The organism is Arthrobacter sp. 2RAF6 (assembly GCF_052115205.1).
Lineage (GTDB): Bacteria > Actinomycetota > Actinomycetes > Actinomycetales > Micrococcaceae > Arthrobacter.
In genome coordinates, this window is sequence record NZ_JBFRGF010000009.1 from 1 (window position 1) to 57,671 (window position 57,671).

The 57,671-nt window shown below is 61.0% G+C and carries 43 protein-coding genes and 4 pseudogenes (1 of these 47 running past the window's edge); 18 read left to right on the plus strand and 29 right to left on the minus strand.

Going from position 1 to position 57,671, the window contains the following annotated elements:
- Nucleotides 1–383, plus strand: a pseudogene (locus AB4Z38_RS08855) (HNH endonuclease signature motif containing protein); the annotation flags it as partial.
- Nucleotides 384–502: 119 nt separating this feature from the next.
- Nucleotides 503–1,174 (plus strand): DNA alkylation repair protein, encoded by a 672-nt coding sequence (locus AB4Z38_RS08860; protein WP_441429361.1) that lies wholly within the window; start codon nucleotides 503–505, stop codon nucleotides 1,172–1,174.
- A gap of 341 nt (nucleotides 1,175–1,515) precedes the next feature.
- Here the strand turns inward: AB4Z38_RS08860 and AB4Z38_RS08865 are convergent, their stop codons facing one another.
- Complete coding sequence (locus AB4Z38_RS08865; RefSeq protein ID WP_441429362.1) at nucleotides 1,516–2,184, minus strand: ScbR family autoregulator-binding transcription factor; 669 nt, start codon at nucleotides 2,182–2,184, stop codon at nucleotides 1,516–1,518.
- Between the two features lie 642 nt (nucleotides 2,185–2,826).
- Between AB4Z38_RS08865 and AB4Z38_RS08870 the strand changes: the two genes are divergently transcribed.
- The 5 genes from AB4Z38_RS08870 to AB4Z38_RS08890 all read left to right on the plus strand — a co-directional run bounded on the left by AB4Z38_RS08870 (nucleotide 2,827) and on the right by AB4Z38_RS08890 (nucleotide 8,599).
- Nucleotides 2,827–3,129, plus strand: coding sequence for a lactococcin 972 family bacteriocin (locus tag AB4Z38_RS08870; protein ID WP_441429363.1), 303 nt, complete (start codon nucleotides 2,827–2,829; stop codon nucleotides 3,127–3,129).
- A 162-nt stretch (nucleotides 3,130–3,291) separates the two neighbouring features.
- Nucleotides 3,292–5,565, plus strand: coding sequence for a bacteriocin-associated integral membrane family protein (locus AB4Z38_RS08875; RefSeq protein ID WP_441429364.1), 2,274 nt, complete (start codon nucleotides 3,292–3,294; stop codon nucleotides 5,563–5,565).
- A complete protein-coding gene (locus AB4Z38_RS08880) occupies nucleotides 5,565–6,260 on the plus strand; it encodes an ABC transporter ATP-binding protein (protein WP_441429365.1) in 696 nt (231 codons plus the stop codon). The genes AB4Z38_RS08875 and AB4Z38_RS08880 overlap by 1 nt, the downstream gene beginning before the upstream one ends.
- 1 nt (nucleotide 6,261) lies before the next feature.
- A complete protein-coding gene (locus AB4Z38_RS08885) occupies nucleotides 6,262–7,224 on the plus strand; it encodes a beta family protein (protein ID WP_441429366.1) in 963 nt (320 codons plus the stop codon).
- Between the two features lie 451 nt (nucleotides 7,225–7,675).
- Entirely contained in the window at nucleotides 7,676–8,599 is a 924-nt protein-coding gene (locus tag AB4Z38_RS08890; protein WP_441429367.1) for an endonuclease NucS domain-containing protein, read from the plus strand.
- Nucleotides 8,600–8,728: 129 nt separating this feature from the next.
- On the opposite strand, the gene AB4Z38_RS08895 is transcribed toward AB4Z38_RS08890, so the two are convergent.
- Nucleotides 8,729–9,412, minus strand: a complete 684-nt coding sequence (locus AB4Z38_RS08895) for a DUF6308 family protein (RefSeq protein WP_441429368.1) — start codon at nucleotides 9,410–9,412, stop codon at nucleotides 8,729–8,731.
- Nucleotides 9,413–9,440: 28 nt separating this feature from the next.
- Here AB4Z38_RS08895 and AB4Z38_RS08900 point away from each other — a divergent pair, with 28 nt between their 5' ends.
- From AB4Z38_RS08900 to AB4Z38_RS08910, 3 genes are all read left to right on the plus strand, one after another.
- A complete protein-coding gene (locus tag AB4Z38_RS08900) occupies nucleotides 9,441–9,914 on the plus strand; it encodes a hypothetical protein (RefSeq protein WP_441429369.1) in 474 nt (157 codons plus the stop codon).
- A 411-nt stretch (nucleotides 9,915–10,325) separates the two neighbouring features.
- Nucleotides 10,326–11,624 (plus strand): HEPN domain-containing protein, encoded by a 1,299-nt coding sequence (locus AB4Z38_RS08905; RefSeq protein WP_441429370.1) that lies wholly within the window; start codon nucleotides 10,326–10,328, stop codon nucleotides 11,622–11,624.
- Nucleotides 11,625–12,011: 387 nt separating this feature from the next.
- Nucleotides 12,012–13,217 (plus strand): AlbA family DNA-binding domain-containing protein, encoded by a 1,206-nt coding sequence (locus tag AB4Z38_RS08910; RefSeq protein ID WP_441429371.1) that lies wholly within the window; start codon nucleotides 12,012–12,014, stop codon nucleotides 13,215–13,217.
- Nucleotides 13,218–13,712: 495 nt separating this feature from the next.
- On the opposite strand, the gene AB4Z38_RS08915 is transcribed toward AB4Z38_RS08910, so the two are convergent.
- The 7 genes from AB4Z38_RS08915 to AB4Z38_RS08945 all read right to left on the minus strand — a co-directional run bounded on the left by AB4Z38_RS08915 (nucleotide 13,713) and on the right by AB4Z38_RS08945 (nucleotide 22,985).
- A complete protein-coding gene (locus AB4Z38_RS08915; RefSeq protein WP_441429372.1) occupies nucleotides 13,713–15,680 on the minus strand; it encodes a zinc-ribbon domain-containing protein in 1,968 nt (655 codons plus the stop codon).
- The gene (locus tag AB4Z38_RS08920) at nucleotides 15,670–16,746 is read right to left on the minus strand and encodes a TniB family NTP-binding protein (protein WP_441429373.1); all 1,077 of its coding nucleotides are present in this window, start codon (nucleotides 16,744–16,746) and stop codon (nucleotides 15,670–15,672) included. Before AB4Z38_RS08920 ends, AB4Z38_RS08915 begins: the two co-directional genes overlap by 11 nt.
- Nucleotides 16,743–18,854, minus strand: coding sequence for a Mu transposase C-terminal domain-containing protein (locus AB4Z38_RS08925; protein WP_441429374.1), 2,112 nt, complete (start codon nucleotides 18,852–18,854; stop codon nucleotides 16,743–16,745). Before AB4Z38_RS08925 ends, AB4Z38_RS08920 begins: the two co-directional genes overlap by 4 nt.
- A gap of 86 nt (nucleotides 18,855–18,940) precedes the next feature.
- Nucleotides 18,941–19,198 carry a hypothetical protein gene (locus AB4Z38_RS08930; RefSeq protein WP_441429375.1) on the minus strand — a complete coding sequence of 86 codons (258 nt, stop codon included), beginning with the start codon at nucleotides 19,196–19,198 and terminating at the stop codon, nucleotides 18,941–18,943.
- The gene (locus AB4Z38_RS08935) at nucleotides 19,195–19,971 is read right to left on the minus strand and encodes a TnsA-like heteromeric transposase endonuclease subunit (RefSeq protein WP_441429376.1); all 777 of its coding nucleotides are present in this window, start codon (nucleotides 19,969–19,971) and stop codon (nucleotides 19,195–19,197) included. The genes AB4Z38_RS08930 and AB4Z38_RS08935 overlap by 4 nt, the downstream gene beginning before the upstream one ends.
- A gap of 1,882 nt (nucleotides 19,972–21,853) precedes the next feature.
- On the minus strand, nucleotides 21,854–22,186 hold the full coding sequence (locus AB4Z38_RS08940) for a hypothetical protein (protein WP_441429377.1): 333 nt from the start codon (nucleotides 22,184–22,186) through the stop codon (nucleotides 21,854–21,856).
- A 64-nt stretch (nucleotides 22,187–22,250) separates the two neighbouring features.
- Nucleotides 22,251–22,985 (minus strand): NUDIX hydrolase, encoded by a 735-nt coding sequence (locus AB4Z38_RS08945; RefSeq protein WP_441429378.1) that lies wholly within the window; start codon nucleotides 22,983–22,985, stop codon nucleotides 22,251–22,253.
- 106 nt (nucleotides 22,986–23,091) lie between these two features.
- On the opposite strand from AB4Z38_RS08945, the gene AB4Z38_RS08950 reads away from it, so the two are divergent.
- Together AB4Z38_RS08950 and AB4Z38_RS08955 are read left to right on the plus strand one after the other, a co-directional pair.
- Nucleotides 23,092–24,162, plus strand: coding sequence for an SPFH domain-containing protein (locus tag AB4Z38_RS08950; protein ID WP_441429379.1), 1,071 nt, complete (start codon nucleotides 23,092–23,094; stop codon nucleotides 24,160–24,162).
- Nucleotides 24,163–24,171: 9 nt separating this feature from the next.
- The gene (locus tag AB4Z38_RS08955) at nucleotides 24,172–25,071 is read left to right on the plus strand and encodes a hypothetical protein (RefSeq protein WP_441429380.1); all 900 of its coding nucleotides are present in this window, start codon (nucleotides 24,172–24,174) and stop codon (nucleotides 25,069–25,071) included.
- 628 nt (nucleotides 25,072–25,699) lie between these two features.
- On the opposite strand, the gene AB4Z38_RS08960 is transcribed toward AB4Z38_RS08955, so the two are convergent.
- Both AB4Z38_RS08960 and AB4Z38_RS08965 read right to left on the minus strand, forming a co-directional pair.
- The gene (locus tag AB4Z38_RS08960; protein ID WP_441429381.1) at nucleotides 25,700–25,885 is read right to left on the minus strand and encodes a hypothetical protein; all 186 of its coding nucleotides are present in this window, start codon (nucleotides 25,883–25,885) and stop codon (nucleotides 25,700–25,702) included.
- An 18-nt stretch (nucleotides 25,886–25,903) separates the two neighbouring features.
- Nucleotides 25,904–26,083, minus strand: coding sequence for a hypothetical protein (locus AB4Z38_RS08965; protein ID WP_441429382.1), 180 nt, complete (start codon nucleotides 26,081–26,083; stop codon nucleotides 25,904–25,906).
- Nucleotides 26,084–26,608: 525 nt separating this feature from the next.
- On the opposite strand from AB4Z38_RS08965, the gene AB4Z38_RS08970 reads away from it, so the two are divergent.
- A complete protein-coding gene (locus AB4Z38_RS08970) occupies nucleotides 26,609–27,262 on the plus strand; it encodes a transposase (protein WP_441429383.1) in 654 nt (217 codons plus the stop codon).
- A gap of 252 nt (nucleotides 27,263–27,514) precedes the next feature.
- Here the strand turns inward: AB4Z38_RS08970 and AB4Z38_RS08975 are convergent, their stop codons facing one another.
- From AB4Z38_RS08975 to AB4Z38_RS09000, 6 genes are all read right to left on the minus strand, one after another.
- The gene (locus AB4Z38_RS08975) at nucleotides 27,515–29,662 is read right to left on the minus strand and encodes an amylo-alpha-1,6-glucosidase (protein ID WP_441429384.1); all 2,148 of its coding nucleotides are present in this window, start codon (nucleotides 29,660–29,662) and stop codon (nucleotides 27,515–27,517) included.
- Between the two features lie 1,502 nt (nucleotides 29,663–31,164).
- Entirely contained in the window at nucleotides 31,165–31,392 is a 228-nt protein-coding gene (locus AB4Z38_RS08980) for a hypothetical protein (RefSeq protein ID WP_441429385.1), read from the minus strand.
- A 1,043-nt stretch (nucleotides 31,393–32,435) separates the two neighbouring features.
- Complete coding sequence (locus AB4Z38_RS08985; RefSeq protein WP_441429386.1) at nucleotides 32,436–33,404, minus strand: sugar ABC transporter substrate-binding protein; 969 nt, start codon at nucleotides 33,402–33,404, stop codon at nucleotides 32,436–32,438.
- Nucleotides 33,405–33,487: 83 nt separating this feature from the next.
- Nucleotides 33,488–34,477 (minus strand): ABC transporter permease, encoded by a 990-nt coding sequence (locus tag AB4Z38_RS08990; RefSeq protein WP_441429387.1) that lies wholly within the window; start codon nucleotides 34,475–34,477, stop codon nucleotides 33,488–33,490.
- Entirely contained in the window at nucleotides 34,474–35,358 is an 885-nt protein-coding gene (locus AB4Z38_RS08995; protein WP_441429388.1) for an ATP-binding cassette domain-containing protein, read from the minus strand. The genes AB4Z38_RS08990 and AB4Z38_RS08995 overlap by 4 nt, the downstream gene beginning before the upstream one ends.
- A gap of 411 nt (nucleotides 35,359–35,769) precedes the next feature.
- Complete coding sequence (locus AB4Z38_RS09000) at nucleotides 35,770–37,380, minus strand: APC family permease (RefSeq protein WP_441429389.1); 1,611 nt, start codon at nucleotides 37,378–37,380, stop codon at nucleotides 35,770–35,772.
- Nucleotides 37,381–37,957: 577 nt separating this feature from the next.
- On the opposite strand from AB4Z38_RS09000, the pseudogene AB4Z38_RS09005 reads away from it, so the two are divergent.
- A pseudogene (locus AB4Z38_RS09005) lies at nucleotides 37,958–39,199 on the plus strand (IS701 family transposase).
- Nucleotides 39,200–39,370: 171 nt separating this feature from the next.
- Here the strand turns inward: AB4Z38_RS09005 and AB4Z38_RS09010 are convergent.
- The 10 genes and pseudogenes from AB4Z38_RS09010 to AB4Z38_RS09055 form a co-directional block, all read right to left on the minus strand.
- Nucleotides 39,371–39,809: pseudogene (locus AB4Z38_RS09010) on the minus strand (tryptophan synthase subunit beta); the annotation flags it as partial.
- Nucleotides 39,810–40,192: 383 nt separating this feature from the next.
- The gene (iolG, locus tag AB4Z38_RS09015) at nucleotides 40,193–41,218 is read right to left on the minus strand and encodes an inositol 2-dehydrogenase (RefSeq protein ID WP_441429390.1); all 1,026 of its coding nucleotides are present in this window, start codon (nucleotides 41,216–41,218) and stop codon (nucleotides 40,193–40,195) included.
- 789 nt (nucleotides 41,219–42,007) lie between these two features.
- Nucleotides 42,008–43,219: a D-arabinono-1,4-lactone oxidase gene (locus tag AB4Z38_RS09020; RefSeq protein WP_441429391.1), complete on the minus strand. Its 1,212-nt coding sequence runs from the start codon at nucleotides 43,217–43,219 to the stop codon at nucleotides 42,008–42,010.
- A 221-nt stretch (nucleotides 43,220–43,440) separates the two neighbouring features.
- Nucleotides 43,441–44,814 carry an APC family permease gene (locus tag AB4Z38_RS09025; RefSeq protein WP_441429454.1) on the minus strand — a complete coding sequence of 458 codons (1,374 nt, stop codon included), beginning with the start codon at nucleotides 44,812–44,814 and terminating at the stop codon, nucleotides 43,441–43,443.
- A 122-nt stretch (nucleotides 44,815–44,936) separates the two neighbouring features.
- The gene (locus tag AB4Z38_RS09030) at nucleotides 44,937–45,524 is read right to left on the minus strand and encodes a TetR/AcrR family transcriptional regulator (protein WP_441429392.1); all 588 of its coding nucleotides are present in this window, start codon (nucleotides 45,522–45,524) and stop codon (nucleotides 44,937–44,939) included.
- 537 nt (nucleotides 45,525–46,061) lie between these two features.
- Nucleotides 46,062–46,262, minus strand: coding sequence for a hypothetical protein (locus AB4Z38_RS09035; RefSeq protein ID WP_441429393.1), 201 nt, complete (start codon nucleotides 46,260–46,262; stop codon nucleotides 46,062–46,064).
- A complete protein-coding gene (locus AB4Z38_RS09040) occupies nucleotides 46,262–49,156 on the minus strand; it encodes an FAD-binding and (Fe-S)-binding domain-containing protein (protein ID WP_441429394.1) in 2,895 nt (964 codons plus the stop codon). The genes AB4Z38_RS09035 and AB4Z38_RS09040 overlap by 1 nt, the downstream gene beginning before the upstream one ends.
- Nucleotides 49,157–49,607: 451 nt before the next feature.
- Nucleotides 49,608–50,603: a D-2-hydroxyacid dehydrogenase gene (locus AB4Z38_RS09045; RefSeq protein WP_441429395.1), complete on the minus strand. Its 996-nt coding sequence runs from the start codon at nucleotides 50,601–50,603 to the stop codon at nucleotides 49,608–49,610.
- A gap of 63 nt (nucleotides 50,604–50,666) precedes the next feature.
- On the minus strand, nucleotides 50,667–52,427 hold the full coding sequence (locus AB4Z38_RS09050) for an IlvD/Edd family dehydratase (protein WP_441429396.1): 1,761 nt from the start codon (nucleotides 52,425–52,427) through the stop codon (nucleotides 50,667–50,669).
- A gap of 52 nt (nucleotides 52,428–52,479) precedes the next feature.
- Nucleotides 52,480–53,247 carry an SDR family NAD(P)-dependent oxidoreductase gene (locus tag AB4Z38_RS09055; RefSeq protein ID WP_441429397.1) on the minus strand — a complete coding sequence of 256 codons (768 nt, stop codon included), beginning with the start codon at nucleotides 53,245–53,247 and terminating at the stop codon, nucleotides 52,480–52,482.
- 186 nt (nucleotides 53,248–53,433) lie between these two features.
- Between AB4Z38_RS09055 and AB4Z38_RS09060 the strand changes: the two genes are divergently transcribed.
- The 4 genes and pseudogenes from AB4Z38_RS09060 to AB4Z38_RS09075 form a co-directional block, all read left to right on the plus strand.
- Nucleotides 53,434–54,618, plus strand: coding sequence for a Gfo/Idh/MocA family protein (locus AB4Z38_RS09060; RefSeq protein WP_441429398.1), 1,185 nt, complete (start codon nucleotides 53,434–53,436; stop codon nucleotides 54,616–54,618).
- Nucleotides 54,619–54,711: 93 nt separating this feature from the next.
- Nucleotides 54,712–55,017 carry a helix-turn-helix domain-containing protein gene (locus AB4Z38_RS09065; protein WP_441429399.1) on the plus strand — a complete coding sequence of 102 codons (306 nt, stop codon included), beginning with the start codon at nucleotides 54,712–54,714 and terminating at the stop codon, nucleotides 55,015–55,017.
- 56 nt (nucleotides 55,018–55,073) lie between these two features.
- Entirely contained in the window at nucleotides 55,074–55,697 is a 624-nt protein-coding gene (locus tag AB4Z38_RS09070; protein ID WP_441429400.1) for an IS3 family transposase, read from the plus strand.
- Nucleotides 55,643–55,804 (plus strand): annotated as a pseudogene (locus tag AB4Z38_RS09075) (IS3 family transposase); the annotation flags it as partial. The gene AB4Z38_RS09070 and the pseudogene AB4Z38_RS09075, both read left to right, overlap by 55 nt.
- Nucleotides 55,805–55,883: 79 nt before the next feature.
- Here the strand turns inward: AB4Z38_RS09075 and AB4Z38_RS09080 are convergent.
- Nucleotides 55,884–57,239 carry an NAD-dependent succinate-semialdehyde dehydrogenase gene (locus AB4Z38_RS09080; RefSeq protein WP_441429401.1) on the minus strand — a complete coding sequence of 452 codons (1,356 nt, stop codon included), beginning with the start codon at nucleotides 57,237–57,239 and terminating at the stop codon, nucleotides 55,884–55,886.
- Between the two features lie 84 nt (nucleotides 57,240–57,323).
- Nucleotides 57,324–57,671, minus strand: partial view of a 3D-(3,5/4)-trihydroxycyclohexane-1,2-dione acylhydrolase (decyclizing) gene (iolD, locus tag AB4Z38_RS09085; RefSeq protein WP_441429402.1) — the 3' end only. It continues 1,602 nt past the right edge of the window; only the last 348 of its 1,950 coding nucleotides appear in the window; its start codon lies beyond the right edge, outside the window — the gene reads right to left on this strand; its stop codon occupies nucleotides 57,324–57,326.

Below are 57,671 nucleotides of genomic sequence, written 5' to 3' on the forward strand. Positions count from 1 at the left end.
ACCACCGCCTCAAACACGGATCCGGATGGACCCCCGCCCCGGCCAGCAAAGACCACCCGCCCGGGTGGACATCACCGACGCAACGGTGCTACGCCAGCGAACACCAGGACTGGGAACCACCCCGCTGGCCACCCCACACCCCGACCACCCAGACCGACACGGAGACCGACACCCCACCGGACCAAGACCTGCCCACCTATCCCGAACCGGAACCGCCCCCGGATCCCTTCCCGGACTGGCACGCCTTCACGGCCACACACCCCTGGCCCGGCGACGACGCCGACACCGAGGACACCTACGACCCCGGCTGGCCAGACGATCCCGGCGAGCCAGGTTTCGTGAACGACCCCTTCCCGGAATGCGCCGCGTACCAAGACGCCTGACCGACCAAAACCTTCAAAAAGGGACACAGTCCTGCCGCCCCTGAACGCCCTCATGACGGCGCAGCACAGGCGCGCCTGCTAGTAGGCTCGACCCCACAAGTGATGAGCAGGAGGCTGCGGTGACCGAGACGACCGTGCACGAGATAGTGGCCGAGCTGGCCGCCCTTGAGGACCCGAGAGCCCGCGAGGTGAATGAGAAACACGGTGACGATCACGGTGTGAACCTCGGCAAACTGCGCGCGCTCGCCAAGCGGTTGAAGACGCAGCAGGAACTCGCACACCAGCTCTGGGCGACGGATGACACGGCAGCGAGACTGCTCGCTATCCTGATCTGCCGCCCGAAGGCGTTCGAGCGCCATGAGCTGGACGTCATGTTGCGCCAGGCGCGCACGCCGAAAGTTCACGACTGGCTCGTGAACTACGTGGTGAAGAAGAACCCGCACTGCGAGGAGCTGCGCCTTGCCTGGTTCACCGATCCGGATCCAGTGGTCGCGAGTGCCGGCTGGGCACTGACCACTGAACGCGCGGTCAAGAATCCCGAGGGCCTGGACCTCGCACGACTGCTCGACGTGATCGACAAGGAGATGAAAGACGCACCGGACCGCCTGCAATGGGCCATGAACCACTGTCTGGCCCAGATCGGGATCGAACACACCGAGTATCGCGCCCGCGCTATCGACATCGGTGAGCGCCTGGGGGTGCTCAAGGATTACCCGACTCCCCCGAATTGCACCTCTCCGTTCGCGCCCATCTGGATCACTGAAATGGTGCGCCGACAGGACGGTAAGTAGGAATTGGGGCTGGAAACAACAAAGCTGCGCCCGATGCACCAGCGCGGGCGAACGCAGCGGGAGTCGGACTGGCCCGCGCGCCGGACCGGGCGGGTACGTTCGCTGGCCCGCTTCAAGGAGACGAGCACAACCGAGATCCGAACATCACGGAACGTGGACTTAAAGCCCACTCGGCGACACAAGACGCGCTCGCAGGCCTGCTGGGCAGGCATGGGCATTGGCCGAGCTAGAGGCAGAACACGAGGTGGTCGTCGAATCCCTAACTGAAGACAGTTGCGCCCTTATCGCGGTGGTCGGCGTTCACTCCGCCGGTGGCGGACTGATGCGCACCGTCGCGCGTATCAAGCCTGGGCGCCCATAGTCGTTCGCGCCGGGACCGGCGTTGTCGTCACTAAGGCAGCAGATACGTCGGATCCAGCCCAGCTCTCATGGGTGATGCCTGGGAGCAATATCTCCCACATTTGCTGTATTCGGTCCATGACGTCTTCGCGTCCGGTCAGAACATTCGAAACCATCTGTACCCCGGTGAACGAGGCAACGATGTACCGGGACAGGAACGCCGGATCCACGGATGGACGGATTTGCCCTTCCTGGATGCCTTGCTCGGCAAGACGGCCCATGATGGCTATCCAGTCCTCGTAGGGCCTTTGAACGTCCTGGTCGAACGCCGACGCTTCAAGCGTGAGCCTGATACCGGCCCGGACAACGCCATCCGTCGCCAGCAGTGCCCCAAACGCGCCGCACAGCCGGATGATGGTCTCCAGCGCCGGCGCCTTCTCCGCAAGAATGCGCTCTCCTGTCGCCACCGTGATCGCGTGTTGTTCGTCCAGGACCGCCCGGGCAAGCTCGTCTTTGGACTTAAAGTGGAAGTACATGGCGCCTTTTGTCACCCGGGCTGCTTCAGCGACGAGCGAAACGCTAGCAGTCCCGAAGCCATGCTCTTCGAAGACCAGCGCCGCTCCGGCGATGATCGCCTCCCGCGTTGCCTTTGCGCGATCTTGAAGGACCAACGATGAACCTCAGCTCTGGTCGAAAAACGAGTGGATTGCTACGCCAGCGCCCACAAGACGGTGAGCCGAAGCGGGTGCCGGGGGCATCAGGATTTATAGGAAGCCGCATTCTGCGTGCCTTGAATTCCCAAGCGATACCGCCGTATCGATCCTATCAAGACGGCATTACGACAACGTCGGAGCGTGTGACAATTCCGTCATATATTGCGATTTGCCAAGCCTTTCCGCGGCTCGGGACGGAATCGAGGTTGTGATCAACGGGGTCTCGTATGTCGGCCCTGACGCCGACCTGGCCCGACGGGGTAAGCCCCGAGGCACACGTAACGTTCTCCGAACCTGTGACAGCAGAGTTATCCGACTCAGCCCCACGAAATTGCCGGCTGGAGCCCCGGCTTTTGGCCTCTCAACGGAGGCTTCGCTCTGGCACAGGGGCTATCTGGCGCGATCCTGATCCGCACCAATAAGAATCTGCCAAGCCATGGCGAGGCCGGCAACCCGCCAACCGAAACGCACGAAATATTGCGACAAGTGGACTCATTTAAGAAAACCGGACGTAAGGTTTGTTTTACGGCACTCTCGCACCTTCAATATTGGGAGTCGCTGAGACAACAAGATCATCAGATATCAGACAGGAGAAGTGTCATGAAACGACCGATACAGATCGGTTTACTGGTTCTTGGTTTGGGGGTTGCCTCAGCGGCACCGGCGATGGCTGGCACCATCGTCAACGTCGGGGGCGGCACATGGAGCTATGGAACCTCGTTCCAAGCTCCGTGGTTCAAAAACGTGTGGTCCCACTATGTGAACCCGACGCAGTACCACTCTGCGACGGCCATCGGAGGGCCTCACAACGTCAAGATCTACGCCAACGCTGGTTCGTGGGCCAATGCCGACACCCAGTGCGGGTCCGGGGAAAGCGCAGCCCAGTACTGGAATAACTACTAGGCATTTCCGCCGCGTGGGTGACCGCTGACCACGTAGGGCATCGGGGCGGCTAACGCCTAAGGAATCGGGCTTGGAGCCGGCAACGCATTTGTCTTCTCTCAGGCCCGGTTTCAGTCGGTCACAATGTTCAGCGCCTATCACCCCGGAAGGGTGTTTCCATTCATGAAGTGGGTTCTCGTTGCTTTTCTCGTCCTGTTGTCAGCCGCTGGAGCGGGTGTGTCCTTTGTCGAGGTTGATAACTCCGAGCGGACCGGCATGCAGCAGGCAGCAGCGTCCATCGCACGCCCCTTTGACGTGCCAAGCGATGCAGCTCTCGCTGACCCGGTAGTGGCGCTCAACGCCCTCGAGAAGGCGGCGGATTCGGCCAAGGTAAATGTCTTCCGCACTTCCATTGGTTATAACAGCGATGACAAACCTCAGCTGACCCACTACGTTCTGCTCGCAGCCGAACAGACGCGTTTCTGGAACTCCTTCCGTCTGCGTAGCGGCCACGTGCTGAGTCCTTCCGATACCCGCGAAGCGGGTCCGGTACTCGCTTCACTGGTATCAGAGGATTCACAGCAGGCGGGGGTCCTGGAAGACCTCGGCGGCAATGACCGGGTCTTCATCAGGGGCCTGCGGACAGCGTTTGATTCGCTTCCGGCGGCCGGGGCCTACTACGTGGAATGCAGCACGAGAGCCGCATGTGACGAGTTCACCGCAGCGCTGGCTCAGAACTTCAATGACTTGCTGGGGACGACACGGTGGTCCGCCGCCGGCTTCACAACGACCGCGGCTCCCTTCGGGGGACTTCAAACTAACACCGCTTCCCTGCTGATGGTGCTCGTGTACAGTCTGGTCTTCTTCGTCGTTATTCTCCTGGTGTACCGCCAGCTTTACGAAGCGAAACGGTCCGGGGTACTGAAACTGCACGGCTACAGCACCTTGAGGATCTGGTTCCAGGTTTCCGGATCCCTCGTAACCCTCACGATGGCATTGTCCGGGGCCGTCATAGTCGTGGCATGCCTCTTGGTCCCCGGCAGCACACCACTCTTCCTCGCAGCCGTAACCCTCAGCATTACCAAACTCGCCGGGATCGCAGTGCTGGCCTCGTTATTGACATGCATCTACATCCGAAGGTTGGAGGTCTCTTCTGCCATCAAGAACTGGAAGGAAACAGGGCTCCTTTTCGTTACGAGCACCGTCCTCAAAGCCGCCTTCACTATGCTGCTGGTCGTGACCGCGGCCGGCTTGTGGACCCAATACACCCAGATCCAACAGCAAAGCACCCTTCTCGGTCACTGGCAGTCGACCTCAAAATACGGCATCTACTACCCCACCAGTGTCGGAAATGACCTCATCGATCTCCAAACCGGCCGCTCTGGCCCCACTGAAGCCCAGGTCTATGGCCTCTATTCACCCTTGAACGCGATGGGCTCAGTGTTCATCGACTCCACGAATTTCGAACTGACGGCCTTGGCCAACCCGGTGGAGCCAGGCGGTTTCCGCTCCATGCTTGTCAACCCCAACTACCTCAACGAGTTCCCCATCAGGGCCGCCGACGGGAACCGCACATCAGTGCAGGAGAACGACACCGACTGGGTGGTGTTGGTCCCGGAGTCCTACAGCGACCGCGGCGACGAAATCCTGTCCTACTTCACGGCATCGCGCACCGGAGGCCCTAACCGGCAAGGGGTGGCGCAAGCCGAAAAGGTCGTCTTCGGGCGGGATGTTCCCCCTGCAGTCCAGTCCCAAAAAGTACGTATCGTCTGGACAGCCAACAACCAACGTGTCTTCAGCTTCAACCCCGCAGTTGCCCCAGATGACGGGAATGTCGTCATGGACCCCATCATTCAAGTCATGACCACAGCAAACAGCGCAGGAATCGACCGCAGCAACATGATCACCGGCGCTGCAGGGACGGGTCTGAAGATCAGGCTCAAGGACGCCAGCACCTCCGACACCCAGGCTGAACTCAGCCCCCTGCTCAAAGATCTGAAGCTCGACGACAATCTCCTGCACATGGTCACCATGAACGAATACGCACTCGGCCAAGTGGAATACCTGCAGCAAGGAATCAGGAACATCGCCATCACGGCCGCAGGACTGCTCCTGACAATGCTTGCCCTGGCGTTGCAGTGCCTCACGCTGACCTTCGAGCGGTTTTCCCGCCGCATCGTCGTGCGGCGGCTGTTCGGAATGCCTTTCATCAGTCGCTACCAGGAGTTCCTCACAGTCTTCGCACTTGTCTGGGGAATCCAACTGGCCGGCGCCCTGCTGCTTAATGCCGCCGGCGTCTCCCCCTTCGCCACCGCTACAGCCTCAGGGACGGCCAGCGGCTCCGTCGTAATGGCCACCGCTGGCACCATCCTGGCGCTGGAACTGGTCTTCTCAGCCCTTGCTCTGGCCTTCATCGAGAACAAACGAACAACCGACGTACTGAAAGGCGAGTTCTAGTGAATAACGAACCGATATGCGAGCTGACGAACGTAAGCAAATCCTTCCGTGGTCGGAAGGTCGTCAACAGCCTGAGCCTCACGGTCGGGCGGGGCGAGATGATCGCACTCACTGGCAAAAGCGGTACGGGCAAGTCCACGGTGTTGAACATGATCGGACTACTGGATTCGTTCGACTCCGGAGCCGTTTCGCTATTCGGCGGGCCCGCACCAAGAGTCAAATCCAAACAGGCGGAGAAACTCCTGCGGCACCGGCTCGGCTATCTGTTTCAGAACTACGCACTGATCGATGGTGAAACCGCAGATTACAACCTGAGGGTTGCCCAGAAGTACGCACGGACTCCCCGCAGCGAGCGCGCCGACGTTCGCTCGGCCTCCCTTCACCGCACAGGACTGGAAGGTTTTGCCGACCGCAAGGTCTACGAACTCTCGGGCGGGGAGCAGCAAAGGCTCGCGCTGGCACGGCTCATGCTCAAACCCTGCGAGCTCGTACTCGCCGACGAACCTACCGGTTCCCTGGATGCCGAGAACAGGGACCACATCCTGGACATCCTGAACAGCATGCGGAACTACGGAAAAACCATCGTCATCGTCACACACGACAGCGTTGTCGCCAACGCGTGCGACCGCATCGTCAGCCTTGAAGACACCGCTGGAACCAAGCCCATTCAGCAACCAGCTCACGACATCGTCTGAGGTGCCGATACTGTTCGCCAAGTCCCCCACCGACCATCTGGCGGATCTGCCCAAGAAGCTGCTCGCCGCCCGTGGCAACCGAGTCGCTTTCGTCGACCTTTCGCTGTTGGATGACGAAGGGTACGTCCATAACCAGCACCCTCTGCAATGGATTGTCAGCGAAGCTCAGAAGCTGGGCTTGCTGCTGATCCCGCTCGTCAGTCCCGAGAGCTCTCCCGCTCTCCTGGATGCCGCAAAAGCGCTCCACACCGCCAATAGTCGCGGTATAGGCATCCGCCTGACAACCAACGACTGGCCCGGGATCAACGCGGCGGAATCCACGAGGCTTATGGCTGCGGTGGGCGTCACCCACAGGGATGTTGACCTGTTCCTGGATTTCGAGGCCAAAGTCGATGCGCTGGTTGTCGCGGCAGTTCAGAACGAAATGCATGCAGCGCCGTCTGTTGGCTGGCGTCCCATTACGACCGGCGGCCATTCCTGGCCGAAGGACCTGCCGACCGGTCAGGGTGCGTTCGTTCTCCCCCGAGCAGAGCTGGACCAGTACACCACCAGCTATCGCGGACTGAAAGGCACCGGCACACGGTTGCCGGACTTCTTTGACTACTTGGTCGCCAACCCCGAAGCCATCTTGCACATCGACCCCAAACTGCTGACCATCAGCGCCACGTTCCGGTGCACCGCTGAGCCCAGCTGGGTTTTCGTCCGCGGCGGGCTCTACAAGGCATCAGGTGGCAAAGGCAAGGGCGGCGCATCCGTTGCCTCGGCGCTGAAGACCCTCATCAAGCACCCGCTGTACGGGACCCCGATCCGGACCAAGACCGAAACCTGGATCGAGGCTGCCGCGTCCGGAGGACCGTCAGGCAACCCCATGACGTGGCGTCGGAGCAAAGCCAGGACGGCGGAGCCCAGGGCCACGTTTGTCGTGCGAAACAAAGGTGGCGTCTACTCCGCGCCCGGCAAATGAATGCCGGGCGCCCAGGGCACAAGAGGCTTGAACTCTCCCTGATTGACCCAAGTCAGCCGCCCAGAAGAGAGCCTGAGAGATGTAGATCAATTTGGAAGAACTTCCAACAAGGAATCGGCGGGATCTAGCGGAGGCACGTGGCTGCGAGCCAGGTCATCGCGGCCTCCCTAATTGGAAGTTTGTGGCCCCGGTTCCCTAAGTTCTTTCCGAATCGGTCAGGTGCAGTTCCGACGCGAAAAACACGCCGCCTATGCTGTGCAGGTTGTTGTGATCGCTTCAGGGACGCATTGAAGAAAGTGCATAACTTGGATGCTCCAGGTGATCAATATGAATCCCATTCCGGCCTCGTTGGTGACCTCGGCTTCCTTGCCCATCGGAGCCGCATCTGTGCTGTAAATACAAAGGCTAATGACTAGACGGGCCTCCGGCAGACCTGTCGGCTTGGCGAAAAGTGACTGAATACTGGGTCGTCCGTCAGGGCGCCGGCGGCATCAACGCAGCGGAAATGATCGAGGCCGGGTACGTAGGTGTTGAATTCGTCGGCATATACGACATCAGGGCACAGCTCGGCGCCGGGCCTGAAGCTTTCCGTGCGACGATGACCAGCATCTACCAGGAGATCAATCCGGGTATGCCGCGAAGTACAGCCTCACTCTGCATGGGCAATCTGCACGCGGCCTGCGAGGCCATCGCCGAGGGCGACATAGTCCTGGCTCCAAAGCCGGGCCGGGCCTACGAGTACGGCAGGGTCAGCGGCGGCTACGAATACCTCCCGGGGACAGACCTGCCCCACCGTCGCCGCGTCGACTGGCAGGGATCCTTCAGCCGCGATGACATGAGCCCCGCTCTCGCCTCGTCAACGAGGTCTCAGATGACGGTGTTCCAGCTGGCCGCCCACAAGGTCGAACTCGCCCAGCTGACCAACCGGGCCGACTCATCCCAGCCCACCGTTGAGGCGCTCGAATCCGAGGTTGAAGAACAGCTCGCGTTCCAAATGGAAAAGCAGCTCGAAGACTTCCTGGTGCACAACTGGCGCAACACCCCTCTGGGCCGGGAGTACGACATATACGAAGTTGACGGCATCGGGGGCCAGCAGTTCCCGACCGACACCGGTCCGCTCGACATCCTCTCTACCAGCAAGGACCGGACCCGGCTGCTCGTCATCGAGCTGAAGCGCGGACGCGCGAGCGACGTCGTAGTCGGACAGACTCAGCGATACATGGGCTTCGTCCAGGACGTCTTGCTTGAACAGGGCCAGAGTGTCGAGGGTCTGATCATCGCCCAGGAGGACGACAAGAAGATCCGCCGCGCGCTCTCAATCGCCCAGAACATCAGGTTCATGCGCTGCAGGGTCGAGTTCCATCTGGAATCCTAAGACCTGATCCGCGCTGTTCAGGCACTCGGAATCGACATCCAGACCCCTGACGGCCGTCCCGCGACATTCATCGCCTCGGCTACCCCTGGGACCGGCCATGGTAACCTTCGCGGAACTCTTACGAAGAAATCAGCCGTTTTGTTCGGAGGTGTGGAACTCGGCAGGAGGGTTGCGAGTCTCCCCCATCCCCCAGGCAACGATGTCAAGAGCCCGTAATGGGAGGATTGTCGGGGCCGTGGCAAGGCTCGCCAGGTGCTGCCATTGTTCGATTTGAGTTGTAAGGTCCTCCTGGACGGCTTCGATCCATACTTTTGCATAGCCTTCCCAGCTTCTTCCCGGGACAAAGGACACTCTGGTCGGCGTGCCCGCTTCGAAGTAGACGCGCTTGATGTTCTTGTCGTAAAGGGGAATGAGTCCGGGGCGCTTTCGATGCAAGACTTTGGAAAGCTTGGTTAGCCCCACCTGCGGAGTCTCAACGGTGTCAAGCACCCCGAAGAGGTTTGCTATCGCAGCAATTGTTTTCTTGTCGGCCCCAATGAGAGAGTGCGAAGTCCCGAGTTTTTCTAGTCGTCTATTCAACTCGGGCAAAAGCTTGTGCAAGGTGTAGTAAGAGGTAATCGGCTTCTGATGAGCGTTCAGGAGCGAAGTGGCCAGCAAGTCCTGCTCCCCGAGTAGCCGCGAGGGGCTGCCCGGATAGCCGTCGTATGCCGGGTAGGACCATCGACCCGAATTGGTCTGCACGTACCGAGCCATCCACTTCTCGGCTTTGCTTGTCTTCACTTCGAGACCGCCCACGGTCAACATTTCGCTCATGCGGAAACTCTAAAATACAATGCGAAATGTGACCGCATTTGATGTCGCCCACATCGATCGGGCAGTTGACGAATCCCTGGCGGCCCTGAAAGTCTGTCAGGCTTCCACGTCGCTATGGCTGAAGGACTTTCCCCGCAATTCCTGCGACCTCGCATCCTTCGTCATAGGCCACGTCCTGCTTGACCGCGACCTGGGCGACTGGACATATGTGAATGGTGCGGCCTCACCGGAGGTCATCCCGAGATCGTGGTTGGGGCCTGCAGGCCACACTTGGCTTGAATTGCGAAGTGGCCCCGCGACACTGTTCTTCATCGATGTCACAGTCAGGCAGTTCAAGCTCTTCGAATTCGCGCCGCTTTCAGGCGTTGGTCACAATTCTGCCGCAGGCACTTTCGTCAATGAGAGGAAAGAGGATCCTGTCAGCAGGATTCCCATCTGGCGGACCTACCCCGTTTATCACGCCGCATTGGCTGAAGTGCGGGCAACGCTCCTTGCAAGGTGATGAATCAGCGTATCCTGCTCTGTGAGATTCCACGAAGTTTCGCTGTGGCCTCTAGTTGAAGCAGGCCTTGACCCGATAGCGCTATGGTCGGCTGCGCTGAACCGCTCGCCCTTGCTGCACAAAGCGGCGAAGAAGATTCTAGACCCACCTCCCGAATCAGGGACGCCATTCAGTGAAACGGGGCCACGAAGGGTGCGCGCCCCGGCGATGCCAATGTTCCAGCCGGACGAGTACATCAGGCCACTGCCAACTGCTTTGAAGGGCCAACCGGATCCGTCCTTTGCGACGCTGGCGGGATTACAGCTTCTACTGCCGTCTGGGGTTGAATTGAGGTGACCTTACCGGCAGGGGGACATTGAGCTGACAGCCGATGCTCAGCCCCTCGCAAACGTATATGGCGATGTTCCAATCGTGGCGGAAGGGAAGGAGGTGGGGCAGGCTGGAATGTCGTTTCCCCAGCGCTACGAGCACGACGCTATCCGTGGTCGGCTGATCAACGGACTGCACATCGTGCTTGTTGAATCGGTTGTAGAAATTTGGTTCCCCGAAAGGGCAGTGATTCATTCGCGCGCCGCGCTAATCGGCACGCATCCCATACCCGATGACGCCCCCTTGTTGACCGATGTTGAGGTTCAAGTGGAAGGACTGGATGCGGTTAGTTCGGAAGGGCCGCTGAAGACTTTCCAGTTACCCACCGCTGTCATGAATGAAACGCGGTATTTGGATTGGTCGTACGGCGCAGTCGGAAACCCCGAGAGTACCAGCACTTGGGAAGATGCCGAGGCCGAGGTTGAGCTTCGCTTCCACAACTCGATGTCGGCCCCCGAACCCTACTTCTTTCGCGTAGCCTTCAGCCCAGTAGTACTCATCCGGTTCACCGCACCGCTTGCTTTCGTGTCAGTTTTCACCGACTGGATTGAACCGCTTCGGCGAATCGTTGCATTATCAACCGGGCGGCAGGGGAAAATAACCTACCTCGCAGTCGGGGTCGCTGGAGGGCAACCTGCAGACGAGCCCAAGTCCGGATTCCAGGTCTACGGCACAGCGATCCACCAAATGCCGTACTCGTCACGCGGAGATGATGTTAGAAAAACGAAAGTCGCTTTCCGCCTCTCGACGACGGGGCTCTCACTCTTGGGCCTTCTCCGACGCTGGCAAGAACTCGACAGTCATCATCATCCTCTGCTGGAGTCTTACGGATCCATGATGTTCGCACCACTTCAACACCCTCGTTCGCGGTTTCTGGTACTTATACAAGCCATCGAAGGACTCCACGGAGCCGAAAATGAGGCTGAATGGGCTGGACGAGTTGAAAGGCATCAGAAATTGCGCGACGAGGTCCTTGTGGAGGGCTCTGGCGTCCTCTGTCAGAAATCCATCAAGTTCTTAAAGTCTTTTTTGATGAAGCAGCCAATCTCAGGTCTCGACGAAAGACTGAAGGCTGTGCTTGAAAGCGTCCCGATTGATGTCAGGCCTCAACTTGAGCAGACCCCAGTTGTCAGGATGGTCCGGGATAGTTGTCCAAAAGATCCAGGTCTGTTGGGCGCCTTGCGAACAATACGCAATGACCTGGCGCATGGAAACCGCGGATACGACGCCGACGATCTTCATGCAATTGTTCGGGTACTTGAGGGCGTCGTCTGGGCTCATTTGCTCCGAGTCTTAGGTTGCCCTGTTGATGCCCAAAAGGACGTGCAAGGGAGATTGTGAATTATGCCTTGTCAGGGGAATAGTGGCCCAATTTGGGATTCGCAGTGGGGTTCTACGCGTCGGACCGCAGCGTCCATGGCCGGAACCGGCCCGATCGCCCGGGCTACGACCGCATGACCAAGGTCCTCCGCGGCGAGGCACTCATACGACTAGAGGATATTTCGGACTCAGAACGACTCCCTGGACATATTTATGGTCCTCGTCCTTAAAGGGCAAACCTCGACTCGAAGACCTCGTTCGGACGCATCTGCAGAATGCGGTAAAGACTAGGGTGGACCGCAAAACTTGGTCGTCGACGCTGAATCCGCTGCGTGCGACCCAGCCTCCACAACTTCAACGGTTGCACCGGCACGAATTCACCGTTCCCTCTACGGACAGGATCAGAGCATGGCCACCCCTTTTACCCGCATCCATCAACATCTCGGCATCGCGCCGGGGCCACTCACCTTTGAACAGGTATGTGAAGCCGCAGAGGGAGGTCTGGAAGAGGCCGAGAACCTCGACTGGAAACGCCAGCTGCCTTCTAAACCGGGCGCCGGCGAATGGAGCGAATTCGTCAAGGATGTGGTGGCCATGGCCAACACCGCCGGTGGCCTACTCGTATACGGAATAACCGACGACGGCGAGCTTGTTGGCGTCGAAGAGCGGGCTGTGGCTCCGGCAAATATCAGATCTCTAACTCAACAGTTGAACAACCGGGTGCGACCTTATGTTGACGGGGTGACGTTTTACGAGCTTAAAGAGTCGGACGGTGAAAGACTACTTCTCATAGTCGACGTTCCCGCCAGCGAGGTGGCTCCGCACTTCATCTATGGAACGGCCGAAAAAGAGAAGAATCAGCGTACGGCTGTGATTCCCGAGAGGATCGGCTCCGACACGATGTGGATGGAGGAACACCAGGTTGCTCACGCCTACCGGGAACGTTTCGGACGCCACGAAGGCTTCTCGAACAGACTTGAGGAGATGCTAGAGTTCGTCACAGATCAGTGCTTTAGGGAAGATCAAGCGCGCGCGTGGCTGGTGATGGCCGCGGCGCCCGCCCGAAAACTCCGTGGCCAGCCCATTATGGACAGGCATAAGGCAACAGATCTGGCGACCGCAGCCCTTAGATCCGGCCTGACTATTCAGAATACGCTCAATCCGTCGGTCGAAGTGCTCAGGTCCTTAGAGTCGGCGGGAAACAATCCAAGGTGCGGGTACAGGCGGTGGGTGATGAGCAATTTCCAAAGCACCGCAGACCAAAATAGCCTCCGGCCGGTTTACCTGGAACAGCACTTCGACGGCTCCTGTGCTTTGGCCGTGGACCTGTCCTGGAAGCTGGCTGAGGCTTCCAAGCCCGACGGTATCTACTTCGCAGCCAACGCTGTCGATGCCGCGGCGGCCGACTTCGTCGGGCTAGTCGGGGCGCTCAGCACCTTCCTTATGAATAACAGCGCTGTTGAAATCAGGGCACGCATGGTCGGACCGACCGCAACAGACAGAAAATTCTCCCCTGTCTGGCGAAACCCGAACGGGGTCACCGGTGAGCCAGACTGGAGCAGAAGGATTCGCCTCACCCAGCTAGCCTCCGTGACGGTCCCTCATCCGGAATAACAGGGTGTGCTAGCCACAGCCGCCTGGGAGGTAGCGTCGGCAATCCTCAATCAGTTCGGACTGGAATCGAGCCTGCCTCGGCCAAGCGCGACGGGTGAGGGGCTGTAGCCAGACCTCCTTGCGACTGACTTGCTTCGTTGGGCACGCTTACCGCTAAGCAGTTGGACGCGTAGCCGTCCCAGATCAGTGTGAGGGGATCCGTTCCTTCTGCGAGCCGGTCAGTGAAGTTTAGTGCCTCGGCCAGGGCAAGGAAGCTCCCCAGCCGGACGCCCGGGATCTCCGCGCTCAATGCCACGCAATGGAAGCATGGAGACGTTGGCCCTCTCCGCTGCCGTTTCGTGACTTAGACCTAAGACGATTCGCCATTGGCGCAGACGCTCGCCCCCGAAAGTCCACTCACCGCGTAGTACTCGGTCGAAGGAGCGGACCGAGTATTACGCCACCACAGATGGACCTTCCAATACCGAAACGCGATCAAGCACTGCATCCTCCTTCCTACTCACCGTCCCACGCCCGCAGGTGGTTCTTCATCGTCTTAGGTATGGCCCTCATACCCGGCGGGCATCTGGTGCATCCACCCGCCCGGCGTCGGTTCGATACCGTGACGTATTGGGTGTGGCCGGCGGGGCAGGTCCAATAATGTTTAGCGTTCCCCGGTACCATTTCATCAGGCTGGCGTTCGTTGAGGTCGTAATCCCAGTCACGGACCAGCCGCGGCTCTCTTGTAGCAAGATCGGAGACGCCGGGGACCAAAATTCTTCCTGTTTCAACACGGCACGTGAGTATGGGATATTTGCAGCGGGAGATCACGCTCGCCGGGAACTCGTGGCCATTTGGGCATACCCACCAGACCACCTTCGTTGAGCCTGGCTTCACCTGGTCCGGTCTAAGTGTTCCGTTTCGGTCGTAGTTCCACTGTGTTGCGACGTCAGGGCGCAGTGTAGCGAGATCGTTGATACCTGGCAGCAGAATGTAGCCCCGGCAAATCTGGCAGCGTCCCCCAGAGGCGACGAGACTTGCCGGTGTCCGCACAAACGGGTGCCCCCGGGGGCAGCGCCAGACTATCCGGTCCCTCGAGTTGCCGGGGCTGAGCTCCCTAGGTGACTTCTCGTTGCCGGCATCCGGGTCCCAAAGCAATGCAAGCCGCGGGTGTGTGCTGGCGAGGTCGTTAGTACCTGGGAGTAGCTTCCGAAACCCGCAGTGAGGGCAGCCGCTTCCAAGCCGGGCGCGGTTGGAAAAAATCGCGTCATAATGGTGGTTCTGCGGGCATACCCAGTGTCCCATCTGGCCGCTGCCCGGACCCACCGTCCATGGCGACGGCCCTGGACCTGCTTCGCGGTCCCACTCGTCGACAAGCCAAGGCATCTTGTCGGCGAGGGAGTTGTATCCCGGGATGATTGTTCGACCTGAGCAGATCGAGCAAGAGGACTGATATAGGCCATGCCAGTGGTCCTTGTGCGGGCGCCGTCGCTGCACGTGTCCCTCCGGGCACATGTAGAGAGGACCTGGTTCTATCTGACGGTAGCGGTCATCCCACCACTGGTCGTCTCTTCGCCCGCTTGTGCGAACGCAGTCCAAATAGCTACGGAAAGGTTGAAGCGGGCCTCTGGTGCGGGATTCGGGTTGGATAGGATCGACGAGGGGTAACGGCTCTTCTGCGTTCAACTCCCCTTCCCAGCGATACCGGGCCGCCGCCGCCGTCCATCTGAGCATCAGCCATGCTTGGTCGGTTCCGGCGTCTGCGGACGGATTGGAAGCCTGCTCCATCCTGTGGGCGACGACGTCGTAGGCGGAGCCGTACGGCCGGTGCGCGTCGCAAACAGCACGAACGGCCTCAGCGTTCGTGACTGTTTCGAGGATCGCTGCCGCTGTGGGCAGGTATCCCGGCACAATCATGCCGTCCGATTTGTGCCCGACCGCGGATGCCGCCCGTCGAAAAGCTTCGTTGACGATAAGGGGGTTTGCGCCACTTAGGAGTATCCTCGCGGCCGCCTTGGCGATCTCACCATCGACAGGTTGGGAGTGTGTTGGCGCGGGCTGCGTCATTACCCAAAACAGCTGGCGGGACTTGCCCATCGTCGGTCCGGTCCACGTCTGGTGAAGGGGACACACAAGTTGTGCGGCTTCGGGGTGAATTGCGATGACCTCTCCTGCTGTGCAAAAGAGGCATGCATGCCATGCAGTTCTCATCGGGCGTCCGAGTAAGGCAAGCTGGTCGGCCCGGCTTCCTGCCAATTCGCGGCAAAGCACGAGGACTGCCTGCTCAGCGACATCGTTATCGACATGGCCGCCAGTCGGGAGGCCTTCGCCCTGTAGGTATTTCGCCACGGCAAGACGCCAGAGGTGGCCTGCAGGGGCGGCAGTGGCTGCGTCAATTCGAGAAGCGTAACTGGGGACAGTTTCCCCCGGGACCGGTTCTGGCACCAATAGGAGGGGCAGCCGGCCGGCCTGGTCAGGCCGCATGGCGCTCCTTCCGATCAGCGCGACGGCGACCGGCCTCCTCGCGGGTTGCGTCCTTGAAGCGGTTCTCTTCGGTGATCTCTGCGGCTTTGCGTTGTGCCAGGCCACTGGTGATGACTTCCCTTTTCGGGTCGTCTGCGTCGATGAGGTCGAGAGTTACGCGGCTAAGGATTGAGTTCAGATTGCCGATGCGTCCTTTGGCGAGATCAAAAAGCTCAGCTGCCAAAGCAATCCGGCCCGGTTGATTGTCGCCAAAGAGGGGTAACTCATCAATGAGGCCCTTGACAAGTTTTCGCCACGCTACCGAGCGCCTCGTCTCATACGAGGCCATCTCGGCTGACCGGTAGCGCTCGTAGATTTGAGCTCCTTCCCGGTCGATAAGCAGATTGGTTTTTTCAAGCGCGATGCCGGCCAGGAGGATGGGACAATCGATGTCATCTCCTAGCCGCCGGATGGCTGCGCTGACCTTCCGCGAGTGCGCGCCGCCGTATTTGAGGTTGTGAACGTCGTCGATGACAAGCAGCTCGGTGCGGCACCGATTGACGGCGTGCTGGACCATGTGCTCCAGCGTTGCCTCGGTCTCGCGCTTTCCGATCGGAAGGCCGTAGAACTCGGCGAGCATCCGGTAAAGTCCAAGCGGTGTTCCCGTTGAGGGAAGGTTCACGTAGGCCACAGGGACCTCACCACGATGTACGCAGTCGGGATCGTCACGAAGGCGTTGCGTCAGTAAGTCCAGCATGAGGATGCGAGCCACGGTCGTCTTGCCCGTGTAGGAGTCTGCGGACACGAGGACCCCGTGTCCGCCGCCACTGGCATATTGGTGTTCCCGCATGACCCGGACAACCACGGCTTGCACGTTCAGGTAGGAGTCGTTCCTGACCATGATGCCCCTGGTGACAACCTTGCGGCGGGTGTCGTTGTAGGTGCTGCGCTCCTGCGGCCCCATGGCCCGATACTCCGCGGTGCTCACCATATGCATCCCGGTTCCCAGGTCCAGCAGCTCCTCGATGAAGCCCTTGTGATACTTAAGGTCCCGGCCGCTGCGCACGCGAAGAGGGTATTCGATCACCTGCTCGCCCCGTTCACACCCTCGAATCCTTCCAGGTCATCTTCATCGTCGGACTCGTCGTTTCCTTCGTCAGGGGTCTCAGACACATACCCCTCCGGACCTAGGACGGTGTCAATATTCGGATGGATCCCCCGCTGCAGGCCCTGGATCTCACGTTCGGTGTCCATTTCGGCCTGCTTCTTGCGCTGGCGCCTCAGCTCCTGCAGGGCCACTTCGATGAAGCTCATGGTCGTCTCAGAGGAGGTGAACGCCGGATCCACGCGACCGTCATCGAGGATTTGGAGGGCCAACGTGCGAATTTCGCTATTGAATGGAATGTCCAGCCGGTCTTCCTTCCATTCGCAATCGATGTAGTTTCCGGTATCGGGGTCATAGACCCATACCATTCGGGGGTCTGCAGGCATGTAATGAACTTCCCACTGTCCGTCCAGTGTTGTGCCGGACGTCCGCCTCCGGAGCACGCCCAATTCCGGGGCGTCGTACATCCGGTATTCGATCTGGATGCCGTCGTTCTGGATGGTGCGGGAAAGCATCGGCAGAAGCCCAATGCGGTCGTTCCTGCTCAGGGGTTTTGGGATGAACCCGACGTAGGGAGACATGGCTTCGTACTCGGCGATCGGGCTGAGCAGCGGGCCGCCGCCCAGACGCGGGTCGCGCAGACCTTCAGTCGGGGTGTTGTGCCAGCCGTGCACGAGCCACCGGTCCAGCAGCCACGAGAACTCCCACAACGTGAGAAGCTCGCTTCTCTTCCACTTTCGTTTGCCCCTGCTCGACACCGAACCGCCGGTGAACCCGGGCAGTTTCGCCAAAAACTTCTTCTTGATCGTCCCGAACAAGTTCTCGGCTATAGCCTTGTCGGTCGGGGTGTAGGGCGCCGATCTGACGATGGTGAAGCCGATCATCCGCCCGGCCCCGTCGACCGTCCGGGACCGGTAATCCCTCGCGTTGTCGGTCATGATCAGCCTGGGCCGGAACAACGGAACCATCGCATCGAATCGCTCCCGTTCCGCCGGGTCAAACATCTCGATCCAGGGCAGGTCCCTGCGCTTCATCTCCCAGAGATTCTTCAGTTCCAGCGGCACATCAAAACGCGGGCGGGGCGTCATCGACTGGGCGATCATGAACGCCAGATCCGCCCCACAGATCTTCTTGGCGAGAGCGAACGCAGCGACACAGTGGGTCGCCCTGTCACTCATCATGGCGGCATCAGGTCGTCTTTCCGAGCCGTCCGGGAAGATCAGCAAGATGTCGAACAGTGTGGAATCGACCTGCATCTCCGAGCCCGGCAGCAGCGCCGGTCGCGTCCGGAAGACCCTGTCGGGAACATTCGCGGCCGAGTCGGCGTTTCCGGCGTCGCCGTCCAGGTACATGCCCTTGGAGAGCTCCTTCAGAATCCGGCGAAGCCTGCGGTCTCCCGGAACGCTGAACGTCCGTTTTGGATAGTTCTCTTCGATGCGCATCTTGACTATGGCCACCCGCTGGTCCCTGGTCACCCGGGGGGCATGGACACGCTCTCGGTTGACCGTCGCACAGGTCTCCAACACTTCGGGCGCGACATTGTCCGTGACCCGGTAATTGCGGGTTCTCCGGCCGTCAAGCAGGGATGCCGGGCCGTCCTGCAGGTAGGCTGTCGCGAGGCGGAATAAAGCCGAACGGGACATGGCCAGCTTCTTCGCGAACTCAGGATCGCGGTCCTTCAATTGCTCGCCAAGGGCTCTGAGCTCGGCTTCCTTGAGTCCGGCTCTGGACCACTGTGAAGAGCCCGGTCCATAACCTTCCCGGTAATCACTGGCGCCATAAGCCCGGCCAAGCGCGACCTCCTCGATATCTGCCTGCCTACGATCGACATCCTTTAAGAGCTCCGCTTGACGCTCGGCGGTCTTCCCCGTGCGGGCTGCTTCGGACTCGGCGGTGTTCAGTTGGGCTATCCGCCGCACGAGCCGGTCCTCCGCGGGATTCTCCTCGGCCACTCTGGCAACCGACGCAGTCACGTGTTCTCCGGTGTCAACGTCCAACAGGCCCAGCAGGGAGACGCCAAAGTGCGTGATCTCCCACTGCCGCTTTAGGTAGGTCACCGTGTCTCCGGCCTGGAATACGTTCCTTATCATTTCCTCACCTGCTAGGCCACTGTAATCGGTACGAAACGGAGGAATCCGCCGGACAAGCGGGGCGGCCTTCGGCCCGCTGGCCACTACTATCCACGCCCAGCAGACCGCTGAACTATGGCTCTCCCCGACTCCGCCGTCGCCGCGTTGGATGGTCTGCTCCGGACGCGACCCACGCCGGCCTCATTCGTCTCCCCGAGATCCGGCTGGGCGAGCTTGGCAAAAGAAACAGTCAGGCGCTCCCCGCCGTCGAGGTCCACGAGGCCAAGGAAAGATCCGCATATGGCAGTGATCTCCCACTGACGCCCCATGTAGTTCACACTGTCTCCGAGGCGAAGAGTCTTCATTGCCCGCCCCCTACCCCCGCAATGACCATGAGTCCGGAGTAGAAGGGCCCGGGCTCGGCAGGGACGACCTGCCGGTGGAACAACATGTTTGACAGCAGGGCATAGCCGACCCCCAGTTCTATCCGCGGATCCAGCACGCGCGCGGCTTCCTCCATCGTGTGCGGCACAGCCAAGAATGCAATAACGTCCCGAGCCATGGCCCGGTCAGGGACATACTCCTTGTAACGGAACGCGCACATCCACTCCAGGTTCGCCGCTTGCCACCCCCGGAAGCCGTGCATCACGCGGTACCCCCACCCCTGGGTCTTACAGGCCTCCTCCGTCAAGACCGCGGCGTGCACGAACTCTTTTTTCGTGGCAAACTCTTCAGGCTTGACGTCGACGATCACTGTGCTCCCGTCCCGCAGCCTTACGGCAAAGTCAGGATAGTGGAGCGTTCCGCCCGAGAACACGATTCCAAACGGCTGCGCAGCGATCCCGTCCACGTTGCCCTCGTGGTCCAGCTCCATGAGGCAAACGAGCTCCGTCAACGACTCGAACATGATCATCCGATGATCGCCACCAAACGGGTAGCTGCCCTCATAGTTGCGGCGGAACTTGTACGCGTTGCTGCGGCGGCACGGGCGGAAACCGGTCGGGTCGAGGTCGCGGACTGGACCGTCCAGGAACCACCAACGTCGCCTCCCGTCAGGTCCGAGTGCCAGCAACAGCGGATAAGGACTTGAATTCCCCACGTCACGAAATGGATTCTCCTTCAAGGCTGCCATGGTCATCACTCACATTCAGGAGAACCTGCGACCCTACAGCCGGGGCCTTTCGGTCCTCCGGTCTTTACAGGTCGGAAACGGTCGGCCACATCCACGTAACTTTCCCACCCGAAGTGAGGCGCTCTTCCGCACTGTCCTCGTGCATCCAATTCCGAGTGTCGAAAGGTAGTTCCAGCCCAAAAATGGCGAATCCAGAGGTCGACTAGAGATGTCAGCTCATCGACGGTCAGCAGAATGTCGTTGCCAGAGGCAGCGCTAACAATCGTTCGTCCTGGTTCGGTCAGCTTCTGCATGAATTGTTCAATCGGGCTTGCGGCAGGTTCCTCGACTGCGTTGTCGACTGGTGATCCGGCCGGCGTCGTCAAGGCATCATCCCGGGCCTGCTGGTAGCGGGTCTTACGCCCTTGAAGCCGGCCGCGGAAAAGGAAGGTCAGGAACCTGGCACCGGTGCAGACTTCGAAGTTCCCCTCCTCAACGCGCCTCAGCCGGCCCGTTCGGTGCAGGTACTCCCCCATCGATAGACCGGGGTCCGCAAGTTCGACCTCTTCAGCGATATTTGCGTGACCATCAGAAGTCGCTCGACCAAAATCGTTGGTGCCACGGCCCGGCGCTCCCGCCTCCGCACCTCGGCCAACACGCCATGCTGCGAACTGGAAGTATTCCGACCCACCTAGGTCAAACGAAAGCAACGCCTTTCTCCAACGCGCCGCTTCCTCCCGACCCAGAAGCCCATGACAGGCATCCAACGTAACGTCGGAGCGGTTCGGGTGGCCGAAACTTCTCCCTAAAACGATCCGACAGGGCTTGGGGTATTCCGCAAACTTTCCATGTGTGAGGGAACCTGTCCGGTCCCGGGGACCCCATGTGCCGACTCGGCCATTTTGTACATGATTGCCGGACTCAGTTCCGGCTCTTTCCCGCTTGCTCGCCATCAGCGCGACCAGTCTTCAAAAGCAGTTTCTCCGCGATCACAACGACCTGGGAGGAAGCCACCCGATCCGACCCACTATGTACGATCCAGGATTGACGATACAAAGACTCTCTCGGGCCTAGCAGAGATCTGCCGCGACAGACGTCACCACTGGTCAGTTTGGAACCGGTTCACACTCACGGTCAGCTTCAAGTTCCATCATCCGCCGCTTCTATCCCGGCAACAAGCACTTTTTGACAAAAATTTTCTCTCTCGTGACACATAACACTACACACTTGACAGTTTAAGTCAATGGTGTAGTTGCCTCATCGACGTTGTCGGCGTCAGCACCCGGTACGGTGTGGACATCTACGCCGGGCATCGATGGCGTCCGGTGGGACAAAACCGAACAGTGCGACGCCAGCTGACAGCCTGAGAACCCAATCGGGCCGAGTGCTTCGGTCACTGGGTTCCCTGTGACCGAAGCGGATTGCCCCTTGCCCTCTTCCGCTCTCATTGGGCCGCAAGCGACTCGGGATCCCGCAAACCTCTAGGGAGAAGCCGACGCCGCACGACGCCAAGGAACTGCATCGAAAATGCTCGCCCAGGTAGTTGGCCCCAAGGAGTTCTCTTCCTGGCGTGTCAGCCGACGGTCAGCGTCAGTCACGGCCGGTAACCTGACATGACAACCCGTGACCTTCGGAACGCCGCAACGGTCGAAACCGAAGACTCCGACTGAACCTGCCGCCTATCTGTGAGTCCGCGCGTCCCCAAACCGCACCTGACCCGGTTCGATACAAAATTCGCGCGTACTGAAACATCCCTGAACGGTTAGACGAGAGTGCATCAGTCCTGAATCCGAGGTCCCTCCCCCTCAACTTCTAGGGACCGCGACGAAGCGCGCCCTGCCCTGTCCGGGAACACGGCGCATCGATGTGTCATGCTCGGGCGTGCCTCTCGAGGCCACCGCCGGTGGTCTCATCTACCTTGCTGGCCTTGCAAACGAGTGATGGTGAGGACCTCACTGGTATCACGCAGGGTCGCCGTGTGCCCGTCTCGGACGATGTCGAGCCAAAGCGCGCCGCGCTCCCCCAACCTAAGTCTGACGATGCCAAGCAACGGGATTTCTCTGCCGTCGTTGCGAAGTCTCGATGCTTCGAGGCCCTCGTAGGCGGGAACAGGAGTCTGGTTCGAAGCGAGGCGAAGGAGTGACCGCGGCGCATCAAGGTTGATTCGGTAAATCGACCCGGTGGACGTCCGAAACGCGTAAGCGCCCGAATCGTCGTTCGTGAGTTCATGGATCTCCATCATGCGGCCATGCTAGGACTCGCCCCCGACAATGCCAGGCAGCGATCAAGCAAGATCTGACGAGAGGTCATCCGCGCGGTCGCATGAGCGGCGGGTTAAGCACAACCTGCGTCGGTTGAGCCACAGAAGCACGGGCTGTCTGGGCGAGGCGGAAGAGCGAGGCCGGGCGGCCCGCATCACCGGTAGTCATCCGTCCGGTTTCTTCCAGGAAACCGGGCGTTCCGGTGGCTTTGCGGTGGAAATTCCGGGGATCCAGACGGGTGCCCCATACGGCCTCGTACACGGCGCGGAGCTGGGCGATGGTGAACTCCTCCCCGCAGAACGCGGCCGCGAGGGGCGAGTACTCCAGCTTTGATTTCGCGCGCTCCAGAGCGTCGGCGAGGATCCGCTCGTGGTCGAAGGCGAGTGTCAATTCCCCCTCGAGAATCTGGTTGACCGGGTACCAGGCGGCGTGCTCGGCGTCGCTCCCGGCGGAGAGGACGGGGAAGTTGGGCGCGAGCAGCAGATGGGCGACGGTGAGCACGTCCCCGCGCGGGTCCCGCCCCTGAGGACCATAACTCCCCAGTTGCTCCAAATGCCCAGGGATCCGCTCGACGCCGGTTTCCTCCGCCAGTTCCCGTCCCGCAGCAGTCACCAGGTCTTCACCGGCCAGCACGAACCCGCCCGGCAGGGCGAGTTCGCCGCCGAAGGGCTCGATAAGGCGGGTGATCAGCAGGACGTTCAGAACGTCCTCAGAGACGGTGAGGGCGACGACGTCGACGGTCACCGGGAAGCGCGCGGGCGCCGGGTAGGACTTGGGCATGGACCCATCCTAGATAGTTATCGTCACCTTGACAATAAATCGGCGGCAAGCCTATCGTTTGATTATCGTCAGATTGACGACAACAGTGAACGGTTAGGGGAATCCCATGGCCAGCATCAAGCGCTACCCGTGGATCAGCCACTTCCTGGGCAGCCCCACCGGCTACGTCGTCCACCTGCAGAAAGGCTCGGTCCGGCACCAGGGCGTGGGCCAGGCGTTCTGGTACCGGCCGGTGAACTCCGTGCTCAGCGAGGTCCCCGTGGACGACCAGGAACTGCCCACGCTCTTCCACGCCATCACCCGGGACCACCAGGACGTAAGTGTGCAGGCCAACGTGACCTACCGCTTCATCGACCCCGTGGCCGTGTCCGCCCGGCTCGACTTCGCCCTCCAACCCGCCGGCTCCGGGGCAGGCACGGTGCAGGCGACTGGGAAGGAGCAGGTCGCCACGATCATCGGCCAGCTGTGCCAGAGCCACGCCATCGACCAGATCGCCACCACGACCCTCGCCCAGGCCCTGGAGCGCGGCGTCAGCCAGCTCCGCAGCGTCCTCGCCGACGCACTCCGTGCCGACGCCCGGCTGGCGTCCACCGGCATCGAAATCCTCGGCGTGCAGGTCCTGGCCGTCCGGCCGGAGTCCGACGTCGAACGGGCACTGCAGACGCCCGTCCGGGAACAGCTCCAGGCCGAAGCAGACCGGGCCGTGTACGAACGCCGGGCCGTCGCCGTCGAGCGCGAACGGACCATCTCCGAAAATGAAATGGCCAGCCAGATCGAACTCGCCACCCGCCGCGAACACCTCGTCGCCCAGGAAGGCACCAACGCACGGCGCGAAGCCGAAGAGAAAGCCGCCGCAGGCCTCATCCAAGCCCAGGCCTCCGCCGAACGCCAAGGCATCAACGCCACCGCCGAAGCCAACCAGATCCGGCTCGTCGGCGAGGCGGCCGCGGCACGAGAGGCCGCCACCATGGAGGTATACCGGGGCATGGAACACACCACACTGATCGCACTGGCCCTACGCGAGGCAGCCGGGTCCCTCCCCAGCATCGGCAACCTCACCATCACGCCCGACCTGCTCAGCGGAGCCCTCGCCGGACTATTCCAGAACCCGGCCGGCAAAGCTGACCCCGCCGCGGCCGGGACGGTGGCCGGCACCACCGGCCGGCCCGGGAAGTAGGCTCCCGCCATGGCCACCCCCCGCCTCGTCATCGTCCACCGGCGCACCGAACTGCACGAACTCCTGGACCGGCACGCCACCCGCGGCCAAGCCGAATTCTTCCTCCGCACCAGAGGCCGCACCATCCAGGACGTCCAATACCACCACGACCGGACCAGCGAGGCCCTGGCAATAATCCGCGCCGCGGTCCCGGCCGAGTGGCGTCACGCCGACGTCGAACGGGCGGACCTCAGCCGCTTCCTGTTCACCGCAGAGGACGTCATCGCCGTCGTCGGCCAGGACGGACTCGTGGCCAACACGGCCAAATACCTCAACGGACAGCCCGTGCTCGGGATCAATCCCGAGCCGGGCATCAATCCAGGTGTCCTCGTCCGGCACAACCCCGCCGCGGCCGCCAAACTGCTACAGGATTCTGCTCTGGCCGGGCCCACGGAGCAGTTGCCCTGCCATGAACTGTCCACCGTGACGGCACGGCTCGACGACGGTCAGGAACTCTCAGGACTCAACGAGATCTTCATCGGGCACGCCTCGCACCAATCGGCCCGGTACCGGCTCACGGCCGCGGACGGGCAGACAGAACGGCAGTCCTCCTCGGGTCTCATCGTCTCCACCGGCACCGGCGCCACCGGCTGGTGCGCATCCATCGCCCTCGAACGCGGAGGACGCACGCTGCCCGCCCCGACGGATCCCCGGCTCGCGTGGTTCGTCCGGGAAGCCTGGCCCTCCCCGATCACCGGAGCCTCCCTGACCGAAGGTACCTTGGAGGCGGGCGAGACACTCAGGATCACCGTGGGCTCCGATCAACTCGTGGTGTTCGGGGACGGCATGGAAGAGGACCGCCTCACCGCCTCCTGGGGCCAGGAAATCACCGTCCACCTGGGCGAACGACCACTCCGGCTCGCGGCGTAAAGTAGCGCTACCGGGGGAAGCAAAACGGTGCACTTGTTGACCAGCCGGGATCGCCCCCGCCCGGAAAACCGGCCCTGAGGGAAGCTTTCGCTCGTCGGACAGGGGCCGGGAAGTGTAAAGGTACAAAAAGTATAAAGACGTATAAAAGGTCCAACAGGGACACGGGTGGATGGCCCATAAAGGCGGGCCGGCGACAGCTGACGTTGCCGCACCGGGATGCGGGCAACGAACCGTTCGCTCTAGGCCCGGATGGGCTGCTCGACGAGGCCACCTGCCACATTGACGTCGTCGGCCTAAGCGCCCGTTAAGGTGTGGACATCCAGGCCGGGCCCGGCAGCGATCCCCTTGAAGAACTCGAGATGCTGCAATGATCGAGAATCTCGGTAGCTTCAAAGTCGTGACGGGCGGGCAGTCCAAGGCCGTCGGCCCTGCCGTCAGGCGTACGCGGGGCCCACCCACACCGGCGCCGTCTAACTGGACTCACAGGCCGGGCGGGTTCAGCGTCCGATTCTGACAGCTTCCACGACATCTTCCACGCGCAGTGGATGCATGGTGGCCTGCCAGGACTCGAAACGACCGTGATTCCCCGGCTCAAAAATGCCGTCCCATCCCTGCTCGACGTCTGCCCTCAAATCCGCTGGCAGTCCGCGATTCCTGCACCCCGGGCTCCTGCAGCCCTGAGTCTGGCCCACAATTCGTCGACCAGGCGGTTCATGCGGGCGGTGTAGCCTTCATCGCCTTCGCCGGGGCGACCGGGTGTATGCGGGAACTTGTTCAGGACCGAATGCCAGTCGCCGTAGTGCGAGAGCAGCACCCGTTCCCGCGGTACCTTTCAGGTCAGCAGAACCTGACCGATGGAGACCTTGCAGCTGTCCGCCAGATCCGGGCGCGTGATCCGTGCCCAAGACCAGATGGCCCCATGGCCGGCGGAGGTGAGCTGTGCTGCCATCTGCTGGTAAAGCCAGACGTAGGCGTCGACAAGATAAGGATCGATACGGGAAGGATCCGACACGAGCAGTCCTGCCGAACAGAGCGCAGCGAAAGCTTCCTCGCTCTGAATGGTGTGGAGAAGCAGTTGGTCGGCGGAAATGTCTTAGCCAATCCACCCCGGCGGGACGGCGTCCGCAGGGGCGGCTTCGATGATTGGAAAACTCGACACACCAATATCATCGCTGAGAACACCGACAGCGGTCGTCAATTGTGCAAAGCGCCTTTGCACAATTGACCTATCAGTTGCGAGGGCGTTCGGTGGGACAAAGCCGGATCGTGGGACGCCAGCAGCAGCCCGTTAAGCAGCGATCAGGGTCTAGGCTAGTGGCCATGGAAGACGCTGTCGTCGATACCGCACACCGGGCAAACCCCAGTAAGGAAGCCGAGGTGCCGGCCGACAGACTCCTGGAACACTCTCAACCTGGCGATGGAAACACCAACACCGCGCCCGATACAGGCACTACAAGGGCGCGCCGACACGCCCCATAAACGCGATGGTAGTACTAGGCACTGACCCGTTCACGGAGCAGTTTCTTGTCTACCTGAGATGCCGGTGCTCAAGGCGACCGGACCTTGCCAGGTCTGGTCGTGGGACATCTCCGACGTCTATTCCAAGTGGCAGGGGAAGGTTTTCAAGGTGTACTCCATCATGGATATCTTCTCCCGGCAGATCGTCGGCTGGCGGGTCGAGGAACGTGAGTCCGACCACCTCGCCGCGGAGATGTTCGAGACAGCCATCGCCCGGTACGGCGCCCCGCTCATCGTGCATGCCGATTCAGGCCCGGCCATGAGATCAAACCTGCTCCGTGACACCCTCACCGCCCACGGCGTGGAACTGTCCCATAACCGCCCGTACGTATCCAACGACAATCCCTTCTCGGAGTCGGGGTTTCGCACGATGAAATACCGGCCCGGCTACCCCCGGATCTTTGACGATCTCGTGGCCGCGAGGGAGTACCTCACCGGTTATGTGCACTGGTACAGCACCGATCACAAACACTCCGGCATCGCACTGTTCTCACCATCACAAGTCCACGACGGATCGTGGAAAGAACTCTGGAACAAGCGAGACAAAGTCCACCAGGACTACTACGAACGACACCCGGAAAGATTCCGCCAACGACCCACCACACCGGCCCCCGCCACATACGTCGGGATCAACCTGCCCGAGACCAAAACATCCCAAAAACTAGCCCAGTGACTCCACACAGCTTGACAATTTTCGCCTCCACCGGATCAGTGACGATGGAGTGGTCAAGTGACCGACCTTGGGTGTGCAGTGCTTGAAGCAGCCGATCGCAGTCGGTACGCACCCGTTCGAGGGTGTCGGCCGAGAACTCGACCATAAGATGGCATTCCCCTGAGGCAGGGAGTCAACGCTTGCGAGTCCTCTACGGTGGCGCATGATGTCCACGATCGAAGAGTCGAGGCCTTCGCAGCAAAGCTAGACAATTTACTGCTGGGACCGCCCCTGTTCCATAAGATCTCCCACCCATGGCAGGTAACCTCGGCGGGCTGTCATTCCGTCGGGCAATCCCTTGACAGAAAATCCGGACCCGGAAATGTCGATGGTGATCCGAGCATCGCCCACGGGTGCGTTGGTGATGTGCAGATCTCCATAGGACTCCGGGAGTACCGGATCCATCCATATTCCGCGCAGGGATACGTCCGGGTCGTATCGCATCAACGTTGTTACAAGCATGATCGGTGCGGTCGCTGCCCAGGCCTGCGGTGAGCACGCCGTAGGATACGCTACGGGCTCGGTGAAGTCCTCCCGACTGAATCCGCAGAACAATTCGGGAAGTCGCCCGTCCGAGAATTCCGCAGCTTCAAGCAACGCCGTGGAGATCCGCTGGGCCTCCGCCACGAAACCATAGCGCATGAGTCCGACTTGGATGATCGCGTTGTCATGCGGCCAGACCGAGCCGTTGTGGTAGCTGGCCGGATGGTAGGCCCCCATATCGGTAGCAAGTGTGCGTACTCCCCAACCGCTGAACATCTCCGGGGACATTAGTCGCTCGACCACTGACGGCGCCTTGTCCTTATCAACGATGCCCGTTGTCAAGCAGTGGCCCATGTTAGAGGCGCATGCATCGACCGGTCGCTTATCCTTGTCCAGCGCGACTGCGTAGTAGCCCTTGTCCGGCAGCCAAAACTGTTCGTTGAACTGTCGTTTGAGGCGCGCGGCACGATCCCGCAGCTCGGACGCCTTGGCCAAGTCACCGGTTTCGTACGCCATCCAGGCAGATGCCAGGAAGGCACCATAGACGTACCCCTGCACCTCGCAAAGAGCGATTGGAGGCTCAGCCAAGGTTCCGTCAGCGAAATTGATTCCGTCCCAGGAGTCTTTCCAGCCTTGGTTTATCAATCCCCGATCGTTAAGTCGCTCATACTCGACGAAACCGTCCCCGTCCTTGTCCCCGTAGTCCACAATCCAGCCCAACGCGCGGTCCGCGTTAGGCTGCAATGCGGCAATGGTTTCCTTGGCAAAGCCCCAACGGCTCACCTCCCCGAGCACCATAAGAAACAACGGAGTGGCGTCAATGCTGCCGTAGTAGGTGGATTTACCACCGAGAGCCAGTGCGCTTGAAACGTCTAGCCTGACCTCGTGCAAAATCTTGCCGGGCTCTTCCTCGCTCATCGGATCCACTACTCTTCCTTGACGGTCGCCAAGTGTCTGCAGCGTGCCGAGGGCCAGGGAGGGGTCCACGGGGAGCGCCATCGCCGAAGCCCACAGCGAATCCCGTCCAAACAGAGTCATGAACCATGGCGCCCCGGCCGCCACCACTACCCGGTTCGGGTGTCCGGGATCCTCAATCCGCAATGAGCCCAAATCGTCGTAGCTACGTCGCAGGGTCCGCTCGATCGAGCGGTTGCCCATTTGCAGGACTGGGATCTTGGCCACCCACTCCCGTCGACGACGGTCACGCGGTGTTAGCGCGTCGGTCTCCGGACGGGCATGAGGCGCCAGAGCGACAGCGCCATTCACGAGAGGCGCCACGCTGAGCAGCGCGCTCCAATGTCCGCGCGGCTCGATTGTCGTTCTGTAGGTTAACGCTTCAGTGACGACGGCGTCGCGGCCAGCCGTGATTACCACGCCTTTGCTGACGTCCCGCCACGTGCCCCGGATGACCAGTGAATCCCTGTCCAACTCCCGGGTTTCGTTCCAGCGCCGCTGGATACGAGCTTCCTTGACCTCGAAAAGGTCGGCGAAATCTGTTTCCACGGTCATGCCGACAAGGCATTCGACCGGTTGCCCCGAATAGTTGCGAACCGTAATCCGCTCCTGGATGCCCGCACCGACCTCCCGCAGTCTCTCAACGATCAGGGGGCTCTCCGTAAGGCCTTCGGATCGCGGCACCCGACCGGCGAAAAGCGCACGGTAGGGCTCTTTGATCTCGGTAGCCAGCGGTTCAACCAGTTGACCGTTTACGGTCAGGATCCACCGGGACAGGATCCGTGTGTCCTCGAAAAAGACGCCGTGAGGGTATTCCGGGATGATGTCCCCGTTAGCCGAGGAGATACAGAAATTTGAACCTTCCACCAGCGTCACCGCTGCACTCAAAGGCGCGGCCGCCGTGTCTGCGTTCCATCCAGCCATACCAGGCTCCTTCGCGGAGTTACACCGTCACTTCTGACGATTCAAGCCCCGATACGGGGCCCCTTCATTGGATCAACCGACTCTACGCTTCTCGGCGTGCTGGCTCCAGACCCCGTGACTACTCACCGAAACTTCCTGTGCCCGGGCAATTCCAACCAGGGGTCGCGAGTTCCGCCCGGGCCCCAGAGGACAACTATCGGATCAGGATTCCTTGTCCGGCCGGGAGCTACCGGCGGCTGAGAAGGTGACGGCCGATCGTTGGCAGTCCATTCATCCACGGCGACGCAGTTCGCAACTATGTATCAAACTGACACGCTTTGTCCCGTTGCCTAAGGCCGATTCTGGAAGGGATCGAATAGGCCAATCAGTTTAGTGAGTTGATTGCAATGATGAACCGGAAGCTCGCGCACGGTCGGCACGATGAGTGGGTGCGGGCGATCACCGATTGCGGACGAACAGTTCCGGGGGAGCGGTCAAATTGCGACTCGGTGCAGGACAAAGCAAGCTCAGAGTCGAGCGCGCGTTTCAGCCCACCGTTGCGCAGTTTGCCCGATTCGAAGTCTCCCGTTGCAGATCTAAACGTTGCTGGCATCTGGCCGGACATCGCGGCGGCAGTCGCCTAAAGCAAGAGCAAGGTAAGGGAAATGAAGGCTCGAGAAGCAGTCAAGGAACGCAGAATGCACGCTGCACTATCCGATTGGCGTGAGCTCCAAAGCGGTGAGTTCGTCAACATTGTGAGGAACGCAAAAGTGATCGCTCACGGTCGCGTTGAGGAAGTATCCGGGAGCGGCGGCGTCTTGTGGATCGGAAATGAAGAATCCGAAACACAGACATTCCTCAAGTCGGACGGTGTCTCTGTTCGGAGGCGCTGATGCTCGCCTCCACCATTGAACCCCAAACCCGCGCAATTACCTTGAAGGAAACCTAGGGATGGAAGTCCACCACGAATGGGGGGTCGCACGTAGGCCTCGATATCGAGACATGACGCGGTGGAGACCGGCGCGTCACGACCATTTACAGGCCGTCACCGGGGAGGACCCTGTGCTCTGGCTGCAGAACTATCGAGCCTTGCAGCAGCAGCTCTTTGAAGGCTCCAGGTTCGACGTCCTGACCAGATGCAAGAGGGAGGCCATTTCTCATGGTTTCTAAGCTGCAGTCCACTCTGCCAATACAGGCCGTAACTCGGATCCCGGTTCAATCGCCGGTGTACGAAAACAAGGGAAGGTCGGTCACCACGGAAGCCATGTGGCACGTCCAGGCAGAAGCATCACGCGGCGGATCACGTGGGGTCAAAGTCACATGGCATAACGCAGCTTCCTACAGCATCGAACTAAGCGACGAGATACCCGTCGGAATCATCTACGAGTGCCTCGCAGAAAACCCGCCAACAAATCTTGAAGGGAACCCGCCAACGAGAAAGCGCGGACCCTTGGCTGAAGACTGCGGCAAGGATGCGCAACAGTAGACTGTTCGCCGTTAGACCAGCCGAAACAAATTTCTCATCACATGCCAGTCAGATTCGTAGCGATAAGGAAAATACCAACCACCGCCACCATGACCGCAGCCACACTCGCGGAAATGACGGGAATGAAGCGTGTGGACCCGGGTTCCGTCTGTGACGCAGCGGACCGCAAAGAGTCGAAGCGGATGCTTGCCCACCACAGTCCAGCGGCTATGAGAACCAGGAAAATACCGAAATAGACCATCTGATCACCCTCTGCATTGAACATAACAAGCAACCGTCTTTACGTCACTGATCCGCTTCGCCGTCCCTTGCGGCATCGGGACCCAGTACGATTGCCAAATGCGTGCTCGCACGGTCCGGAGCGATCTGAGAACCCTGCATCGCACAACTGAAGCCATCGGTCAGCACGAGGCTCACTTCGGCGCCTCTATCCAGCGCGAGAGCAATCGAGCGCCCTGCGACCGTCATCGACATATCGAAATGATCCGCCTCGGAGCCGAATTCCCAGCGACACCGCAGCACGACGATGACTCGACAATGGTTGCCACTCCCAGGCCTGAAGTACCTGCATTTGCGAACCCGAGCCAAAGACCGCGTGCTCGCTCGTGGCAGTGTATTTGCAATGCGGCTGTTTCCGGGGGCATCGGTTTTTGGAACCCACCCCCCGTCCGAGCGCCACGCTTACCGCAACCGAGAAGCGCAAATGCCGTCGCGACCAGCACGAAAGTAGGCGCCGTCGGAAGTGACGAGTTCGACCTCCTGCACATGGTGGGTCCTCCGCCCGTAGGCCAACGGAGGGGTTTCCGCAGGCATCGTTCGTGAGGGACACGCCGATCGTGGCTCGCGTCAGCGATGAAGGATCCGGAGCAAAGGTAAGCTCTCCCGAAGTCGCCGCCTCAACATCGAAGCGCAGTTCGCCGAGTACGACGCCGGCGGCGACCCAGACCGTTCGGGACTCGGCGTCGCCAACGGTCTTGGGGAATGCGACTGCCCTTTGGTCGTACCCGATAGTTTGATGCGTCGCGGGGGTACTCCGAGCGTCGACGGGCCGAGTCGTCAATCTCGATACCCCGTTCCCGGATCTCCCGAAGTAGCCGAGCAATTTCGGCGGCTCCGACTTCGGCACTCGACATGTTCCGTTCTCATTCATTTCATTATTGGGAATTTTAGGCGGGTGCCGTCGCCGTTGATCTGTCCCAAACGACTCGGGCACAGCGACCTAAATATCGCTGTGCCCGAGGTTGGTCCCGGATTCGTGTGGGTCCGATTGCCAGAGCAGAACTCCCGCACGAATCCGGGCCGCCGACGCTATTTCATGAAATCAGCCAAATTGTCTTTCGTGATCAGCGTGAACGGGAGGGTGTAACGGTTCTCGATCTTCCCGCCCTTGAGGAAATCCGTGACAACCTGCACGGCCTTGACACCCTGCCCGGCTGAATCCTGGCGAACGGTAGCGGTCATGGTTCCGGCTTTGATGGCTTCGAAAGCCGGCTCGGTACCATCGACGCCGAGCACAGCCTTGATTTCCGAGGTACGGTGCGCGTCTGAAATAGCTGAGGCTGCGCCGAGGGCCATTTCGTCATTGTTTGCGACCACGGCGTCGATCTTGCCGGGACCGAATCGCGACAGCGTATCCTCCATGTTTCGCTTCGCGACGTCTCGGCTTCCTTGGGCCTGGAATTCGGCGACGGTCTTGATGTTGGCGTCGATCTTGCTTGTATAGCCAGACTTCCGACGGTCAGTCCATGAGGCGCCGTAGGTGCCTGCGGCAAATACGATGTTGGCACCATTCGGGAACATTTTGTTGATGTACTCGGCCTGCATTTCACCGGCGAGTGTGTCGTCGACGCCGATGTAGCTCTTGTAGTTGATGTTTGCCCCGTCCGCGAATTCAGTCGAGAGGATGAACAGCGGGATTTTAGCGTCCGTGACCCTCTTGGCCGCGGTCTGGCTTGCCTCGCCATCGAGGGGCTGCAGGATCACCGCATCGACCTGCTGGGTGAGCAAGTCCTCAACTTGGTTGAGCTCAGTTCCGACGTCCTTCTTGGCGTCGGTAATGTGCAGCGTGACGCCTTCATCCTTGGCAGTTTGCTGCATGGCCTTCGTCATCTGCGCCAAGTCCGGGTCTTGCAGGTCGAGGACTACTACCCCGATGTTGAACGTCTTGCCGCTCGAATTGTTGCTACCTGCGGTAGCGCCGCCAGCACAGGCGCTCAGGGTGAGGGCACCTGCCGCCAACATTGCGGCCATAGCAGAGAAGCGTGGTTGCATTCTCATAGGTTTACCTTTCGTTGTTTTGTGTGGTGAAGGGATTCAGTTGTTGGTATCCGGGAAGTAGCAAGTGTGTGTTAATTGGTCGATCAATCTGACTTCCAACGGTTGAGAAGCACCGCAAGCACCAAGATGATGCCCTGCATGCCCTGTTGGTAGTACGAGGAGACGCCGAGCAAGTTCATGCCGTTCATCACAACGCCCAACAGGAGCACGCCGACTACAGTTCCGCGGATCGTACCGACGCCGCCGAACAGACTGGTTCCGCCAATCACGACGGCGGCAATCACCTGAAGCTCGTACCCCGTTCCGGCGACCGGCGCCGCACCGTTGAGACGTGCAGTGAGCACCAAGCCGCCGAGGGCGGCAGTAACTCCACCGATGACGTACACCGTGAAGAGCACCCGATTCGTCGAGATCCCGACCTTCTTCGCGGACTCTTCGTTACCGCCGACCGCGTAAACGTGCGAGCCGAATTTCGTCCGGCCCAGCACGAACTCGCACACGACGGCGGCAAGTACAAAAATGACCACGGGGACCGGAATAGGGCCGATGAAACCCGATCCGATCCATTCCGCCGGACCGCTCAGCCCGGAGACGACCTGGCCGCCCGTGATGACGAGGGCCGCGGTGCGAGCAATCGCCATTGTTGCAAGTGTCGCGAGGAAAGGAAGGATCTTTCCCCAAACGACTAGTGCTGCACTCAGGAAACCGACGAGGACGCCCACCCCCAGTCCCGCGATCAGTGGCCACCAGAATGCTTCGCCGGTTGATGGAGCGAAGAGTGCGAACACCATTCCGGCCAGGCCGACGACCGATCCGACGGAAAGGTCGATGCCTGAAGTGATCATGATGAATGTCATGCCGAGGGCGATGAGTCCGATAATCGAGGACTGCCGAACGACGTTGACCAGGTTGTTAAGCGTCAGGAAGTTGGGGGCCGCCATGGCGAGGAAAACCAGAATGAGGGCGAAAAATACCAGGATTCCATAGTCACCGATGAAGCGCTTGATCTTGGTTGATCGTGAGCCTTCCTCCAGTTTCGGCTTGCCCAGCATGACTGCAATCGTGTTTGTCACGAGTCGCTCCTGTTCGTTGAGTAGTCGAACTCATCGGCCGGTGGCTCGCTGACCGCGGCGAGCGAAGTGCTCCCGATCTTGCGGCGCTCCACGGGGACTTCCACGTCGGTGTAGCCGTCGAGTGTGCCATGTGAGATCAGATGCGCAACTTGCGTCTCCGAGATCTCTCCGGTGCGGAACCTGCCAACGATCTGGCCCTGCCGCATGACCGCAAACCGGTCGGCCACTGCGAACGCCTCGTCGAGCCGGTGAGTGATGATGATGACCGCGATGCCCAGGTCCTTGAGCTTCTGGGTGACCTCGATGAGCTTGTCCACCTTGGCGACCGAGAGGTTCGCGGTGGGTTCATCCATGATGATCAGGCGAGCGTCGAAGGCGAGGGCGCGTCCGATCGCGACGGCTTGGCGTTGCCCACCCGAGAGTCGCTTCACCTTGAGACGGGGATTGATCGGTATGTCCAGTCGCGCGAGCACGCGATTGGTCTCAGCCTCCATCTTCTTCCTGTCGATGATGCGGAGCAGCGGACCCAGAATATTCTTCTGCGGCTCGCGTCCAAGGAAGATGTTCGTCCGAACATCAAGGTTGTCCGCGAGGGCGAAGTCCTGGTACACCATCTCGATCCCTTGGTCTCGGGAGGCCGACGGAGTGTGGAACTCGGTGGGTTTGCCATCCATCTCGATGGTGCCCTTATCCGGCTGATACACGCCGGTGAGTACCTTCATGAGCGTTGACTTGCCTGCCGCGTTGTCGCCCAGCAGTGCAAATGTCTCGCCTGGCTGAACGTCGATACTCACTCCACGCAATGCAGACACTGCGCCGAATGTCTTCTGTATGTCTTTGAGTGCGACCAAAGGAGCGGTCACAGGTGGTGCTTCGGTCATCTCATCCTCGTGATTGATAGATCTATGGCCATGAATTTGAACTGGTGAAGCAGATTCGCCAGCGGTTAGCCGATTCAGCATGTGCAGATACGGCACGACGCCCTAGCGTCTGCTCCAGCACTCCGGAGTCTCACCGCTTCATGTAAGAAACTATGAGTGACGGCAGTCATACTCGCGTGTGCCAGTTTGGAACATCTCGCCCCGATGGCGAATGCGCCTCAGGCAACGAACGCTTAAACACAAAACTGCTCCCCGGAAGCCCGAACTGATTTTTCAGTCCAGCTCCGGGGAGCAGTCCAAAAAGTGTGCTCCTCGCTCAGATCTTCTGACGACCAAGGCGGGCATACACATCGGGTCGCTTGGAGCGGAGGAAGAATGCGCAAACAATTCCGCCGAAGAACCCCGTACGCCTTAAGCTTCGAGTACGTTCTCGATCTCGCTCTCGGTCTCCGCGACAGAAGCGATAGCGAGGCTTGCATCATGCGGTGACGCGCTCGAAGCAGCGGCTTCCACCTCGGCGTCTGTGGCCCGGCCAAGACGGGCATACCAAGCGGGACGGAATCGCTTGAAGTAGAGCGCAACCGAGGAACCGGCGATGACGAACGCGACAAGCACGAGGAGCATCCAGAGGTTCTGGCCTGGTTCACCGCCGACGAGCAGGTCGAAGCGCGCGATCGCGAAGACCACCACCGCACCAAGGATCACCAGAGAGACGATCGGCGCAACGAACACTTTCCATGGAGATTCTCCGGCGGGAACACCCGTCCGCTTGAACCACGTGAAAACGGCGAGGCTAACGAGGACCATGAGGATAAGCACGCCCGCAGTTCCGATTCCGCTGCCCGCACCCATCACGAAGGCCGGATCGACCGAGGCAATAGCGAACGGCGCCAGCATGACCGCAACCGCGATCGCAGCAGTCAAGGACGCACGGTACGGGGACTTGTGCCGCGGGTGCACGACCGAGAGGTACTTCGGGAGAGCGTGGTCTGCGCTGAGGTTGAACAAGTAGCGCGCTGCGACGTTGTGAACGGACAGCACCGAAGCGACTGCCGACGTCGTAACCAGGACCATCGTGACCTGCAGGACGCCTGGACCGACGAACCGGGCGAGCGCATCATTGAACATTGTGCCGGCGCCATCGGTGGCCGCAGCCTGCGCCTTCGATCCGAACGCTACGATCAGCGTGTACGCGGACAGCGCGTAGAACAGTCCGATGAGGACGACCGCGAGGTACGTAGCCCGGGGAATCGTCCTGTTCGGCTTGCGGACTTCGTCCCTGTAGAGGGCGGTCGCTTCAAAGCCGAAGAAGTTGCCGAGTGCGAATAGGAGCGCGATGCCGGTGCCGCCGTTGATGAAGTGGGCCGGGTTGAGCGGTGCAAGCGACAGTCCGTCCGAGCCGCCCTTCGCAAGGGTGACGACGTTGAAGATGCCGACGAGGATTACCTCAAGAACCATGACGGTGCCCAGAACCTTCGCCGACAGGTCGATGTGGAAGTGTCCAAGGGTGGTGACAATGATCCACACTGCGGCGCCGCATACCCACCATGGCAGGGCGGGGCCGCCGAAGCTCGTCACCAGGGATCCGATTGTCACACCCGCGAAGCCGTAGATTCCGGCGCAGTTGACGAGGTAGGAGATCGTGGCGAGGTAGGCACTGCCGACGCCGGTCACTCGACCGAGGCCGAGCGAGATATACGCGTAGAACGCGCCGGCCCTGGGAATGTGGCGAGTCATTGTCATGTAGCCGATTGAAAATACCATCAGAACGACCGTCGCGATGATCCACGCCAGTGGCGCGGCTTCGCCGACGAAGCCGATGGCGAAAGCCAAATAGCCGGCGACCGTGACGATCGGCGCGGAAAACGCGAGCACGCTCAGCACGAGTGAGACGGTCCCCAGGTTGCCCGTAAGGCGGTTCTGCTGGTCTTCAGCGGACTGTGCCGCCGCGGGCGTCGGAGAGTTAGTGGCGGATTTCCTATCCATGGTGTTCCGCGATTCTGTTGATGCTGCTTTGGTCATTTTATCCTTTGTCCTCGCTAGATAGACCATGAATGAACGGATGAATCACGCTTGCCGGCGAAAATCGGCAAACTTCCTCGTTGGATCCAACACGACGCCATACGGTCGTTGTGCCGGAAGACGCTCCGGAGGCCTGGATTCACCCGCGTACAACAACTATGACCCGCATCACGTGCACCCCTATGTGCCAGAATGGAACGCCCCGGCTTCAGGCTCAATGACGTCCTACCACCACCCAGAAATGCCACCACTCAAGCAATCAACAAGCCAACCAGAACGCGCGCACACTCACATCAGGCCCTGCATAGCGAGGAATTCATCTAAGTTCCGAGAGGCACACCAACGCGTTTAAGGGCGTCCTCAGAATTCGACCGCCGAGGCGCCTGTGTCAATGGTCCGGCTGTTTGGTGGCGAAGGCTCCTCGATCATCATGAAGTAGATCCGGGGTGCGACCTCCCCGCCTCAGAGTGCCAGGGTGTTCAAATGCCGGTCCGTCGAGGCCTAGTAGTACTTTGTTAGGTTCTTCGGCCAGGGGCTTTTAATCGCCGGTGTGAACTGTTAATTTCGTTGCGTGGGCATGGAAGAGACAAGACTGCGCGTCGAGCTGGAGGACTACGTTGGGGAGGTGTTCGCGTCGTTGGGCCGGAAGGATCAGCGGGCGAAGGGCCGATTGTATTTGCAGGGGCTGATGTTGGAGGGGCGGCGCAAGTCGATGCAGCCGATGGCCGGGCGCCTGGATGTGGACCACTAGCAGTTGCAGCAGTTTGTCACCTCCTCGCCGTGGAAGGTAGAGCCGGTCCGCCGCCGCGTGGCCGCCCTGGCCGAGGAGGCCATCGCGCCGGAGGCGTGGGTGATCGACGATACCGGCTTCAAAAAGGACGGGGTCGCTTCGGCGTGCGTGGCGCGTCAGTATTCGGGCACGCTGGGCAAGATCGGCAACTGCCAGGTTGCCACCACCGTGCACATGGTCACCGATGCGGCCTCGGCCCCGGTGAACTGGCGCCTGTTCGTTCCCGAGGCCTGGGACGATACCTGCGAGCAGGCCGAGGCGGTCGCCGCCCGCCGGGCGAAGGCGAGGATCCCGGATTACGTGCGGAACCGGCCCAAGTGGGAGCTCGCGCTGGAGATGATCGATGAACTCACCCGCTGGGGGCGCACGTGCCCGGTCGCGGTCGCAGACGCCGGGTACGGGGACAACGCGTTGTTCCGGCTCGAGCTGACCCGGCGGTCCATTCCGTGGGTGATGGCGGTCAAGGCCTCCACCAGCGCCTACCCGGCCGATACCGTTCCCGAGCTTGCCGAACGCTCCGGCCCGAAGGGCCGGCCCAGCGTGCCGCGCTACCGGCAGGCTCCGGCCAGCCTGGCCGAACTGGCGGTGGCCGCCGGGAGAAGAGAACTACATCAGGTCACCTGGCGGCACGGCACCAAAAATACCGGCACCAACAAGACCGCGGCCATGAAATCCCGCTTCCTCGCCCTCCGCGTCAGGCCCGCCAGCCGGCACATCGCTCCCGGCGAAGACGGATCACTACCTGAGGCCTGGCTGATCGCCGAATGGCCCACCGGCGCCAAGGAACCCACCGACTACTGGCTCTCAGACCTGCCCGCCAACACACCGGCCAGGACCCTGGTCAGACTGGCAAAAATCCGCTGGCGCATCGAACACGACTACCGCGAACTGAAAACCGGGCTCGGCCTCGCCCACTTTGAAGGACGGTCCTTCCCGGGCTTCCACCACCACGCCACCCTCGTCTCGGCGGCGCACCTGTTCATCACCAGGAAACGCCTCGCCACCCCAAAAGCAGCAGGGGCAGCCTGAGCCTGTACAGGATCCTCAAGGAACTCCAACGGATCCTCATCCGGCAACTCGCCCGCTGCCCCTACTGCCAACACGCCCCACCAACCTAACAAAGTACTACTAGGAGGGAGGACGCCAATGGGACCGACTCCCTGGTCTCCTCCAGGACGCACCATGGGGATGTCGATCGAGGCTGTCGGTGATCGGTTCGTAGCTGGCGGGTCCGAGGTCGGGTGCGCAGGCCCGACGCTTGGGTAGTCCAGGCCCGCGGAAATGGAATGCGACTCGATGGTCTGGGCATCCTCGTCTTGCATCAGGTAGGGCCGGGCGCCGTGCAGGGCTCCCGGGCGTCCGGGCGTCCGAGGGTGATGGCGGCAGCATGGCGGCCGGTTTCGACGCCTTCGCAGCCGGATTCGAAGCCATAGTGCCTGACAGAGGGATCGTCGAGGAAGCCGTGGAAGATGCTGATCGCGTTCGACCCGCCGCTAATGCAGGCGGAGACCCCATCCGGGATACGCCCGGCCGGATTGAGGATCTGGGCCCGTGCCTCCTCGCCGATCACCTCATGGAAGTAGCGGACCATGGCCGGGAATGGATGGGCACCTGCGGCTGTGCCGAGAACGTAGTAGGTGCTCCTTGGATTGGTGACCTAATCCCTGAGGCTTCGGTGATCGGTCTTTCGGGTTCCGCGAATCGTTGGTGGCGGGCGGAACAGTTCTTGTTCAGGTCCGCGACCTGCGCTGTAAATTCCGGGTCGGTCTTTGCCTTCTCGAAGGTGTCCTCCAGCTGCTCTCGCTGTTCCTTGTCGAGGCCAAGCCGCATCCGCCCGCGCGCTTGCTCAGACGGATGCGGCCAAGATTCTGGGATCCCGGAATAGCGCGCCGGCAGCGCTTGACGCCAGACATCGGCTTTTACAAGTCATGAACCGGCGTTCCCGGGGGCCTCCTGGAGGAATTTGTCCTGGGGTCCCTCCTGCAGTCGCCTAATACGCCGCGCCGGAACCGGGGCGTTCCGCTAATTGGCTATGGGCAGCCCGCTTGCGATGGACACAGCGATCCCTTCCTCGGCCGAGCGCTGTGCAGCATCGGCAATCATCAGGGCAGCGCGTCCGTCTTCGAAGCTTGGGCTGCTGGACTGCTCACCGCGCACCAGTTTGATGAATTCATCAAGTTCGAGTGCGTATGCCTGCGCGTACCGTTCGATGAAGGATTCGATGTATGGTTCCTTCGCTTCAACGGATGAGGCTGACGAATAGCTCACGAGCCTGGACTGGACGTTGTCAACTTGGAACATGCCGAGCGCCCCGAACGCCTCGAGGCGCTGGTCGTAGCCGATGGCGCTGTGCCTCGAGTTCGTGATGGTGACGATCGCGCCGGAGGCGGCACGCAAGGTCACCACGGCCGTGTCGAAGTCGCCGTGCTCGCGGGCGCCCGTGTCGAACAGCTGGGCCCCGGTAGCGCTCACTTCGATGATGTCACCGACGAAGAAGCGCGCCATGTCGAAGTCATGGATGGTCATGTCGCGGAAGATCCCGCCCGACACTCCGATGTAGGACGCAGGCGGGGGGCCCGGATCCCGGCTGACGATCGAGAGGTGTTCGAGCTTTCCAATCTCCCCGGCCAGCACCCGCGTGTGCACGCGCGCGAAGCTGGGGTCGAAGCGCTGGTTGAAGCCCAGCGCTACGGGGATCCCGCTCGCTTCGAGCTTCGGACGCAGTGCGTCTACCCGGGCGATGTCCAGATCGATCGGTTTCTCGCACAGGACGGGAAGGCCTGCGTCGATGCAGGCCTCGATCAGCTCGATGTGGGTTGGGGTTGGGGACGCGACGAGCACGGCGTCCAACTGCCCGGAGTGGATAAGTTGTTCTGGCGAGTCAGTCGCGGTGCCACCGAAGCGCGAAGCCACCGACCTCGCTCCGTCGATGAACGGGTCGGCTGTCCCGACCAGTTCCGCCGCCGGATTGGCGGCGATGTTTGCCGCATGGACCTGGCCGATGCGGCCGGTCCCTATGAGTCCGAAGCGTATGGGATTGTGGCTCATGAATTGTCCCCTTCGAGAATCGCAATATCAAAATTCCGCAGGACGGGTTTAGAAATGCTGGTGGGAAACGAAAAGGTGCGTCGGCATTACGAACCGATTCGCACTGAGATCAGGCTGCCAGCCCAACACCGAGACCTTGTGTCCCAGTTTGATACGGGTGCGAGCCAGTCGCGGAAGTGCCCGAAACTCAAAGCCGGGAAGGACGGGCACCATCGCGAGCGCCTCCTTGCTGCTAGTTCTGGTAGAAGTCGGGTTTCGTCGCAAGCATGACCGTATGCCGGTTGCCGGTGCGCGTTGCCTCGATGGCTGCATCGGCGACCGCGATAGGTGCAACTGGTGATGCCCGTCGGGCGCGATGGCAACCTCATACGGGTACCCTCAGTAGGAACCACAGCGCCCGGCATAGGTTCTGCGCCTTCGGTGTTCGACCATCACCCGCGCCTCTCTCGGGTAGCAGGACTCCGAGGCACACGGGCTCCGGAGGCGGACCACTCAAGGTGCCCGAGCAGAGCCCGATGGGCTGTCGCGAAGTCCTCCCGGCTCACTGCATGTGGATTCTGCGCGAGCCAGCGATGGTGGCCGAGGTCAAGAATCAGCTTCTCGTCGACGTTCGAGCGGGGGGGCGACGGACGGCTGCGGCCGTAGACTCCAATTCGTTTGTCCTTGCCTTAAAACTGGCACTGGGTCAGCAGATGGGCGGTTTCGACGGCGCCCCGTTGGGTGTGGATCGGCACCGGACTGGCCCGGGTCAGAGACGAACCTCAACTTGAGTAGCTGGCGCTCCAGCTGCTACTCGAACAGCGTGCGCAGAGGAGCGTTCAGGAACGTACCGGTGGGATCGAGTTTCCTCCGGACCCCGATGAAATCGTCCCACCGAGGGTAGCGCTCCCGGAGGATGTCCGGAGCAAGGAAGTACTGTTGTTTGCCCCAATGCGGCCGCGCATCGAACTCGGAAAGTACGAGGTCGATGGTGTGGAAAAAGGGCAAATTATCTCCGCCCTTCGTTCGGCAGAATCCGATCGCCACGGAATCCCGGCCGTACATGGGCGACAGCCAGGATTCGTCCCGCGCCACAGTCCGTGCTTCCATTGGAAATTCGTCGGGGAAGCGGTCCATCACGGGCAGGACTGCTGCGAAGGCATCGTGAGCCCTCTCGTAGGGAACGAAGTACTCCACTTCTTCCCACGGCGTCGGATAGTGGTCAGGGTAAATCCTGTACGGACGGTTGAGGCGCGCAGCCGGTGTGTAATCATCCTCCGCATCGGCGGGGACTGTGTCGTAGATGCGCACTAAGGTCGGGTCATCCATGCTGTCCGGCAGCGATGGCAGGATCGCCGACATGTCGTACATCGGTCCACGAACGAAGCTGAAGTGCCGGTGCCTACGGTTCGCTTCATCCCATTCGGCCAGGACTTGTGCAAAGGGCTGGAAGGTCAGCGATTCTCTTAATTTGAACGCTGGCTCAAGCTGCAGATCGATGCTAACGAGGATCCCAAGCATCCCCGATGAGGCTCGGAGAGCCGGCAGCCGTGGATCGTCGGGGCCTATTCGCTCCAGTTCGCCGGATGCCGTTATCAGCTCTGCGCCGACGACTGCCCCGGACATTGCGGTGAATTGCAGTCCCGACCCGTGGGTTGAGGTGCTGACAGCGCCTGCGATTGTCTGGAGATCAATCGCGCCCTGGTTCTTCAGGGACAAGCCTGCGTCCCACAGGGGCCCGCCCATCTCAGAGATTTTCGTACCGGCCTGGATGCTTGCCCGATTCGCGGTTTGGTCAATGTCGATAATTCCCGACAGGGCCGAGATGTCAAGGACGATTCCATCGGTGGGAACGAGCGGGGCAAACGAATGACCGGACCCCACCGGACGGACCGAGATCCCCCGTTTGGTCGCGTCGGCCACTATCTCGCTCACGTGCTCAACAGAAACGGCCTTGACGACCGCCTCGGGCGAGCAGCCTTGAGTGCCGGCCCAGTTACTCCATGTCGTTTGAATGCTCATGTTGTTCAATCTCCGGTCCTGCGACGCATAGCCCGGTCGCTTTTGGGAATGATTCATTGCTGAAAACGCCTCATGCTTCGGCAGTTGGCCCGAGCCACATTCCGGAGCACCCCTCTACACCTAGCGCAGCTTTTCCTGATGCTGTCTCCAACGGGTCAGAAGACAACCGAGTGTTCGTCTGTCAGGGTCGCCCCAAGTTAAGGAAGCTCGGTCGGCCCGGATCAGTCGATCATTTGCCGGCCAAGCCGAACGTAAATGTCCGGTCGCCGGGAGCGCAGGAAGAATGCATAGACAACGCCTCCAAAAAACAACGCGAAGGTGAAGCTCATAAAAATGCCCGTCATCTCAGCTGAGCCGCCAATGAGTTCGGGGTAGTTTGCGATTGCCAAGTAGGTGACTGCCCCGAGGAAGACCACGCTGATGAGCGGGGCAACGATTGTTTTCCATACTGACTCCGGCGCGAAACTGCGGCGACGCAGGAAATACACGAGGACGGCGAAACTGGTGATGAACATCAGCAAGAGCACAGCGAAGGTTCCGCTGCCGCTGGCAATCGGATACAGAGCATCCGGGGAGACATCCAACACGGCGAAGATTACTGTCGCCACCGCCCAGATGAGACCGATAGCGATTGCGGCAACATAGGGTGATTTGTGCCGGGGGTGTACGCGTCCAAAGAACGCGGGAACGGCGTGATCGGCTGCAAGGGAGAAGCCGTAGCGCGCTGCGATGTTCTGGATGGACAACATGCATGCCAGCACGGATGTAATGAGGAGAATCGTTGTAATATCCGCGAAGGTCTTTCCCACAAGGACTCCTACGGCGTTGTTGAACAGATTCACGGTGTCGCTTGACGCTGCCGCCTGTACGTTGTCCGGACCGAAAAAGGCGATGAAGGCCGACGCGGCGACCGCGTAGAAGAGGCCGATTCCGGCGACGGAGAGGTATGTGGCACGGGAGATTGTCTTGTCCGGATTCTTGACCTCGTCACGATAGATGACAGTGGCTTCGAAACCGAAGAAGTTGCCGACAGCGAACAGCAATGCCAAACCCACGGTCGCATTGGTTACCGATGACGGGGCGAATCCTGCGCTCTGTACTGTCTCGAGTCCTTTGGCTGAGAACGAGGCCACATCGAAGACAACAACGATGGCTACCTCAAGGAGCATTACTGCTGTGAGCAGTTTCGCGGAAAGGTCGATGCGGTTGTAGGCAAGGGCCGTTGTGACTGCGGTGATGGCCAGCGCGTACCAGTACCAGGGGATTTCCGGACCGTTCAAGCTGCTCACTACGAATCCTTGCAGCGTCACTCCGAAAAATGAAGGAGCGAAGAATCCTATGAAGATGTACCCGAAGAGCGCAAGGAAGGCGCCGCCGAGGCCGGCTGGTTTGCCGAGTCCGGCCGTGACAAACGAGTAGAAACCCCCTGGCGACTGGACGCTGCCGCTCATCTTCACGAAACCAACGGAGAAGATCAGCAGCATGAGGGTGACCAGGACGTAGATAGCCGGAGCCGTCTGACCGCTGAACATCAGCAGGACGGGAAGGGTTCCGGCTACCGTGGCCAGCGGCGAAGAGAACGCGAGCACGTTCATCACTAGTTCGCCCACCCCCATGTTGCCATTGAGCCGGCTTTTGGGAGTGGAGCTCGTCGCCTTTGGTTTGTCGATTGTTGTATTGCTCACGTAATCCTCGTCACTAAAGTATGAGTGCCGACTCACAGTATCGACAGCTGGACAGGCAGGGGTGTGCCAGTCTGGGACAGCTCGAGGATCGAGCGGGTCAGCGTGACGGCACGGTCCAGCACTTCCGCGAGTTCCACTTGCCCAGCCGTTCGGCCACCCCATCGCTTGACCCCATCCAGAAGGGTAAAAATCACCCGCGTTGTTTCGGTAGTGAGGCTGTAGCCCATCTCCGCTGCCGCGGCGGCAAACATGCCTTCGTGGAAGCCAACCAACGCCCCGACTTCATCCCGGACCTCGTCGCTGAGAAAATGCGTGACGCGATCTGTGGCGATCAGGAGGTCCCATAGCTCAGACTCGGGTTGCAGCAGCTGGTGTGAAAGGTAGAAGCGCACCAGGGCCGCCCAATATTCCTCGGCTGATCCGGCATCCCTGGCTGCGGCGAGCAGCCCGCGGGCGAAGTCGTGAGTGAACGACAGGAGTGACGCGGCGACAATTTCGCCCTTTCCTTGCGGAAAGCTTGAATAAAGACTCGGAGCCTTCATTCCAAGCTCCCGCCCCAAGGTCCTCATCGTTACCGATTCGAGTCCGCCGCTGGTGGCCAGCCGCAAGAATGCAGCCAAGATGCGTTGCTGCGCAGGAGTGTGGGGAGGTCGGTCGCGACTGAACAAGAAGGCGGCGATTGACGCGGTCGCTTGCTCGCGCGGCACCTGAATCATTCCAACGTCACCCCCGTTATCCATCAACACAAGAATAGCTAACGACCGTTCGTAAGTCATCAGTCGGAGCCGCCCGGATGGCAAGCAGCTTCCCCCGGAGGAGCTCAATCGCGTCGGCGGCGGTTTAGGGACTGGCTATGTTCCCGGTGTTGGCCACGGCGACGGGTCGCGTGTGTCGCGGCCTTCTGCCATGTCCTGATGGAGTCGGTGAACGAGCTTTCCGGATCGCCTGAGCGGAACGTTGGTGCGTTCGCCAAGATCGGTCTCACTGAAGGTTGCTGACGCCCGCAGCCATTCGACATGCCGTCCTTGTGCGAGCTTCCTGTTCATCATCGAGATCAACTCTCAAAAATATTCGGTTTGTTCGGTCCCTTCCAGCGTCCGTCCCGTGACGCGAAACCAACCGTGCCAGTTCGGGACACGGTCGCACCGGAATGGGGTTCACCGTGTGCCGATGCTTGTGAAGAAGATGAAAACCCCGGCGGCGGCCACCAAAAAGGCAGCGGCCCCCGGGGAAACCGCGTAGATTCCGTAGAATGTGCCCGGGCTTCGCGGCTGACGTCCGGCCCTGGCGAAGAAGTGGCGGCCCAACAGGCGCAACCCGGCCGCCACCAGGATCAAGAAGAGGCCGACGTACTCCATTAATCCACCCAACGAGCATTGTGCGGGTCCAGTGCCAGAGCCAGGTGTTTGCCGGAGCGCTCCGGGTCGATCTGTGAGACCTGCATGGCGCAGCTGAAGCCGTCGGTGAGGACCAGGGCGTCTGAATCACCCTTCGCCAAGGCGGGTATGACGGAGTGTTTGGCGACCTTCATCGACATGTCGAAATGCTCAGCCTCGAAGCCGAAGTTGCCGGCCACTCCGCAGCATGAGGACGATTCCACAAGGTTCGGGACGCCCCAGGTCTCCAGGATGCGTTTCTGTGCGCCGGAACCGAAGACGGCGTGCTCGTGGCAGTGGGTTTGCAGCACTGCTGTTTCCGGCGGCAGGGTCTTTGGCTTCCATCCGCGTTGCATGGCTTCGTCTACGGCCACCGAGAATGACCGGACCCTTGCCGCGACCCGGGCGGCGGCGGCGCCGCCCACGAGCTTCGGACCCTCGTCCCGGATGGTCGCCGCGCAACTCGGTTCGAGGACGACGATGTCCCGGTCCGTGCCGTCATCGAGCTTGCTGATCAGCCGGGCCAGCCGCCGTCGGGCACCGTCGCGCTGCCCGGTGGAGATCCAGGTGAGGCCGCAGCAAGCGTCCGGTGTACAGCCAACTGAGCTGCCGGATTCGCGGAAGATCCGCGCCGCAGCCGGCACCACCTCGGGTCGGAACGCGCGGGTAAAGCTGTCGATGAACAATAGGATGTCCGCGTTCCCGGTGAATCCGGCTTCCCGGATCCGCTGCCGGATCCTGGCCGACTGCGCGAAGTCCGGAAGCCGCCGTCGCGCGCTGACACCCAACAGCTCCCCCAAAGCCCGGAACAGGCCAATGCGCGTACCGAGGTTGGCAAGCGTGGAGACCCTCGTCAGCAGCGGCAACCAACGCGGCAACCAACCAATCGAATAATGCGTGAACGGCCGCAGGCGGCCACGATAGTGCTCATCCACCAGCTGCGACTTGGCTTCCGCGATGTCCACACCCGTGGGACAGTCGGTTGAACACGCTTTGCAGGACAGGCAAAGATCCAGCGCCTCCCTCACTTCCGGGCTTGACCAGCCGTCATGGCTCGTCCCCTTAGTCCTGGTAAGTTCCTGCAGTACTCTCGCCCGTCCACGCGTCGAATCCTTTTCGTCTTTGGTGGCCCGGTAGCTGGGGCACATGAACCCGCCGGTCGTCGCCCTGCAGCGTCCCACCCCGATGCAAGCGTGGGTATTGCCCATGAAGGGGCTAACCACCGAGAGCAACTCACGGTTTTCGGAGGAAGGTACGACGGCGGCATCCAGGACCGCGCCCACCTCGCCGTGGTCGGAGACAGGTTGAGGTAGGCCTTCCAGGGCGAGCGACGCAGAGAAGGGCGCCGGGTCCACGATGATCCCTGGGTTGAGGATTCCTGCCGGATCCCAGAGATGTTTGAACGCTTTGAAGACGGCCAACATCTCGCGGGAGTACATCACCTCGAGCAATTCGCCCCGCGCCCTGCCGTCACCGTGCTCTCCGGACAGCGACCCGCCATGGGCGACCACGAGCGTGGCCGCTTCATGGGTGAAATCGCTGAATGCCTGCCGGCCGGCGTCACTGCGAAGATCGTAATCCAGCCGCATATGCACGCACCCTGCACCGAAGTGTCCGTACATGAAGGCGGTATAGCCGTACTTCTTCACTAAAGGCAGCAAATCCGCGAGATAGTCGGCCAGCCGCTCCGGAGCGACAGCCGAATCTTCCCAACCTGGCCACGTCTGCACACCATCGATGCGCCTTGACGAGAGTCCTGCACCGTCTTCGCGAACGCGCCACAGCTTTGCGCGTTCCCGGGGTTCGGTAACGATTGCATGGTCCACGATCCGGCCGTCGGCGCGGAGCTTTTCCGCCAGACGTTCGCAGTCGGATGCTGCTTGGTCGATGGTTTCGGCCGAAAACTCGACCATGAGGAAGGCCTGGCCCTTCGGCAGGGAATCAACACTCGCGTCCCCCCTGCGGTGGCGCATGATATCCACAATCGATGCATCCAGGCCTTCGATCGCGCTTGGCTTCGCCGCCAAAATAGTCATCACATCGCGGGCCGACTCGATGGTGTCCTGATATCCAAGGCACAGGAGCGCCGTGGTCCGGGGTTTTGGGACCAGTCCGACTTTGGCCCTTACTATGATGGCGCATGTGCCTTCGCTGCCCGCCAAAGCGCCCGCGATGTCCAGACCGTTTTCCGGCAGCAGATGGCCCAGGTGGTACCCGGAGACCTGACGCGGAATTTTCTGCAGTTCTACCCGCAGCGGAGCCATGTTTGCCCTCGCCAGTTCATTCAAGCCTTCCAGCAACTCACTGGCCCGGACCACGGAGTGGTGATCTGTCACGTCCACCGCCCGAAGGAAGTCCCGTCCGGCATGCAGGTGGGCGCCGTCAGCAGTAATGAGTTCCAACTCCTTTACATGCTGGGTCATCCGCCCGTAGGCCACCGAGTGGTTACCACAGGCATCGTTGCCGATTGAACCGCCGATCGTGGCCCGCGTCATTGAGGAAGGGTCAGGAGCGAAGGTCAACTTCCCGTGCGTGGTTTTCTCAACGTACGAGCGCAACTCGCCCAGGACAACGCCCGCATCCGCCCAGACCGTGGCCTGGTCGGCGTCGAGGCCTTCCACTGAAACCATGCGGCGGGAGAGGTCGATCACCAAGCCCTCACCGATCGCGTTTCCTGCCATGGAGGTGCCGCCGCCCCGTGCGATAGTCGGCACGTTCGAAGCGGAACACGCCCGCACAACCTTCCGAAGGTCGTCGACGCTTCCTGGGAAAGCGACGGCGGCAGGCCGGACGCGGTAATTCGAAGCATCGTAGGAGTACTCGGAGAGCCTTCGGGAAGAGTCGTCCACCTCGATGCCCTGCTCGCGCAAACTCACAAGAAGCTGCCTCAGGGTTGTGTCCCGGTCGTCACCATGCGGCATATTTGCGTTCTCCAATCGACGTGGTGGAAATCTAGGCAGGCTGGCACCCTGCTGGAGTGTGCCAAAACCGAACGGGCACAGCGGGTGGATCCCCTGCGCCCGTTCATGTGGGAACTGCTTATCTCAAGCTTTGTTCGTGAGCGTGATCGCCGGCGGCAGGGGTCAGCTCCTCACCATGAGGCTGTAACCGTCAGCCCTGTGAAAGAGGCGACGTTCACCTACTGAAACGACCCAGACGATTTCTCCGTCGGGAGTCTTGTCGTCCACATAACCATCGTGCGGAGGCCAGCCTGCTCTTTGCAGTCGAACGGGGTCTCCCACTGCTGCTTTTTCCCAAAAAGCGACCGGTTGGGGCATTTTCGCGTTCAGTTCTCCACTGGCATTATGCGTTGCACTCATGGGGCGATTACGGGAGTGTTGCAGCAGCCCGGGACGCCACTTTTGGAGCTGTCGCCCCCAGCTTTTTGAGATCCACCGCGTCATTGAGAGGCTGCCCCGTTTTCCACCGCTCAAGGTTCCGGGCGAAGCAGTCCACAACTCGGCCGCGCCAACCGATCAGGTCTCCTGAGGCGTGGGGGGACACCAGGATGTTCTTGCGGCTCCACAGGGGGTTACCAGGTGTAAGCGGCTCATGCTCAAAGACATCCAGGGCTGCCGCGCCCAGGTGACCTGCGTCAATGGCTTGGAGGAGGTCCTGCTCCACCACCACCGCGCCACGCCCGACATTTACGAGGCGGGAGCCCGGTCGCATTTTGTCGAACCGTGCAGCATTGAACAGGCCACGGGTCTCCTCGGTGAGCGGTACGGTCAGCACCACGTCCTGGGCCTCACCGAGGAGTACGTCGAGATCGTCGAAGGACGCGATGGCGCCGAGCTGGGCATCATCACGGGCGGATCTTCCAACGACGGTGACGTCCATGCCGGCTGCGCGCAGCAGGAGGATTGTCTCGCGGCCCACGGGCCCAGGACCGACCACCAAGACTTTCCTGCCCAGGAGCGGCTCGGTTTCGCGGTGCTGCCACGTGCGGGCCTGCTGCAACTCAATGGTGCGGCGAAGGTCCTTGGTGAACATCAGCAAAACTCCCAGAACCCACTCCGCGATGGGCCGTTCGCACACTCCACGGGAATTGCTCACCACAATGTCGCTATTGACGATCTCATCGGTCATCAGGCTGTCTACTCCGATGCTGGAGGTGTGGATCCAGCGCAATTCCCCTGGACCCACTTCGCGCAGAAGCTTGGTGCGGAAGTCATTAAGGAACAGGATTTCGGTTCCGGGCAGTGCGGCCCGGAAATCGTCTGCCGTCCGGACCACCACGACCTCGGCCTCAGCGTCCAGCCGCTCAACAGGCGGGACAGGACGGCCCTCCTGGACGATGGTGATCACTTTGGGTCGAGACATCTTTCTCTCCTTTCAGTCCGTCCTTCTCAGACGGCGGCGCATCTGTAGTTGTGAGCCCTGCTCTTACCAGCCGCCTTGCCAGCCGCTCATCAGGCCGTAAGGCAGCCGTTGGGGCTCTTCGTCCGGCAGGCCCTTCAGGAAATCGAAGTCACAGCCTTCGTGCGCCTGATTGACGTGGTCGATGAACAGCCGGCCGTATCCACGCCGGTACTTCGGCTCGGGGAGCTTGAGTTCGGCCAGTCGGTTCTCGATTTCTTCCGCTGGCAGGTCCAGGTCGAGGCGCTGGTTCTCGACATCGAGAACGATCGGGTCCCCGTCCCGAACGATCGCGAGCGGACCGCCGACGGCTGCTTCGGGGGAAACATGCAGGACGGTTGTACCGAAGGCCGTTCCGCTCATGCGAGCGTCTGAGATCCGTACCATGTCCCGGACTCCTTTGCGAAGGAGCTTCTCCGGAATGGGAAGCATGCCCCACTCCGGCATGCCGGGCGCTCCGACCGGACCGCTGTTGCGGAGCACAAGTACGGAGTCCTCTGTAACGTCGAGCTCCGGGTCATCGATCCTGCGTCCGAGGTCATAGATGTCCTCGAAAACGATCGCGGACCCCTTGTGCTGCAAAAGATCTTTGGAGGCTGCGCTGCGCTTGATAACGGCGCCGTTGGGGGCCAGGGAACCGCGAACGACGGCGATGCCACCGGAGGCGTCAAAGGGCTCGTCAAGACTACTGACTACGACGCCGTCAGGCTCAGGGGCGTCCATATAACCCTTTTCGAGGGTCTCGCCGCTGACCGTGATGACATCTTTGTTCAGCAGCGGGGCAAGCGCTTTGAGCACCGTGGGAATTCCCCCGGCTTCGAAGAGCTGTTTCACCAGGTACTCGCCGGAAGGGCGCACGTTGACGATACGCGGAGTCCGCTCCGAGATCTCGTGGAACCGGTCCAGCTCCAGCTCGTATCCCACGCGCCGTGCAAGGGCCAGGAGGTGGACCACCGCGTTGGTCGAGCCACCCACTGCCATCAGGAGCGTGATCGCATTGTCGAAGGCTTCTTTGGTCAGTACTTCGCTGGGCTTTGGACCCTGCGACAAAGCCATCTCCACTGCGCGGCGACCTGTAGCTTCTGCCGCGGCGCCACGACGCGAATCGACAGCGGGAATGGAGGCGGTGCCGGGTAGGCACATGCCGAGGGCTTCAACGAGGGAGGTCATGGTGGACGCGGTGCCCATCTCGCTGCAGTGACCTGCCGACGGTTTCGCGGCAGATTCCAGTTCATCAAAATCTGATTGCTTGATTTTCCCGGCCCGCAGCTCGTCGGCGAATTTCCAGGTGTCCGTTCCGACGCCGAGTTGCTTGCCCCTGAAGTGTGCCGGCTCCTGGGGTCCGCCGGTCAGCATGATCGTCGGAATGTCGGCACTGGCCGCGCCCATGAGCTGGGCGGGAACCGTCTTGTCACAGCCTCCCAGCAACACGATGGCATCCAGCGGGTAGGCACGAATGGATTCCTCGACGTCCATGGCCATCAGGTTCCGGAACTGCATGGCGGAAGGCTTCATGAGGCTCTCGCCCAGGGAGATGGTCGGGAACTCCAAAGGCAAACCGCCAGCCATCAGGACGCCCCGCTTGACAGCATCGGCCAGCAGCTTGAAATGGATGTTGCAATTGACGAGCTCTGACCAGGAGTTCGCTATGCCGATAACCGGCTTGTCCTTGAGGGCGAAGCGCGAGAAGCCTTCTGCCTGGATGGCCGTACGGTGCACGAATCCCGTGAGGTCCTGCGGCGCGAACCATCGCGCGCTGCGGAGGTCGTTGTAGTTCGACTCTGGCATGTCTTTCGAAGCTCCTTGGCTTGTTCTATATCTTCGGGTTTTGGTGAGGCGGTTACGCGGCGGAAGTGCCGCCGTCGAAGGCCATGCTGGTTCCGGTTGCGAAGGTGCCGTCGACGGCAAGGAAGTAAATGGCCGCGGCCACCTCATCCGGGTCCGCGAGCCGGCCCAGTGGCACAGTGCTCTTTTTCTGCTGCAGGGCAAGGACCGGGTCCGGTTCCGATTCAAGGCCCGTCCTCAACATGGGCGTATCAATAGGCCCCGGGCAGATGACGTTGACGCGGACATCCGGGGCCAGCTCCAGAGCCAACGCCTTGGTGAGTCCCACGACGCCGGCCTTCGCTGCGCAATAGTGGGCCAATCCGGGGACTCCCATAATTGCGAGGTCCGAGGCGACATTGACCATCGCTCCTCCACCGGCACCGCGCATGTGGAGGCCGGCTTCCCGGGAAACGTAGAAAGTGCCGGAAAGGTTGGTCTCCAGAACCTCATGCCACCGGTGTTCATCCAAGTCTTCAAGGGCTGCATAGCCGGCAACCCCCGCGGCGTTGACCGCCACGTCGAGTCCGCCAAGCGAATGGATTGCTCCGCGGACCCCGTTCCTGGCCGATTCAGCGTTTGCGACATCGGTCGCCACAACGTGCACGCCCGCGCCGATCTCCCGCGCAACTCGCTGCAGTTCATCTGACCGCCGGCCCAGCAGTGCGACACGGGCGCCCCGTCGGGCAAAAAGTTTGGCGGTCGCTTCCCCGACACCGGATGTGGCACCGGTGACGAGAACCCTCAACGGTTCCGTTCTCGCTTGTTCGCTGCGGCTCATCATCGTCGACAGGACCCCTCATGGTTGGCGTGGTCTAGGTTGTGTTCCACTAAACCAGCGCCCCGGTCCCGCCCGATGTCTCACATTGAGACACAGGGGATGCCTCTGTGCCTCATATGCTGATCGACAGATGGTGCCCCTTGCCGCGGCACCATTTCCAAGAAACCATTGCTAGACGGAGGAGTTCCCTTGAAAGACCAGAACCGCATCGGCGTAGGCCTGATTTCGGTAGGGTGGATGGGGCGGTTGCATTCACGTGCCTACCTGGCCACCAAGCAGTTTTTCCCAGAACTGCCCCGTCACCCCGAGTTGGTGATTGCGGCCGACCCTGACGACGCCGGACGACATCACGCCGAAGACGCGCTTGGCTATGCCGAGACTGCCACTGACTACCGCAAGGTCCTGGAGAACCCTGATGTGGACGTGGTCTCCATCTGTTCCCCGAACTTCCTGCACCATGAGATCGCTTTAGCAACGATCGAGGCGGGCAAGCACTTCTGGATCGAGAAGCCCATGGGCCGTAGCGCACGGGAATCCCGGGAGATCGCCCAGGGTGCCGAGGCCGCGGGCCTCATCACCTCGGTGGGCTTCAACTACCGTCACGCTCCAGCAATCGCCGAGGCACGCCGCCTCATACGCTCGGGCGCCATTGGCCGGATCACGAATGTCCAGATCCGTTTGCTGACGAGCTACGCTTCTGACCCGAACCAGGTATTCACGTGGCGCTACGAGCAGGCCCGTGCAGGCTCCGGCGTCCTCGGTGACATCTTGAGCCACGGGTTTGACCTTGCCCAATTCCTGGTCGGCCGCATCGCCTCGATCAACGCCGTCACGGAGACCTTCATCAAGGAACGCCCCCTCCCGGCAGGTACTTCCTCGAACTCCTTCAACACCGGTGAGGCCTCGGATGTCACCCGTGAAGTGGAGAACGAAGATTACACCGCCATGCTCGCCCGCTTCGAGGACGGCGCTATCGGCATGTTCGAGACGACCCGCGTGGCCATCGGCCCGCATGCCGAGTACATCGTGGAGGTCTACGGCACCGAAGGATCCGTCCGCTGGAACTTCGAACGCATGAACCAGCTGGAAGTCGCCACGGACCGCAGCGGCTACCGCACCATCATGACCCCGCCGTCCTTCGGCGAGTTCGGCCGCTTCCAGCCCAACGCAGGTCCGGGTATCGGCTTCAACGACCTCAAGACGATCGAAGCAGCACTGTTCCTGCGGTCCGTCGCCGAAGGCAAGCAGCTGGGCCCATCGGTCGCCGATGGCTGGTCAGCATCCGAGCTGGTTGACGCATCATTGCGCAGCGCCGCGTCCGGCGCCTGGATTGAGGTTCCCGAGGTCTCTGGCACCACCACGTACCAGGCATAGCCCCGCCAACAAGAAATAAGAGGCCGGATCGAAATTGAACTGCTCCCCGAAGGTTGGACTGAGAAATCAGTTCTAACTCTCGGGGAGCAGTTTATGCGCGTCAGCAGTTCGTTATCGGAGGAACAGCGCGAGGGCGCGATCGCCTTGTTTGAGCTCGCCTTGGCGCAGGAGTTCCAACTGTCGTCACCGACGCTCATCAAGAAGTGGGCCGGTCAGTACCGCAGCGAAGGCGAAGAGGCCCTGCGCCCGAAACCCAAGGGCCGCCCAAAAGCACCTACCGAGACCCCGGCACGGCCGGAGTCGGAACCGCAACGGTTGCGCAATGAGAACGAGCGACTCCGGGCAGAAGTAGCCTTCCTGGGAAAAGTTCAGGCCTTGAGGGACGGGGAACGGCGCTAAAGGTCCGCGCCGTCATCGCCCTCAAGGCTGAGCACCGCCTGGATCTACTCCTGGACGTGGCCGGATTGGCTCGTTCAACGTTTTGCTACCACCAGGGCCGCCTACAGGCTCCTGACACACTGGAGACACTCAAGTCCGAGATCACGGACATCTTCAAGAAGAACCACGCCCCGTACGGGCACCGGTGCATCCACACGGAGCTGGCCAAGCAGGGGTGGTCGGTTGCCAAGAAGACCGTGTTGAAGCTGATGCGTGCCCTCGGGCTGGTCTGCAAGGTCCGCCGGAAGAAGCGCTATAGCTCCTATCAAGGTGCGCAGGACAGTATTGCCGCGAACGTGCTGAACCGAAAGTTCGACGCCACGGCCCCGAACGAAAAGTGGGTGACCGACGTGACCGAGTTCAGCGTCGGAGACCGGCCAGCGGCACCCTCACCGCACTCACCGACGAGACCGCCACCCTCCGCGCCGCACTCGACACCCTCGCCAGGAGCGTGCGGCGTCAGGAAGAACAACTCCGGAAACCAACCACCCGAAAAAGCTGAATCCTTAACCGGCCAATCCCCGGCATACAGGGCTATTAGCCGGATAATGCTCCGACAACGCGGTGATGGAGAACTTTTTTCGGACACCTCAAGGAAGAGCTCTTCCACCACGTCCGGTTCCTCACCGTCGACGCACTGAAAACAGCACTGCACGAGCACATCCACTGGTTCAACACCGAACGGATCCCGGCAAAGCTCAAGGGCCTGAGCCCGGTGCAATACCGTGCCCAGGCCCTAGCGGCTTAGGATCTTATTTGGCCAGCCCAACTTCCGGGGACCAGTTCAAAATGATCCGGCCTCTCGTTTTCTGCGGTTCTGTGGTTACTTATTTCGCGAAACGGAACAGCTTCTTGTTGGCGAACTCCAGCATGCCCACCTTGCCCAGTTCCCGCCCGTAGCCGGATTTCTTGACGCCGCCGAACGGAACGTCAGCGCCGCTAAGGTCGTAGGCACCCACGAAGACCATGCCGACGTCGAGCTGGTTGCCGACCCGTTCGGCGCGCTTGAGGTCCTCGCAGATCACGACAGAGCCAAGTCCGTACGGGGAGGAGTTTGCGAGCTTGATGGCTTCCTCGTCGCTGCCGACCTTGTACAGTTGCGCCACCGGACCGAAAAGCTCCTCGCTGTAGACATCCATTGAGGGTGTGATGTTGGTGATTACCGTTGGCGTGAAGACGTTTCCCTGGGGCTGGTTGTTGCCGACCAGGATTTCGGCGCCCTGATCGAGGGCGCCCTGCACCTGCTGGGTCAGGAACTTAGTGGCAGCGTCCGAGGAGAGCGGCCCAAAGTCCCCGTTTTCGTAGGATTGTCCGGCAATCGCGGCCTTGAACTTCTCGGAGAATTCGTCGAAGTACTTGTCCATGACGACGATTCTCTTGGAACCGTTGCAGGACTGTCCGGTGTTGCCCATGCGGCCCATGATGGCCTTCTTCACGGCGAGGTCGATGTCATTGGTGTCGAGCACCAGGAATACGTCAGCACCGCCGAGCTCCAGGACGCATTTCTTCAATGCGCGCCCGGCCTGCTCAGCAACAATCGCACCAACCTGTTCCGAGCCCGTCAGCGATACACCCTGCACACGGTCGTCGGCGATGATGTCCGAGATCTGCTTGTGCGTGGCGAAAAGGTTGACGTACGCGCCTTCGGGGAACCCTGCGTCGCGGAAGAGTTCCGCCAGGGCCAGTGCCGACTCGGGGCACTGGCTGGCGTGACGCACAATGACGGTGTTGCCCAGGATGATGTTGGGGATCGCGAAACGAGCCACCTGGTAGTAAGGGTAGTTCCACGGCATGATGCCGAGGATCACTCCGAGGCCCTGGTACCGGAAAAAGCTCCGCAGGCCGTCTGCAACTTCGAGTTCCTCATCGGCAAGCCACTCTTCGGCGTTCTCGGCGAAGGCGGTGGCGATGCTGGCTGAAAACTCGGCTTCCCCGACCGCCTGGTGCAGCGGCTTGCCCATTTCCCGGTTGATGATGGCTGCGAGCTTGTCCTTGCGCTCAACGAACAAGTCAGCCAGGCGTTTTGCCAAGGCTGCGCGCTCCGCGACGGTGGTGGTGCGTGACCACTCCTGGTACGTCTTCTGGGCAGCGCTGAGACCTGCTTCGATCTCTGCATCTGTGGCCGCAGGGTACTCTGCGTGGGTGGTACCTGTGGCCGGGTCAATAACAGCGAATGCGCCCATGGTGAATGCTCCTTTTCGAGGGATGTTGGATCCAAACAGGGCCGGACGGGACCGCCCCTCAAAGACGATCCCGCCCGGTAACGCCTAGCTGGCGTCGGGTACGGTGGTAGCCGCGTAGTAGCGCTGGCGGGCACGGCCTTCGAGGTGCTTAGCAGTACCTTCCTGGCTACCCGGGCGCTGGGACGTCATCGGAACTCCAACATCCCAGAAGGAGCCGTTGCCGGACAGGTACCGCCACGGTTCCACATGGGCGACGATGACTGCGGGACCTTCGACCTCGCGTGCTTCGGTCAGCGCCGCAGTGAACTCCTCGACCGTCGTCGTGGACCAGGCGGCGCAACCCATGCTCGCGGCATTGGCAGCGATATCGAACTCAAGAACCGCCCCGTCGAGACGGCCGGACTCCGTGCCGCGTGCCTTGTACTGGGTACC

Bases quoted from the DNA above. Each gene is read 5' to 3' on its own strand.
- AB4Z38_RS08935 (WP_441429376.1), bottom strand. From the start codon at position 19,971: ATGACCATGGCAGCCTTGAAGGAGAATCCATTTCGTGACGTGGGGAAT.
- AB4Z38_RS08995 (WP_441429388.1), bottom strand. From the start codon at position 35,358: ATGACCGAAGCACCACCTGTGACCGCTCCTTTGGTCGCACTCAAAGAC.
- AB4Z38_RS09035 (WP_441429393.1), bottom strand. From the start codon at position 46,262: ATGGAGTACGTCGGCCTCTTCTTGATCCTGGTGGCGGCCGGGTTGCGC.
- AB4Z38_RS08895 (WP_441429368.1), bottom strand. From the start codon at position 9,412: ATGAGCGAAATGTTGACCGTGGGCGGTCTCGAAGTGAAGACAAGCAAA.
- AB4Z38_RS08985 (WP_441429386.1), bottom strand. From the start codon at position 33,404: ATGAGAATGCAACCACGCTTCTCTGCTATGGCCGCAATGTTGGCGGCA.
- AB4Z38_RS08870 (WP_441429363.1), top strand. From the start codon at position 2,827: ATGAAACGACCGATACAGATCGGTTTACTGGTTCTTGGTTTGGGGGTT.
- AB4Z38_RS08975 (WP_441429384.1), bottom strand. From the start codon at position 29,662: ATGGCTGGATGGAACGCAGACACGGCGGCCGCGCCTTTGAGTGCAGCG.
- AB4Z38_RS09065 (WP_441429399.1), top strand. From the start codon at position 54,712: ATGCGCGTCAGCAGTTCGTTATCGGAGGAACAGCGCGAGGGCGCGATC.
- AB4Z38_RS08945 (WP_441429378.1), bottom strand. From the start codon at position 22,985: ATGCCCAAGTCCTACCCGGCGCCCGCGCGCTTCCCGGTGACCGTCGAC.
- AB4Z38_RS08925 (WP_441429374.1), bottom strand. From the start codon at position 18,854: ATGATAAGGAACGTATTCCAGGCCGGAGACACGGTGACCTACCTAAAG.
- AB4Z38_RS08915 (WP_441429372.1), bottom strand. From the start codon at position 15,680: ATGCGGCCTGACCAGGCCGGCCGGCTGCCCCTCCTATTGGTGCCAGAA.
- AB4Z38_RS09020 (WP_441429391.1), bottom strand. From the start codon at position 43,219: ATGAGCATTCAAACGACATGGAGTAACTGGGCCGGCACTCAAGGCTGC.
- AB4Z38_RS08970 (WP_441429383.1), top strand. From the start codon at position 26,609: ATGCCGGTGCTCAAGGCGACCGGACCTTGCCAGGTCTGGTCGTGGGAC.
- AB4Z38_RS08875 (WP_441429364.1), top strand. From the start codon at position 3,292: ATGAAGTGGGTTCTCGTTGCTTTTCTCGTCCTGTTGTCAGCCGCTGGA.
- AB4Z38_RS09045 (WP_441429395.1), bottom strand. From the start codon at position 50,603: ATGTCTCGACCCAAAGTGATCACCATCGTCCAGGAGGGCCGTCCTGTC.
- AB4Z38_RS08955 (WP_441429380.1), top strand. From the start codon at position 24,172: ATGGCCACCCCCCGCCTCGTCATCGTCCACCGGCGCACCGAACTGCAC.
- AB4Z38_RS09025 (WP_441429454.1), bottom strand. From the start codon at position 44,814: ATGAACGTGCTCGCGTTCTCTTCGCCGCTGGCCACGGTAGCCGGAACC.
- AB4Z38_RS08940 (WP_441429377.1), bottom strand. From the start codon at position 22,186: ATGATGGAGATCCATGAACTCACGAACGACGATTCGGGCGCTTACGCG.
- AB4Z38_RS08930 (WP_441429375.1), bottom strand. From the start codon at position 19,198: ATGAAGACTCTTCGCCTCGGAGACAGTGTGAACTACATGGGGCGTCAG.
- iolG (WP_441429390.1), bottom strand. From the start codon at position 41,218: ATGAGCCACAATCCCATACGCTTCGGACTCATAGGGACCGGCCGCATC.
- AB4Z38_RS08980 (WP_441429385.1), bottom strand. From the start codon at position 31,392: ATGTTCAATGCAGAGGGTGATCAGATGGTCTATTTCGGTATTTTCCTG.
- AB4Z38_RS08950 (WP_441429379.1), top strand. From the start codon at position 23,092: ATGGCCAGCATCAAGCGCTACCCGTGGATCAGCCACTTCCTGGGCAGC.
- AB4Z38_RS09055 (WP_441429397.1), bottom strand. From the start codon at position 53,247: ATGATGAGCCGCAGCGAACAAGCGAGAACGGAACCGTTGAGGGTTCTC.
- AB4Z38_RS09080 (WP_441429401.1), bottom strand. From the start codon at position 57,239: ATGGGCGCATTCGCTGTTATTGACCCGGCCACAGGTACCACCCACGCA.
- AB4Z38_RS09050 (WP_441429396.1), bottom strand. From the start codon at position 52,427: ATGCCAGAGTCGAACTACAACGACCTCCGCAGCGCGCGATGGTTCGCG.
- AB4Z38_RS08910 (WP_441429371.1), top strand. From the start codon at position 12,012: ATGGCCACCCCTTTTACCCGCATCCATCAACATCTCGGCATCGCGCCG.
- AB4Z38_RS09000 (WP_441429389.1), bottom strand. From the start codon at position 37,380: ATGACCAAAGCAGCATCAACAGAATCGCGGAACACCATGGATAGGAAA.